Raw genomic sequence first — 57671 nt, forward strand, 5'->3', positions numbered from 1 at the left:
ATCAAGAAGAGTTTTTCAACAAAATTCGCCCATTTTGCCTGAGTTCCGGCCAATGATTCGCTAGGCACGAATGTCGTGAATGGGTTACGAGAAGCCCTTTGAGGGCCCGGACCGGACCGTTCCGGCACCTTCGCTCAAGAGCCCTGATCACAAAACCCACTTGACGCTTAACTCAGCTATATGCGATCAGATATATATCATCACGAAATGCGCCCACGGGAAACCGGCGGGCGTTTTTGCGTTGTATTCTCTGACATTGGTAAAGGGGCGCGGGATGCCGAAGAAGCCCTGCGCGCATCCGGGTTGTTTTCGACTGATTGAGGTCGGAACGGGGTATTGCGATGCGCATGCTCAATCGGAAAAGCAGGACCGGGAGAACAGTTCGTCACCATCTGCCTTAAGGCCGTGTGAGTAGAGGTCTCCCCAAGCGCCGTGAACGCTTTGGGAAGGCCCAGAGAACGCGCCAAGAAAAGCGTCGCTCAGTCTAATGTGCTGCCCACAGCTCAAAGCTGTTGAGAACAGGGCGCACCCGGCTTCTATCCGACACATCGTAAGATGTTTGATCGCCGCCAAGGGCTCAGGCCGAACGAGCGAGCAGTTCATCCCCGGAGCACATTGCATCGGCGATCGAAATCGTCATCAGCCCTTGCATAATGCGCCTCAGACGCGGTGTCCTGCCAATCGGCTTCTTCTGCGGCCTGATCCTGCCCTTCCCGCAACACAAACTGACCAACCAGCTGATTAAGCCCAAGTGTTTCGGCGTTCAAAGACTGGATAGCAGAGTTCGACTGGTCAACCATGGTCGCATTTTTCTGGGTAACCTCGTCCAGTTGAGACATGCCGATATTGACCTCGTTGATACCCGTCGCCTGATTGGCAGAGACCGCAGAGATACCGGACACCAGCTCTGATATCTGGGCAACTTGCTGGACAACGGCTTCCAGCGCCTTACCGGCTCCGTCAACCTGCTGCACACCATCCTGAACATGGGCCGAGCTGGTCCCGATCAGGATTTTGATCTCCATTGCTGCTTCAGAAGAGCGTTGCGCCAGGCCACGAACCTCGGAGGCAACAACAGCAAAGCCCCGTCCGACCTCGCCTGCCCGTGCCGCTTCGACCCCGGCATTCAAGGCCAGGAGATTGGTCTGGAAGGCGATGTCATCAATCACACCGATGATCTGCGAAATGCGACTGGAAGAGGACTCGATTTCATTCATCGCCGCCAATAGCCCCCTCAACAACACGCCCGCTGTGCTCGACATCACTGCGCGCTATCGCCATAGCGTCCTCGACTTCTTTGGTGTTTTGCGCTGCTGTAGTCACGCTGGTGGCCATCTGTTCCAGCGCGGCCGCAGTCTCCTCGAGCGTTGCCGCCTGGCTGGCGGTGCGCGTCGACAGATCCTCCGACGCATCCTGGATTTCGCTGGACCGGCCCTGAATACCCTTGCTGGCCAAAACAACCTTGGAAATCAATTCATTCAGGTTATCTACGGTTCCATTATAATCAACGCGTAGGGGCTCGTATTCATCGTCAAAAACTTCGGCAATACGATCACTGAAGTTTCCTTTCGACAGGTTTTGCAACCCGCTCCCAAGGCGCGCAATAACGCCTTCACCTACGGCACGTCTGGCATCTTGTTCGGCGAGGGTTTCCACGACACGTGCAGTAACCAAATCAATATCATGGGCAATTTCACCAAAATCATCTTGGCGCATCCGGTCCGAGATTCTTATCTCAAAATTCCCTTCGGCAACATCTCTGAGGGCTATGCGCAAACGTTCAATAGGTCTGGTGATCGTCAGCGTTGTTTTACGCGCATTATGAAGCACCACCAAAATGGTCAGGGCAGAGATACCCAGCAGGCTATAAAGCAAATTCATATCATGTGCCCGCGCGGCCAGAGCGGACGTGCGGGCGAATTCTGCGATGTCTACTTGAAGAGTATGAAGATCCTTCTTCAAGAGGGCACGCTCCTCAAAAAAGGCGGGCAGAGCCGCAAGAGCGGCCCCATTATCCTGGAACCCCAAGGTCTGAATAGCTTGGCTGGAGACAATGAACTCCTCTGCCAGAGGTATGGTTATCTCGGCCAGGGCCGAGATTTCAGGTGAGGTTGGCACAGCTTGCAGCGCCTTGAGCGAGGTCATGAAGACCTGTGATTCCTGTACGAGCTGCTCCGCCAGCGCCGCCTGATCCGCAGCGGATAACTGTTCGCCCTGTAGCAGGCTGTAAACGACAACCCCTTCCATTCTTTCACTTTCCAGGCCTGCATTTAATTCTTGGCGCACCGCCTCAGTTACTGAAATTTGCCGTTCCAGTTCCAGCTCACTCTGCCAAAGACTATAGATTGACAGACTGGCTAGAAATACGATAGACGACACTGCCGTAATACCAGAAATGAGCAATCTTGTATTTATAGGCATATTCCTGAACATTTAAACGCTCCACTAAGTTGCAATAGGCATTCTTTTTTTAGGGCGCACTCCTTAAGAATTCAGAAAAAAACCCAAAGAGATACGGCTTTGATGATGTATCCCCCCCCGACGGAATCGATGTGCCAAGGTGGGGCTGCAATGATCCACAGAAAGGCGAGCGGCCATGTCGGATATTATTACAGTCGGACTCGATTTGGCGAAAAATGTATTCCAAGAGCATGGAGCTGACAGCGCAGGTCAAGCGCCAGAAGAATGATGCTGCTGAAGCGATTTGCGAGGCAGCGCTACGCTCCTCGATGCGCTTTGTGCCGGTGAAGAGCAAAGATGTGCAGGGTGCACCATGGTCTTCCGGGTCCGGCAGCAGCTCAGACATCTGGACCGCAAAAATGCTCGCGGAGAAGCCGTTCCGGCTGGCAACCGTTGCCATGGCCAACAAATCCGCCCGGATTATCTGGGCCATGCGAACCAAACGAAAGGAATACCGGCAGCCGATTGTCTGATCGGGTCAACCTGCCCAGGGCTGCAAGGCGCTTGATGTGATGATGCGAAATGAAGTCAACCAAAAGTCAGGACGCTCCGACCAATGTCGCGGCCCACAGAGGTCGTTGAGCCGAGAGGAACCTTGCTTGCGGAACTCATCCACTGCCCGGCAGGCGATGCTTGCATCGCTGAGAGGGAGGGCCAGTGGCAATCGCCTCGTAAACAGGCCCCTCTCGGCAGATTGCTCCGCAATCGCCTGCCGGGCAGCGAGACACACGACTGTACTGACGGATGATCGCAATCACAAAAATCGCTTGAAATGGAGGAGCCATCCACACACGACATTGAGCGGATTGCCGAATGTTGCGCTGCGGCTTCGCCAAACCTGCCGTTAGACATATCGTGCAGCATTTTTCGGGTCTTGGGGCCACAATGCGGGCTTCGTTGCCATCTGGTTCTGGGCCTCACTTGGCAGCGCCCAAAGCATTGGAAACGCAAAATAGCATTGGACAATCAATACCCGTTCCATGATCCTTGGATTGAAATCGATGGCGCAGAATGGGAGAGAAATATGCTGACACGACGAGCCCTTCTCAAAGCTTCCGCCGGAGCACTGGTCGGTGCTGTATTTGTTCCTGCTCAGATTAAACGAGCCGCTGCCGCACCAAAATATCTCGACGAGCTTATTGGTTACGACGCTCTTGGAATGGCCGAACTGATAAAAACGGGTGATATCTCGGCGCGTGAAGCGGTTGAGATCACGATCCGTCGCATTGAGGCTCTTGAACCGATCGTGAATGCGGTCACCACGCGAACCTTTGAACGCGCGTTTGACAAGGCCGAGACGATATCAAAGGATACGGTATTTGCCGGAATGCCCATTATGGTCAAGGACATGGTCGACGTGGGCGGCGTTCGCAGAACTGACGGATCGCGTATGATGCTTACGAATACGCCTGCCGAAAACGTCATGTATGTCGATGGGGTCGAAGCATCTGGCCTGAATATCATTGCCATGACCAATGTGCCTGAGTTTGCGCAGCTTGGCCTTGTTACCAATAATATGGCTTTTGGACTGTCGCGCAATCCATGGGATCTGTCCAAGTCGACGCTGGGGTCCAGCGGCGGTTCGGGCGGCGGCGGTTGCGTCGGGTATGGTGCCAATGGCGCATGGCACCGATGGCGGCGGCCCGAACCGACTGCCTGCCTGCGCCCAGGGGTTATTTGGCTTTAAGCCAAGTCGGGCGCGGATGCTGCCGGGCGAGGCCGGCGGGGTACACGGTGCGACGAAAACCAACCAAGCGATCAGCAGGACGGTACGCGACAGCGCAGCTCTGCTTGTCCACACTGAAGACCCGAATGGACCGTTTCCGGCAATTGGCCTGGTCACGGGGCCTGCCAATAGGCGTCTTAAAATTGGCTATGCGCCGATGATACGTGGTGGCATTGCTGTTGATCCGGCCGTGGCAGCAGCGCAGGAAAACACGGTTCAGCTGCTGCGCGACCTCGGTCATGACGTTGTCGATGCAATAATTCCAGTGGACCAGGAAGAATTCTTTCGCAATTTCAACGGCGCGTTCCTGCGCCAGTTTGGTGTCGTGGCAGAACAGGCAAGATCCATCTCTGGGGCTTCGGCAGGTGAGTCAGGCCTGCTTGATCCTTTTACGGCCTCGCTGATCGAGTGGGGAAGCAGCTTTTCTGCTGAAGATCAGGCCGCCGGAGCGGCCTATCTGCAGAAAGTTCCCGGACTGTTCGACGCGCTGTTCAAGAACATTGACGTATTGCTCAGCCCTTGATGCCATTTGTCTCTATTGATACCAACGCGTTGTCACCAGGATATCTCGTAAACGATCATCTGCTCAATTTCCTGCAGTCGGGGCTCGCCTATACTGCTGCCGCCAACGTTTCGGGCCACGCCGCGATGTCGGTGCCGCTGAACTGGGACACCAAAAGCGGCATGCCAATCGGATCACAGTTCCAGGCAGCAGCCGGAAATGACGCAATGCTCTATGAGCTGGCCTTTGAACTGGAGCAAGCACGGCCATGGAAGGATCGTTGGGCGCCATACTCCGTGAAATTTATCCCGGTCTGACACTGCGAATGCAATACCCGCTCAAATTATAGAACTTCAAAGGAAGCTGTTTCTCATGAAGGCATCCATATTGTTCAAACCTTTGATGCTCATGTCTGGGCTGGTTTTTCTAGGGCTGTCTGCGGCAGCGGCGCAAGACACGACTGCTTTGTCGGACCAGCGCATGGCAGACAGTCCTGAGGCATTGATAAAAAGCCTTGGCGCTGTCTCGTTTTTGACCCCTGAGGAAATGGCACGACAAGCGGGCGCAGGAGTTGTCCGGCCTGCTTCACCCATTTGATATTCCACAGTCCCCCCAGCTTTTGGATCCCCGCTTTGATCCCCGAGCCCCGATCCTGGCTGCTGACATCTCAGAATATCTGGACCATCTAACCGGGATTTCGATTAAATCGAAGAACGACGGAAACCTGATTTGGGGCCGTGTTCAGGGGACCAAATATGAGCGCGAGGCGTCAGACTATGTTGAGGAGCAGCTGAAGGCCTTTGGCTTTGCTGATGTCCGCAAGGATCTGGTGCCAGCCCGGCGTCCCCTTTGGCATCTGGAGCACTTGGAATTGACTGTCACGGCGGCTTCCGGCTTTAAAGATGGTCAGACCTACAGTTTTTCCAACGCGCTTACGGCCTATCAATCTGCGACGACACCAAAAGGCGGGGTTGAGGCCGAGGTTATTTTTGTTGGTGAAGGCACCGCAGCAGAACTAAATGGGCGAGACCTGACCAATAAGATCGTTTTGCTGCGGACACGTGGCCTACCGGGAGGGTTGTTCCACAGCGCCCGGACCGCCTATTCCCGTATCGCAATTGGTGAGTATGGCCTCCCAGTTGGCGTCGTCGTTTGGTCAGATGTGCCCAATGCCTCTGTTGTTGCGACCCGCGTCGGGGCCATCGGCGGGGGGAAACCTTTGACTGGCCTTGCCCTGGACGGTTATCAATAATCAGGACGGATACTACCTCCGCAAACTGCTGGACCGCGCAACTCCAGAGCAACCAGTTCGGATGCGCCTGGATGTTCAAGGCGAAGAACAAGGCCCAGACAAACGATATTCTTACAACGTCTATGGGGTGTTACCCGGACAAAGCGGCAAATACATTCTACACATCACCCACATTGATGGTTTTCTGTATGCGCAGCACTGCAACGGAGGCGGTGTTGCAATGCAGATGGCAATGGCCAAGCACTATGCTGCACTCCCGGCTGACGCGCGACGGCACGGCCTGATCTTTTTGTTTGTCGGAGATCACGAAAACCCAGGGGTCGGAGCCACTGACAAGTTTGTTGAGGCGAACAGGGATCTTATGGAAAATGATCTTCTCGTCGTATTGCGCCCGGAAAAGCCAGGCATGGTCCAGGAACTGGACGAAGGGTGGATCTCAAGTATCCCCACGAATGTGATGACGCCGCAGATGCTTATGGTGACAAACCGAAGCCCACTTCTGACCGATTTGTTTCAGCAGGCTGCGACGCTCTACAACATTACCACCATGGAGTTTGTCTACCCTGACCCTGCCAGTGACGAGACCAATTTTCATCCCCCATACTTCGATGCGGCGGTGATTTCGGCAGGATGGGCGACGGGCACCCGATACTATCATACAACCGCCGACTACGAGAACAATCTCGTGCGACCGGCAGTTCTAGAAAAACAAGGCCGGGCCTATGCATATGTCATTGATGAACTGATGAAGTACAACAAGGCGGACTTAGAGCAAGGTGGCACAGCTTACACGGCCGAAAAATCTATCTATCAGTCGGATATTTTGAAGTTACTGCTTGGAAATCACTAGTACACCGGGGCAAATCCTCAAGGAGGCTGCATGCCCACCTTGGACAGTGCCAAGAGGAAGGTCTCCATAAAAGGAATAGTTGGAAAGCCTAGAGCACGCTGCAACCAAAGTGTTGTGCACTGTTCGTGGTCTGCTTCGGGCGATATGCACAGCTTTGCAAACTACGCAATCTGCACTCATTTAAACATGGAATTGATTGTAGCAGGGACAACAGTTCCTCCAGCCCAAAATGACCGTTTCCATCAATCGACGGGAAGTTGCGAGCGCCTGCGGCGAATGACTGGTTTCCGCCCTTGGTGTCGTTTGCTGCGCTTGCACACATCGCATCGATGACCGGCTGTAAGGGGCTGGCAACCGTCATTGACCGCCCAATGCAGTGCTTCAGCGCGACGGTTCTGGTGCTGCTAGCGCCGCAAGTCCGCTTGAAGCCGATTTGCTTCTCTTGGACGTAACGGCGCATAGCGGTTTATTTCACGTGACTGAGCCAGAGCGACGCAAGGGCAATACATGATGGAACTTGCCGCTGGCGGTGAATTCGGGCGATGCCTCGCTTTCCCGTACCGTCACTTCGTCCAAGCCGTTTTCGCGAAACACCTGCTTCACCGACGCGATGACCTCTCGAAAGACAGGCTCTGCCGCCGCCTCATCGGCTAGCTGTATGCGCACTTCGAATTCCTTGTCACTGGTCTGGACCAACTGGATACGTCGGGCGCGCTCGTGCTCCAGATCAAAAACAAGCGGCGACAGCGCCACCTCGCCTATACGAACGAGCGTCGCTTGGCGTCCCTGCACCTGAAAACTGCGAAATGGTGATCCGCAGGGGCAGGGCTCTTCATGGAAGCGCACACAGTCGCCGAGATCGTATCGGATGAAAGGCTGAACCTCGTTGGCGAGCACCGTCAGCAACACTGTCGCCGACAAAGTGCCATCGGGAACGGGCTGCATCGCCTCGTCTACCGCCTCCAGGATGACCCAGTCTTCGTTCACATGCTTGCGCCCATGGCTGCACTCGAACGAAAGCGCCAGACACTCTGTGCTGCCATAGGGGTCGCTAATTCCGTATTTTAGCGAGGGGAAAGCCCGCCCGACCCGCACGCGAAGATCGTCCGTGAGCGTTTCTCCCCCTGTGGTGAAGAGCGCAGGCGCAATCTGCAGCCGTCCGGCTTCTTTTTCCTTGGTGAGGATGCTCAGCATGCTGGGGTAGGTCACGACCCAGGCGACGTTCGAGATCGCATTGAGCCTCGCAACGATGCGATCAATCGGCTGCTCGGCCTCGATGACCGTTAAACCCAATCCCTTTGCCAGAACCGGATACAGCCGCTGTACCAATTTGTTGAACCCGTTTCCAGCGAAGTGACCGTGTCCGCCAGTGATCGTCACCCTCACCCCGAGCTTGCGGACATCCCGGATGAGCTTCCAATGATAAGGTTCGAAGCGTGCCATCATAATTCCATAGGCATATTCCACGAAGGATGAGGACAAGACGATGACTGCAGGTTCGCCCGATGTCCCCGAGGTTTGGAAAACGGCGACATCGTCGATCGGCACGCCAACCTTCCGGATATCGCGAAGATGTCCGCGAGCCCGCTCCAGTGGCAGAGACCGGATCGTCAGCCAGCTGGCAAATTCCCTCATGAGATCGGGTTTGCGGGTCACCGGCAGGTCACGCAGTTTAATCTCTCTTGATCGTGGCAAATCCGCGTAGAGCATTCGAAACAAGGGAGAATCGCGACGCGCCTTTTCCACGAGACGCCGCAGATTCCGGAGTTGCTTGGCTTCAATGCGCTTGCGTCCGCCCCAGCCTGTCCACAGCCCGCCGACCAAATATCCCAATGATCTAGTAAGGCTGAAACGCATATCCACTCGCGATGCTTGTTCTTAGTATCCGACGTCAAGACATCGTTGATTGGAGATTACTCTAGGGAGCCACACGTGCATTGACCTCAGTCAAACTAAGCAACTGCGCAAGTTTACCTGTTCGAGCCGTCCCCGTCTGAGTGCGGTCTGCGGATCTCTTTCAGCCCAAACTGTGAATTCGCCGCGCTCATGTCGAACGACCGCCTTGCTGAAATCGTGCTTACAATGTCATTTCGCCCTTTGTGGCAAACAACCTCGGTCAGCTCGCGGCTGTTTACGCGCCGCCGGGTCTCGACCCCGACTTAACAATGCATCTTAATTCTCTTGCGCGACCGTGCCTGAAGAGCAGGATACTCGTAGTCAAGAGGGTGGTGCCCAGTAGAGCCATCCATAAAAATTCCGGCCAGACGGTCTCGATCCCGGCGCCCTTGAAGACGACGGCCTGGCTGGCTGACATGTAGTGACGAGACGGAAGGATCAGAGTTCCGATCTGCAGCCAGGCAGGCTGGCCTTCGATTGGTGTCTCACCTCCCGACAGCATCAGCATTGGGAGGACCGTCAGCATCACCAGGAGCGCAAACTGCGCCATTGAGCGGGCCAGGGTTGCAAGGAAGACCCCCAATGCCGTCGCAGTAAAAAGAAACAGAGCCGTGCCGAGAAGAAACAGAGTTTTCGACCCCGAGATGCTTATCCCCAGTGAGCCCTGCAGCACAAATGTCAGTGAGAGTGCCGTCGCGACCAGGACCACTGCGGCGTTGGCCCAGATCTTGGCCATCGCAATGTCAAAAGGCGTGAGCGGCATTGCCAGCAGGTGCTCGATCGTGCCGTGCTCGCGCTCGCGGATCATGGCGGCACCCGTGAGAATAGTGGTCAGCTACATAATCTGGCCGATCAGCGCGACGATGCCGGCAAAACGTACGGTGTCGCGGTTTGGATTAAAGGCGCTTCGCAGGATAACCTCGACCGGGGACGCGGGTAATAGATCTGCTCCGATCGCAAAGCGGCTGATCTCGGCGTTCAAAATGTTGCTGATATAGCTTGCACCGATCCCGGCCTGTTCCATCGCGGTTGCGTCGATCAGAACCTGAATTTCCGGAGTACGACCGGCGCGAACATCCTTCTCAAATCCGGGGGGCACGGCGACGACGAACAGGAACCGCCCCGCATCCATCTGTGTGGCTCCCGACCCCGGTGTGATCTGGACGACAGGCTGGAACTCTGGCCGAAAGAAAGCCGCAGCAAGCGTCCGCGAAAGGGGTGATTTATCCTCATCCGCAAATGCAATCGATGCGTTGTTGACCGAGGTCGCGACCCCGGTCGCCTCCATAACCGGCGAAAAGGTAAAGGACCAGGCCAGCAGGGCCATCATCACCCAGTCCCGGCGCAGGCTCATCATCTCTTTCAGACCAAGCCAGAAAATGCTGTGCAATCGTCGCATTCACGTCTCCTGCGCGCGCAGTAACAGGGCTGCGATCCCGGTAAACACCGGGCCGAAGCAGGCGAGCGCGAGAATGTCGGGAGCGAGCGCCTCCCAGCCCAGTCCTTTGGTGAAGGCACCGACGTTCAAGTGCAAAAAGTAGGACGACGGCCAAAGTGAACCGATAACCTGAGCGCCTCCTTCAAGCGTTGAGACTGGCTGCAACAGACCGGAGAACTGAATGGTCGGCACAACCGAGGCGATGGCCGTTGCAAAGGTTGCAGCCACCTGGCTTGACGTCATGGTCGCTATCAGCAGCCCATAGGATGTGGTCGCCCAAACATACAAGAAGGCGCCGATCAAAAGCGGGAACGGATCTCCTTTCAGCGGTACGCCAAAGATCACAATGGTCATCCAGACCAACAGCAGGAAATTCGCAAAAGCGATGGCGATATAGGGGATCTGTTTGCCGATCAGGAATTCAAGCCGTGTTGTCGGGGTCACATAGAAATTGGTGATCGAGCCCAACTCCTTTTCCCGCGCGACGCTGACCGCCATAAGAACGGCCGGCAACATGATGAGCAGGATCGCGGGCATAGCGGGAGCCATCGCGGCGATGCTCTCGAAGCTTTGGTTGTAGCGAAACCGCGGCTCGACCCGGGCAATCGCGGTTTGTTGGCTGCCGCTGCTGTCGGCAAGCACGCCCAGAAACGTTTGATGCAACCCTGTGACATATCCCTCCACCGTCTCTCCCTTAAAGGGGATCGCACCATCTACAATCGCGAGCACCTCAGTCTGCTCGCCCGCACTCAACTTGCGCCCGAAATCGGGTGGCAGCTCAACGACCAGCGAGACGTCGCCCGCAGCCAATCTGCTGCGGCCTTCCGCAGCGCTGGCCAAGGGCTGTGTGGGCTTGAAGTAGCGCGACCCCGAGATCTCAGCGATATATGCGCGGCTCTCGGGGCTCTGCGAGAGGTCGAGAACCGCGAAATCCAGCTCATCGATATCCATGGAAATGCCAAAGCAGAAGACCAGCATCAAGATTGCCGACCCCAGGAACGCAAAGGCGAGGCGCACTGGGTCGCGCAGCACCTCGACCGTCTCGCGCCGTGCGTAGGCCAAGGTGCGCCCGAGGCTGCCACCGGTCCCGGCCTTCGTGGCGTCAACCGTGATTTTGGGGGCGATAACGCGCGCCGGTGGCTCTGCAGCTTCCAATACTGCGATAAAGGCGCCTTCCAGACTGTCCGCCTCATGTGCTGCGATCAAATCGCCGGGCGTCCCCTCAGCCAGAACCCGGCCTGCGTGCATGAACGACACCCGGTCGCATCGTTCAGCCTCTGCCATGAAATGGGTCGAGGCAAAGATGGTCACGCCCTCCTTGCGCGAAAGCTCGACCAGGAGGGCCCAGAACGAGTCGCGCGCCTCAGGGTCCACGCCCGAAGTCGGTTCGTCCAGGATGAGCACGCGCGGTTGGTGGATCACCGCGACGGCCAGCGACAGGCGCTGCTTGATGCCAAGCGGCAGCGTCGCGGCCAGCGAATTGCTATGCGAGTCCAAGCCAAAGCGCCCCATCAGTTCGTTGATGCGCGCTGTCCGGTCTGGGATTGCGAAAATGCGGGCGTGGAGCTGCAGGTTCTGATGAACGGTCAACTCGCCGTAGAGCGAAAATGCTTGGCTCATGTAGCCGATCTCGCGGCGCATATCGAGGTCGCGCGCATCAACCGGTCTGCCGAATAGCAACGCCTCACCCGAGCTTGCGGGTAGCAGGCCCGTCAGCATCTTCATGATCGTCGACTTACCGCAGCCGTTCGATCCGAGAAAGCCGAAGATCTCTCCACGGTGGATAGAGAAATCGACGCCGTCGACCGCAGTGAAATCGCCGAAGCGCCGTGTCAATCTGCGGGCGGTGATCACAGGGTCTGCATTGACCTGGCCTAGGGGCACTTCATCGGGCAGGGGGTGCGGCTCTCCACGCGCCTGAAGCTGCCGGTAAGCCGCTTCGAGATCTTTGGCCTCGCCTTTCAAATCCTCCGGGCTGCCCTGAAAGAGTACGTGTCCTGCATCCATCGCAACGATCCAGTCGAAGCTTTGTGCCTCTTCCATATAGGCCGTCGAGACAAGGACTGTGAGCTCCGGGCTGTCTTTTCGGATGGCGGCAATCAGGGCCCAGAACTGACGACGTGACAGCGGGTCGACACCGGTCGTCGGTTCGTCCAGTACCAGCAGCTTTGGGTCATGGATCAGTGCACAGCAGAGCCCAAGCTTCTGCTTCATGCCGCCTGACAATTTGCCCATCAACCGGTCTGCAAAGGGCTCAAGCGCTGTTGCCGACAACAGCGCCGTAATCCGGATGTCGCGCTCCTCCTCGCTCTGCCCGAAGAGGCGTGAGAAGAACTCCAGATTTTCGCGCACCGACAGTTCCGAATAGAGATTGCGGCCCAGCCCCTGTGGCATGAAGGCAATGGCCGAGCATATACGGCGCCGGTGCACCGGGTCGTCGATTGCTCCCGCAAGAACGTCGATCGTCCCAGTTTGCAATTTCTTTGCGCCGGTGATCAGGCTCAGCAGCGTTGACTTGCCGACCCCATCCGGTCCGATGAGCCCGATGAGACGACCGGCAGGCAGGGCCAGCGACAACGCATCCAACGCGGTATGCTTACGATAGCAATGCGTGACCCCTTCAACGCGAATTCCGGATGCAGCACGCTCGGTACTCATTGGAATAACTCAGGCGGAATGCGCCTCTGCAACGCTTCTGGCCATATGCTCCCCGGAGAGAGCCGGATCACGGCGATGCCACGAAGCCCGGTCTTAACATGGGCAATCCGATCCTCCACAAGATCCTCAGGGATACGAACGCGGACGCGAAAGACCAATTGCTCGCGTTCGCTTAGGGTCTCGACCTGTTTGGGTGTGAACTGGGCCTCTGGGGAGACAAAAGTGACGGTTGCGGCAATGGCGAAATCCGGCAGGGCATCAAGCACGATGCGGGCCTCGGCTCCAATCGGCAACAGTCCCGCCTCGCGGGCCGGGAGGAATACTTCCATATAGACGTTTTCGAGACTGAGGAGCGTCAGGATTGGCGCGCCCGCGCCGACGACTTCTCCCGGCTCCGCCAGCCGGTAAAGCACACGCCCCGACACCGGCGCGAAAAGTGAGCTATCCTCGATCTGAGCGAAAATGCGGCGCACCTCAGCCTCGGCAGCCGCGATCTGACTGTCGGAGGTTGCAACTCGGGCCCTGGCTGCAGTCAACACTGCTTCGGCAACCTGGTGTGCGGTTTCGCGGTCCTCAAAGACAGTCTCGGAGATGTTCTGCCCTGCCAGCAACGCCGTGGCACGGTCGAGTTCATGGGCTGCCCGGCGCTGTTCACTCTGACGCTGGGCGACCAGGGCTTCAGCTTCAGCTTTCATCTGGCGTGCCAGTGCAACCTCAGCTTTGGCACGATCATGTGACGCGGACAGCTCATCCGTGTCCATCTGGACCAGGATGGCCCCGGCGGAGACCAAACTGCCCTCAGCCGCCATGACCCGCGACACCCGTCCGGCTCTGGCGGGGGCGATTTTCACTTGTTCCGCTTCAATCCGCCCATTGCCCTGCACAAAGCCAGCTGGCCACTCCGCGCCGTTCTCAGAAACGAACATATACACCGCAGCACCCACAAGCAGGATCGCTGCGGCGGTGAACATTAGGCTAGTCTTTTTTCTCATGGTCAAGCGCCCCGAAATCGACAACGTCAGTGGAGCATATTCTAGGCCATGGCGACATACCTTGCTTTGAATCAAACCAGTGCATTCAAAAGGCAGCGGACATTGTGTCAAGAAAACCGAGCGCTTGTCGAAGGCGGAAGGCGGTCGCCACTGGAATTGCTTAGTGTACGACGGCGTATCTTTTTAAAAGTGATGATGCGGGGCGTTGGCGATGACAAATTGTTTGGGGGAGAGCCTGGGCGATCTGCGGTGGCGGTTGAGATTGGTGCGTAAATCGCAGGCCGGGAGCTGTCGGCCAGGGAGCGGTGCGTTTCTGCTGGAGCAGTCAGCCGACCAAAGCCTGCGCTAAAAGCTATGAGGAGAACTTCAAGCTGTAGAATTTGAATATTTTTGCGGTCCGCCGGATAAAAACGAACTCTGAGGCATTACATTTTCCAACCAAGGCATGTTGTCGCACACTGCCAACAGAGCCCCAAAAGACACATGCGGTGGTGGATATGTTTTAAAAGCTGGCATTTGTTGACATATATCAAAATATGAATGCATTGTTCGTTCTAACTGAGCTCTTCAAAACCATCCGTTTTGACAAAAGAAAACAAGGGACTGCTTGAAATGAACTCACATTGCAAAAAATGGATGCTAGGCACAGTTACACCTGCGGCTCTTTTGGTTCTCACGGCCAGCCTGGCTTCGGCTGATTTGTTGGCCGACGACGTTTTGATCGGGACGAGCGGAGACGGGCTGGTCTTCTCTGACCCGGCCGAAGGAGTTTTGGAGCCCGGAGGCAAGGCGGTTACGTTTACCCGCACCCGCGTTCCGGACGGCTCTGGCGGATTTATCTACGTAGATCCTTTTGAAGAGATCATTACTGACTTTACTGCCCTCTCATCGCGAGGAGATGTTACGAACTGCTTTATGGCCAGCAAGCCGGATGTGTATTGCGATTCAGAGGGCGGCTCAGGAAAGCGGGTCAAGACGCAGCTTACGGGGCGAGGGGCGTTTGATATGCGTCTGCGCACCGTTTCGAGCGCAACGCATCCATCGGTTGACTACTTCACCTTTGGGAAGACCTCGAACCTTACAGGTGCCAGGATTACAAGCCTGTCCCTGCAACTACTTGACGTAGACGGCAATCTGATGGGAGCCCTGGATCCCGCCGATGCAGTCCTGTTCAATCAGAGTGCCACCGGTATCGGGCTGGGGGCCCGACTGCCCGATGGCCTTTTTGGAGCTGGCGGTCAGGAAGGCGAGATCGGATTTTTCTCCAGCGGCCGGGCTCCGCTGGCTCTGACGTCCAATGTTGACACACTTGAGTTTGGCGCCTTGAGCAATGCCGAATATGTCGCAAACTTCGGGACTGCTTTTCTCGACGACACCATGACGCCTGACGGTCTTTTCTGGGACGACAACGCGGATCCAACTGACGAGGCCTCTCTTGTTGCCTGGAACAACCATGCAAACGGCGGCTGGACCTACGGAACACTGGATACTGCGGCAAACCTCAATGCGCGCCTGACCGAATTGGCGACAACCTTGGGCGTTGATGTCGCTGATCTGGGCTATGTTGACGGTGGCCTGGTGCCGGACGAGATCGTGGCCGCTGCAAATGCAAACGGTTTGTTCGCCGTTGATGCTGTCGAGGATCTCAGAAACGCGAACCTGAACTTTACCATGACTGTAGGAGATGTCGACGGTGGCGAATTCACCGTGCGCTTGGTGCCTAGTTTTGCTCCGATCGTAAGCAGCGCGGGATCGCTGTATGAATTCAAACTCGCGGGCTACCTGGATGCGGCAGCAAATGTGCCATATTACGATCTCGGCAATGCGGCTGGGTATCAGACGGCGATCTCTGATCTGATGGCCATGAGCGCGGCTGACCGGAGTGTCGCACTGACCAGCACTGGCTATAGCTTTGCCCCCGCATTCTCAAACCTCGGCTTTGAAATGTCTCGGGACAGGTTGAAACCGTATTCAACCTCCCGTCTCAATCAGAAGGCGGCAGCGAAAGCGTGAGTAGAAATCAGGGTGTTGATCGCTGGAAGATGGGAGATGGCTGGACTGGTCTCATGTCGCTTAGCGTCAGTCAGGCCAGCTATGACGCGACCGCAGGTTCTGTTGGCTATGATGTTGACGTTTCTTCCCTCTCTATCGGTGTTGAGAAGAGCGTGAATCCAGACGCATCATGGGGCGTGATGCTCGGTGTTATGGACGGCAGTGCTGACGTGCCAAACGGTCTCGGTGATATCGATGCATCCGGTGTATCGCTGACAGCATTTGGTCGACTTCGCTTTGGTGACGGGGGCTTGGTCAAGGCCGCGTTTGGCTATCAGGACACGTCCTACGACTCGACCAGAAATGTTCTTGGCCAGCGCGCAATTGGCAGCACTGACGGCTCTCAGGTCTTCGGTGCTCTGCAGGCGGAATACATGCAGAACCTGGGCGCGATGCGTTGGGGCCCCACCGCATCTGTCGAATATTATGATGTGTCGGTCGATGGTTTCACCGAAACCGGAGCGGGCATCTGGAATTTGGACGTAGATGGTTTGTCCGGTGACCTTTTCCTTGGGTCAGTTGGGGTGCGCGGAGAGTATCAACTTGCGAGCCAAGGCGGCGGAACAACTCTTACAGGTGGGGTGGAATACACCTTTGCCTCGGGCAGTGACTTGGCCATTCAAAGCGGGTTTACCGGCCTGCCCGGTGCAGTCTTGCCTGTTCAGGGTGTGGACGACGAATGGGTCGATATTAAGCTCGGGTTTGAAACTCAGCTGGCCGCCGGTGGCAACGGGGAATCTGTTCTTTACGGCGGTTATGCCGGCTCGCTTGGCAGCAACTACGAAAGCCATCGTTTACAGGTAGGGTTAAACTACCTCTTCTAAGGTTTCTGTCTGTTTACGGAGACTTGGCCTGGCACTCACAAGAGCGTCAGGCCTTTTCGTTTGATAAACTGAGCTCATATCAAGGCCCGTTACTAGGCTCTGGTCTCATAGCCAGAATATGACGGTTACCGAAGTCCTGAGCCTGGGAAACCAGGGGCTATGCCCATCTTTGATCCTCCGTTTTCCAATTATGGCGCCGGTCCATTTCAGTGGGAGGGCATCACATCAGCATCAGGTTTTCGGGGGGAGCTCACAGCAATCGCTCTCAGGATTTAGGTCGCGTTCCAAGATGTTCGCTTTCAACGCCACAGGGATTGCAGATTTGGCATTGTCATTATCAAGAAAGACCAGCACGGCGGCCCCGGTCGCACATAACCCATTGCTCCAGACAGCATATTCCATCACGCAGCTGCTCGTGCCTACGCGGGTCGTGCGCCCCGTCACTATGATGTCTTGTGAGAGATTGATCACCTTGAGATAGTCGACCTCGTTGCGACGCAGCACCATGGGGGTGCCATCGCGCGTCGCGTATTCCGGCCAACCGTAGTCACGTAAATATTGCATACGCAACGCCTCGAACCACCTGAGATACACCACGTTGGAGACATGCCCCTGCGCGTCCAGCTCTCCAAAGGTCGTGCGATATCTGACGCCATAGGTCCAGGGCTTGGGGATGCCTTCACCGCGCAACTCGTCAACGGTCAATGGAACGTGAAACTTTAACGTCTGCTCATTAGGAGATTTCAGTTCAGACATATGCAGCCTTGTGTTGAGGGTGGGTTTCGCGCGCGCCGCATCACAATGAAACTTCGTAAATTTGGCGCGCGTCTTGCAGCGTTACCTCACGGGGGTTGTTCACCAGAAGGCGTGTCTGGTTCATGGCATTTGAGGCAAGGCGGTCCAGATCGCTTTCGGAAATTCCGACCTGACGCAGGCCTTTTTCGAGGCCAAGATCCACGTTGAGTTGAATAAGCTGTTCGATGAAATCATCGCAGATCTCCTCGGGCGATCTATTGGTGGCAATGTCGGGGAAAACAAGCGGCGCTAGCTCGGCATAGGCTGTCGCGCACGCGGGGGCATTGAAGCGCATCACTTGGGCGAGGACCAGGGCGTTGGAAAGCCCGTGGGGCACATGAAAAAGGCTGCCGATGGGATAGGCGAGGGCATGCACCGCCGCGACAGGAGAATTTGCAAAGGCTTGCCCTGCCAGCATCGACCCAAGCAGCATGTTCTCACGCGCCGTAATGTTTGACCCATCGCGGACTGCGGTGCGAATGTTCGCACCAAGCAGATCAAGCGCCTGCAATGCAAGGGCCTTTGAGATCGGGTTATTGTTGGGGCTTTTGGAGGTATAGGCCTCGATCGCGTGCACCATGGCATCAACGCCGGTTGCGGCCGTGATATGCGGTGGCAGTCCAAGTGTCAGCTCTGCATCGAGCAGGGCAATGTCCGGCAGGATAATCGGCGAGACGATGCCCTTTTTCTCTTCTGTCCCTGTTGTGAGGATCGAAACCGCAGTGACCTCTGAGCCGGTGCCAGCCGTGGTTGGAACCAGGACCAGTGGAAGGCGGGTGCCTGTCGCCTGATTGACGCCATATGCTGCCTCGATGGGCTGGTCGGAGGCCGCAAGCAGCGCGATGACCTTGGCCACATCCATCGAGCTGCCGCCGCCAAAACCGACGACACAAGCCACGTTGTTTGCTTTGGCTATCTCAACAGCCGCAAGCACGGTTGTTGCCTTTGGGTCCGGCTCAACGGCATCAAAAACGGTCACGTTAAACCCGCGGTCCCGAAGGCTGTTTAAGGCAGGCGCGCAAAGGCCAAGCTTCACAATTCCCGGGTCTGTCACAAACAGGGCGTCACGACTCTCCTGCGCAAAGGGCAGATTTTCGAGCACCTCCCCCAGCCGGGCAGCACCGCCAAAGCTCTGGCGGATGGATGGCGTCGTGTTAAATGTAAAATCTGTCATTTCTTGTCCCTTAGATTTGTAAGCCCTCTATGCTGGTCACTTTTTGAAAATGGCAAGGCCAAGCCATTCTGCAACAAGCGCTGGCGTTTCCTGACCTTCTATTTCGACCGTAAGAATGTTGGTGCGCAACAGTTCGGTTTCGCTGCGGGCCCTGACGTCCTGCAAGGTAAAGCGGCCACGCAGGCGTGAGCCGGCGCGAACCGGCATCAAAAAGCGCAGCTTGTTCATGCCATAATTGATGCCCATTTCTTGCCCCGGCAGCATGGCAAAGCAATCATAGGCAAACCGACTGGCAAGCGACAATGTCAGAAACCCATGGGCGATGGTGCCGCCAAAGGGCGTTTCTTTAGCCGCGCGTTCTGGATCAATGTGAATCCATTGATCATCCCGCGTTGTCTTGGCGAAATCATTGATCATAGCCTGGTCGACAGTGATCCAATTTGAGACGCCGACCTCTGTTCCAATAAGGGCTTCGCTTTGTTGCAGAGCGTCTTGTAGCGGGGACATTGTTCCGTTCCTTCCAGGTGATGCAGCAACGTGCAGGATCTGCGCGTTCTTTACTGGGTCCTTAATGCACTCGGTCTTTAAGGGACGTGGCGGGCGCGAGTGCCGCGCATGGCTGGGCATTCGGTTTGCGCCACAGGGGCAGTCGCGTTTGCCTGCCTAGTCCATTGTCACCACTACTTTGCCCAAAACCTTGCGATCCTGCAGCAGTTGCAAGGCCTCCCCGGCTTGCGCCAGCGGATAGGTTGCGGAGATCCTCGGTTTGATTTTGCCCTCGCCATAAAGACCAAAGAGGTCCCCCATGTTTTCAATATGGTTCTGCGGTTCCTGCACGGTATGAGCCCCCCAGAAGACACCGACAATTTGACTGCCCTTCAGCAGTGTCAGATTGAGTGGAATGCTGGGAATGCCTGCGGGAAACCCAACCACAAGATATCGACCTTTCCAGGCCAGCGCCCGCAGGGCAGGTTCGGCGTAATCACCACCAACCGCATCATAGACAACATCAACGCCGCCGCGGCCAGACAGGGCCTTGATCTGGTTGGAGAACTCTTTTTGTGCCGCACGATCTGCCATCTCACGCGAGTATATCAGCGTTTCATCTGCCCCCAGATCGCGGCAGAACTGCGCCTTTTCTTCTGATGAAACAGCCGCGATAACCCGCGCCCCGGCGGCTTTGCCAAGCTCGATGGCTGCAACACCCACGCCGCCAGCGGCGCCAAGAATAAGCAATGTTTCCCTGGGCTTGATTGCGGCGCGGTCTTTCAGCGCGTGATGCGAGGTGCCGTAGGTCAGAATAAAACACGCGGCTTCATCATAGGGCATGCTGTCCGGAATTTGCACCACTCGGCTGGCATCGGCGACGACTTCTGTTGCAAAGCCACCAAAGCCCACAAGGGCGATCACCCGATCACCGGTCTTTAGGTGTGTGACACCGGCGCCGACCGCGTCAATTTCACCGGCGATTTCACCTCCGGGAGCAAAGGGGCGAGGGGGTTTCACCTGATACAGATCGCGAATGATTAGTGTGTCGGGGAAATTGACACCCGCAGCATGGACCCGGATGCGGACCTGATTTTTGCCGGGCTCTGGTGAGGGCATCTCTTGCAGGGTCAAGGTCTCTGGTCCGCCGACCTCTTGGCTTAGCATGGCTTTCATCGTGATAATTCCTCGTCCCTTTTTTCGTAAAACTGGGACGTGGCGTCGCCTGATGTCAATCGCAATTCGTCAATTCATTCTGCATAGCGGAACGTAAGTCCGCATTTTGGTCGCGATTGTGGGGTGCGTTTGTGGGGGAGGGGGCGCTTGCCGCCGGGATTGCAGCGCTGTTTGCTGGGGCTTTCGGGAGGACTGATGAATTTGATATGGGATTTAAAATGAAACGTGCGCTGGTCTGGGCCAAATGGCTGGCTAGACTGTAGCGATCAAGCACAGAAGGTTGCAGCCAACAGGGGATTTTAATGGATAACATTCGATTTGACGGACGCGTCGCGATTGTGACGGGCGCAGGGACCGGCCTTGGGCGCAGTCATGCGCTTGGGCTGGCGGCGCGCGGTGCCAGGGTTGTCGTGAACGATCTGGGGGTGTCGCAGGACGGCACCGGCGCTACGTCTGAGGCATCAGAGGCCGTTGTGGCCGAGATCAGGGCGATGGGCGGCTGGGCCATGGCGCATGGCTGTGATGTTTCCGACGAAGCAGGCGTCAACGACATGGTGGCGCAGGCAATGGATCTGTGGGGGCGCATCGATATCTGCGTCAACAACGCGGGCATCCTGATGGACAAAACATTTGCCAAAATGGAGATGTCGGCCTTTCGCAAGGTGGTGGATGTGCATTTGATTGGCTCAGCCAACGTTGCACATGCCTGCTGGCCCATCATGCGCGCCCAGCAATATGGGCGGGTGGTCTTCACCTCTTCTGCCTCTGGTCTCTATGGCAATTTTGGTCAGTCCAATTATGGGGCGGCTAAGGCGGCGATGATGGGGCTGATGAATGTGCTGCATCTGGAAGGCGCGCGCGACAACATTCGCGTCAATACGCTGGCGCCGACTGCGGCCACCCGTATGACAGAAAACCTGTTGCCCCCGGAAGCCGCCGCATTGCTCGCCCCTGAAACCATCACGCCGGGATTGCTGTATCTCGTGTCAGAGGATGCCCCCAGTCATGTTATCCTGGGCGCAGGTGCCGGAAGCTATACCCAGACCCGGATCTACGAGACCCCGGGGATTACGCTTTTGGACGAGGCCAACACGCCGGAAACCGTTGCGGCACAATTTGCACAGATCACCGATCCAGAAAACCAGACAGAGATGGCTGACGCCTTCAGCCAAACCAAAAAATACGCCCTCAATGCAGCCCAGGCCCGCGGCCTTAAGCTGGATTGGTAACTTACACAAAAAAGGGATATTCACATGCGTGACGCAGTTATCGTATCTACCGCCCGCACGCCGATTGGCAAAGCCTATCGGGGCGCCTTCAACAACACCACGCCACAGCAGTTGGCGGGCCATGCCATTGAGCACGCCGTTGCGCGGGCGGGCGTTGATCCCGCCCTGGTGCAGGATGTGATCCTGGGTGCTGCGCTGCAACAGGGGCACGCTGGCGGCAATATCGCGCGACAGGCAGCGATGCGCGCCGGTTTGCCCGTCAGTGCTGCGGGCATGTCGCTGGATCGTCAGTGTGCCTCTGGTATGATGGCGATTGCGACCGCCGCCAAACAGGTTGTGATGGATGGTATGGACATCGTGGTCGGCGGCGGTGTCGACAGTATCTCGATGGTGCAGACAAAAGAGCTGCGGATGAAGGCCGACCCCTGGCTGATGCAGCATAAGCCTGACATCTATATGTCGATGCTTGAAACGGCAGAAACCGTTGCCGCGCGCTATGGCGTGAGCCGTGAAGAGCAGGATGCTTATTCAGCCCGCTCGCAGGCGCGCACCCATCAGGCGCAGGAAGCAGGGCGTTTCGATGCGGAAATTGTGCCGCTGACCTCAACCATGATGGTGCAGGACCGCGAAACCAAAGAGATTTCAGAACGCGAAGTCAGGCTTGAAAAAGACGAAGGCAACCGCCCCGGCACATCAGCCGAAAGCCTTGCTGGCCTCAACCCGGTGTTCAAGGACGGCATGACCCTGAAAGAGGGTAAATTCATCACCGCTGGCAACGCATCCCAGCTAAGCGACGGCGCCTCGGCCTGCGTGATCATGGAGGCGAAAGCTGCGGAAAAAGCAGGGCTTGAACCGCTGGGTCGCTATGTCGGCGTGATGGCTGCGGGATGCGAGCCTGACGAAATGGGCATTGGTCCGATCTATGCCGTGCCGCCCCTGTTGCAGGCGCATGGGCTTAAGATGGATGATATCGGCCTTTGGGAGCTGAACGAGGCCTTTGCGGTACAGGTGCTTTATTGCCGCGGCAAACTGGGCATTCCTGACGAGTTGCTGAACGTCGATGCGGGGCGCGATTTCCATTGGCCACCCCTATGGCATGTCTGGCGCGCGGATGGTGGGACATGCGTTGATCGAAGGCAAACGCCGCGGTGCCAGATACGTTGTGTGTACCATGTGTGTTGGCGGTGGCATGGGGGCTGCCGGTCTGTTTGAAGTCTTGTAGCTATATGTACAGGGGGGCAACACGCGCCGCTTTCGGGTCTACTGCCAACCAGGCTGGCAACCAGGCTGGCAACGAGCCACGAGTGTGAGGTGAAATCCTGCGAACGCCAGTGTCTTTTGGCTGTCGCCCCTTTCGGCTACTATCTTGTGTTCGGAGTCTTCCCTATGGCAGGGAGCATTAAGGCGTCTTGAAGCGTGGGTTGGAAAGAGTTCTGTCCAATCCCGTGCGGACGCTGAAAAGGATGGGGTTTTGTGCTGGTCTGTTTGTGCTGGTCTTGCAGAACAGGGCCGTGATGCGTTGACGCAGGGATAGTCGGGTGGTGGTTGGAATGGCAAACGACGATACGGACAAAGACAGAAACTTTGTCACCGCATTGGCGCGCGGCTTAGAGCTTTTGAGCTGTTTTCGCGACGGTGAAGTCAGCCTGACAAATGCTGAGTTCTCTGAGCGGACCAACCTGCCCAAGGCGACGATTTCCAGATTAACCTACACGCTTTGCGAATTGGGCTACCTCGTTGCCGATCCTGCTGCCGGGACCTACCGGCTGGGGGCTGGTGCCTTGAACCTGGGGTTCAGCGTTCTGTCGGGGATCGATATTCAAGACCTGGCACAACAAGAGATGCTGCGGCTTCGCGATGGGCCAAACTCGTATATTTCCGTCGCTTTGGGCGAAGTGCATCAGCTTGAAGTCGTCTATATCGCATACGTCAGATCACGTGAACGCGTGGCACTGGTCGCCAGCGTCGGCATCCGTCTGCCGCTCTTCACCTCGGCAATCGGGCGCGCCATTCTGATCGGCCAGGACGGCGACGCCCGCGAAGCCGTGTTTGAGTTGGCTGGCCGCAAAAGCCCGGAGTTCGAAGCCGAAGCTCGCCTGCAATATGCCGAGGCCAAATCGTTTTATGAGGTCAAAGGCTTTTGCACGAGTTATGGCCAATGGCGCAAAGACGTGAATGGTATCGCTGTTCCGGTGTTCTCGATGAATGGCAGCCGGGTTTATGGCCTGAATGTTGGCGGTCCCTCGTTTCTTGTGAAGCCCAAAGGGCTTGAAGCTGTCTATGCGTCACGTCTGATTCAGGCGGCGAAACAGATCAGCATTCAATCCCCCAACCGGAAGTTGCGGTAACCGGTTCCGCAGTGCGGAATCATGTGGCGCGGGATGGCGAAGAATCGGGTGATTCTACCAAAACCCCCTTTCGAAAATACGGAGCGTAACTTTGTGCGGCGGGGCATTGACTTTCGGGTTGCGGACCTTTTTTCCTCTGACAGTTAATTTCAAAAAACAACATGAAAACAATAGGTAAAATGGATCGTGCAGGTGATTTTTTCGCGCAGTCCAGGTAAATGAACGTGCTTACGGAAATCGCCAAAATGATTTGCGAGACGAAACGTCGAGTCCAGAGACTTGACTTAAACCGACACTGTGCAAGTCTTTCTTCACTATTGATGCGGGCTTCACAGGGTGGATGAGGCACGAGATCGTTTTTTGGGAGGAAAACATGAAGAAAATGGTTAAGCTTGGCGTTGTTTCAACGCTTTCTTTGGTGATCGGTGCATCTGCTGCCTTTGCCGAAAATATCAAAATTGCCTTTATCGATCCTTTGTCCGGCCCCTTCGCGAGCACAGGTACAAACGGGTTGCACCAGTTTGAATTTGCGGCCGACCATATGGTCAACGAAAAGGGTGGTGTCCTTGGCGGCACAAATTTCGAAATCGTTGCGTTTGACAACAAGATCAGCCCGAAAGAGTCATTGATCCAATTGCAGGTCGCGATTGATCAGGGCATTCGCTACATCGCCCAGGGTAACTCTTCTGGCGTTGCCAACGCGCTGACCGAAGCAATTGCAAAGCATAACCGCCGCAACCCGGATAGCCGGGTTCTTTTTCTGAACTATGCGGCCGTTGATCCGGCTTTGACCAATGACAAATGCAACTTTTGGCATTTCCGTTTTGACGCCAATGCAGACATCAAAATGGATGCGCTCACGGATGTGATGTCTGCTGATGAAAGCTTGAAAAAAGTTTATATTATCGGCCAGGACTATTCCTTTGGTAAAGCGGTTGCGGCTGCAGCTGTCTCCAATCTGACCGACAAACGGCCTGATGTTGAGATCGTTGGCAATGAGCTGCATCCGATCGGTAAGGTGAAAGATTTCACCCCCTATTCGCGCAAAATCGTTGCATCCGAAGCAGATGCTGTCATCACGGGCAACTGGGGCGCGGATATGCTGGGTCTGGGTAAGTCGCTGATCGAAAATGGCTATGATGGCCCCATCTTCACCTATTACGCAGCCGGTTCAGGTATCACAGCTGCCTTTGGCGATACCGCAAAGGGGCGTATTCGCTTGATTTCTCAGGGTGCCATCAACCCGATTGGGTCGGATACAGCACGCGAAACCTACAATGCGTTCAAGGTGAAGTACCCGGAGGGCAACATCGACCAGAGCCGTATCTTTAACGTGATCGGCATGTTGTCGACCGCCATCGAAGCCGCAGGCACAGCCGATGATGTTGTGGCGGTTGCGAGCCAGCTGGAGGGCATGGAATACGATTCCATGTGGGGCACGAAACTGTTCATGCGGCCACAAGATCACCAGATCATCCAAAATCTGAACGTCGGCGTTCACACGAATGACGACGTTGAGTTCGATTACGACAATTCCGGCTATGGCATTGTGACAGAATCGACGGTTGAAATGGCGTCCATGGACAGCCCGACAACCTGTAAAATGAAGCGCCCATAAGGGCAGCTTCATCGCCGCTCTGCAATTGCAGGGCGGCTCCTTCATCTCAGATCAATACCAACCCTTTGGGGGACCGATGGAACTCATCCTCGTCAACTTAATCGACGGGCTTGTCACCGGATTGCTTTTGTTCATGCTTTCGGCTGGCCTAACGCTCATTTTCTCAATGATGGGCGTTCTTAATTTTGCCCATGCGAGTTTCTATATGTTGGGCGCGTATTTTGCCTATCAAATCAGTATTGCGCTTGGATTTTGGGTGGGTTTGCTTGTTGCCCCGCTCATTGTCGGCGTTCTTGGCGCAGGCGTTGAAAGATACGGGCTGCGGCGTGTTCACCAATATGGGCATGTGCCAGAACTGATTTTCACATTCGGTCTGGCGCTTTTGATCGAGGAATTGGTGCAATTCGTCTGGGGCAAAAACCAGATGCCTTACAACATTCCCGAAGTTCTGAATTTCACCGCCTTTTCCATCGCTGGAAACTCGATCCCGGCGTACAAGATTTTTATGATTTTCACCTCCGTCGCGATCTTCATTGGCTTGCTGTATATTCTGACGAAGACGCGTATTGGAATGATCATTCAGGCGGCTCTGAGCTATCCGCGCACGGTCGAGTCTCTGGGCCACAACGTGCCATTGATCTTTATGGGCGTGTTTGGCGTGGGCACCGCATTGGCGGGCGTGGGTGGCGGGATCGCAGGGCCGGTGTTGGGAACCTTTCCCGGTATGGCATTTGTTCTTGGCTCCATCGTTTTTTTGACCATTGTGATTGGCGGGCTGGGCTCCCTTTGGGGCGCACTTGTGGCCTCTTTGCTGATCGGCTGGATTACCACCTTTGCCAAGTCCTACAATCTCGCCATGTCCGACATTCTAATGCGATTGGCATATCGACCCCCGAAAATCTGAGCGAGCACGCTCTGCGTGATCTGTGGACCGTTACCAGCCCGCAGATTGCAGATATTTTGCCCTACGTCTTGATGGTCTTGATCCTGATCTTCCGACCTGCAGGCCTCTTCGGAAAGCGTGAATCATGACCCAAGACCTGACAACAGACCCAAGCAAGCCCGCGCAGCGGATGCGCGCAGGCTCCATGACGCTTACCTTTGGGCCCTGGCTTCTGGCGGCTGTCTCGCGCTGATGATCATGCCCTATATATTCACGTCCAACTCCGCGCTGACCATTATGAACCAGATGTGGATCACCGTGATATTTGCGCTTGCCTACAATATGTTGCTCGGGCAGGGTGGCATGCTGTCTTTTGGCCATGCGGTCTATGCCGGCGTCGGTGGCTTTGCCTGCATGCATATCATGAATGCGACTGACTTTTTCGCGAGCTTCCCGCTGCCTGTGCTGCCTGTCTTTGGGGGGCTTTTTGGCGCCGGGCTTGCGATGATCGTCGGGTCCTTCTCGACCCGGAGCGCCGGAACCGTATTTGCAATGATCTCTTTGGGAGTGGGCGAGCTGATCGCTGCCAGTTCAGTGATTATTGTTGCGTTTTATGGCGGCGAAGAGGGTATCTCGGGTGACCGGACATATGCGATGCCGCTTTTTGGTAACGAGTTTTTGCAGCAGATCAATGTCTACTACCTGACATCCTTTTGGGTGCTGCTGTCGGCCGCATTGATGTACCTTTGGTCGCGCACCCCGGTCGGGCGCATGGCGAACGCTGTGCGAGACAATCCGGAACGCGCCGAGTTCCTGGGCTATTCGGCCCGTTGGGTGCGCTTTTACAGCTTTGTGGCGTCAGGCTTCTTTGCCGGTATTGCGGGGGGGCTTTTCGCGATCAACTATGAAATCCTGACCGAGGAAAACCTGAATACAACGCGTCAGGTGTCATCCTTCTGGTGACGTTTTTGGGCGGGGTTGGCTTCTTTTTCGGGCCGATCATCGGGGCGATTGTCTTTACGCTGGTCCAGACGGTTCTCAGCCTTCAGACCGAGCTGTGGGCGTTTTACGCAGGGTCGCTCTTCCTTGCGACTGTGATGTACTTTCCAGGCGGTCTGGCCGGGTTGATGATGATGCATGTGCCGGTATTTAAGCTAGGGAAGGCCAGGTTATTGGTCATGCCCTACATCAAAACATTAATCCCCGCAGCGATCGGAATATTGGGTTTTTGCGCGCTGGTTGAAATGACGTTTCACTTTCGTCATGCCGCACGGGGAGACAATGAAATGACGTTGTTCTGGACAACCTTTGACAGCCATACCCTGCTGCCATGGCTCATCGCCATCGCGGTTACGGGCGTTGGTATTGGTATCGCCAAGCGGACTGCACCTGCGTTGAAAGACGCCTGGGGCGAAGCGAACTCGGCAGGAGATGTATCATGAGCGTACCTGCGCTAGAGCTTACGGGTCTGAAGAAGAGTTTTGGACAGGCCGAGATCATTCGCGGCATTGATCTGTCGATTGGCAAATCGGAACGTCATGCGATCATTGGACCAAACGGGGCGGGGAAATCCACGCTGTTTAATTTGATCACAGCGCGCTTTGCGCCAACAGCGGGCACCGTCAAACTGCACGGCCAGGATCTGCTTGGATTGCAACCTTTCCAGATCAATCGCATGGGCCTGTCGCGCTCGTTTCAGATCACAAATATCTTTCCGGCGATGACAGTGTTCGAAAATGTTCGTTGCGCGCTGCTATGGGCGCAGGGGTACAAATATTCCTTCTGGAATCTGGTCAATAGCTCGCGCCAGCTGACCGAGGGGGCGGATGCTATTCTTGAACAGATCAACCTGTTGGAGCGCCGCAACCTTCCTGCCGGCACGCTAAGCTATGCTGAACAACGGGCGCTTGAAATCGGCATAACGATCGCTGGCGGTGCCGAGGTCATCATGTTGGATGAACCAACCGCCGGCATGAGCCATTCGGAAACCGACTATATCACAGATCTGATCATGAAGGTGACCGAGGGAAAAACGCTGATCATGGTTGAGCATGATATGGGCGTTGTGTTCGGCCTTGCTGATCGCATTTCGGTGCTTGTCTACGGAGAAATCATTGCAACAGGAAAACCAGCAGACGTGCGGGCCGATCCGAAAGTTCAGGAAGCCTATCTTGGTGCAGCTCTGGAGGCAGAACATTGATCGAAGTCACTGACATGCACGCCTATTATGGCAAATCACATATCCTTCAGGGTGTTACACTGAAGGAGCAAGAAGGCGAGATTGTTGCGCTGCTGGGCCGCAATGGCGTTGGGCGCTCGACCACCTGCAAGGCAATCATGGGCGAGGTAGAGCCGAAAGGCTCGGTCAAATTCAAAGGGCAGGAGATCGCCGGGCGCAAGGCTTTTGAAATTGCCAATATGGGCATTGGCTATGTTCCGGAAAACAGGGATATCTTTCCCGGCCTGACCACCCGGCAGAACCTGACCTTGGGGTTGAAGCCAGGTCAAAAGGACGGTGCTGGCCGCTGGTCTATGCAGATGATGTTCGACATGTTTTCCAACCTGAACGAGCGGGCGGATGTTGAGGCTTCGGTTCTGTCAGGCGGCGAGCAGCAAATGCTGACAATGTGCCGCACGCTGATGGGGGACCCTGATTTTGTGATGATTGATGAGCCGACCGAAGGTCTTTCGCCGCAGATGGTGCAAAAGGTCGCGGATGTTCTGAAAGGGATTGCAGACCGGGGTATTTCCACCTTGTTGGTCGAGCAAAAGCTCTCGATTGCCATGGACATCGCGCACCGGGTTTATGTCATGGGGCATGGTCAGGTTGTGTTTGAGGGCACGCCTGCAGAACTGAAAGAGCGCGAGGATGTGCGCAAGGAGTGGCTGGAGGTATAGCGCCTGCTATCTGCAAGGTCGGGCTGCTCTATCCGACCGTGCGATCCATGAATTTCGATGAGAATTCAAATGGATCGCCCGAGCGGCCGGTGGTGCCACCTAGGCACAAGAGCGCTGCGGACGCGATTTCTCATCGCAGCTGGTGATGGAACTCGCGCGCGAAAAAACCGATCTTGTTGCGCTCAAGATCGGTTCAATAAGACCCGTTCAAAGCTCGTGATCTCCAAAACGGCGGTTCAGTTTGCGCATGCCACCAATCCACCGGTCATAATCGGCGGTCTTGTTTGCCATGTAGTCGCGCACCTCTTCATGGGGCAGGATCAGGAAGGTTTCATTGCGGATGGCGTCTACGCAGATTTGCGCCACCGGTTCGGGCTCCATCATGCCATTGATCGCCGCCACGTGATCAATGGCCGCGGGTCATTTCTGTGCGCACCGCTTGCGGGCACAAGACAGAAACTTTGATGCCGTCATCGCCATGACTGATTGCGATCCACTCCGCCAGCCCGACGGCGGAATGTTTGGTGACCCCATAGGAGGCTGAGCCAATTTGGTTCAGCAACCCTGCCGCCGAAGATGTGTTCAACAGGTATCCGCCGCCACGGGTGGCCATAAGGGGCGCAAGTTTGCGCGCCGCCCAAACATGGGCCATCACATTGATATCCCAAGAGCGTTGCCAGTCGCCGTTCGGGGTTTCCATGCCGCCACCCACAGCGATGCCTGCGTTGGAAAAGAACAGATCAATCGGGCCGATGTCTTGCTCGACCGCGTCTACCATCGCGCTGATCTGCGCTTCATCTGACACATCGACGCGAAAGGCATGGCCGCCGATGTCTTTGGCCGTTTGCGCAGCCCCCTCGCCATTGATGTCTACACAGACAACATGGCGGGCGCCTTCGGCGGCAAAAGCCCGGCACAGAGCCCGGCCAATGCCGCTTGCGGCGCCTGTGACGACGCAGATTTTGTCTTTCAGCTCCATATCAAGACCCCATGCTGGATCCGCCACAGACGGTAAGCGCCTGTCCGGTCATGTATTTGCTTGCGTCTGATGCGAGAAAGACGGCGATACCGGCAAAGTCTTCGGGTTCACCTAAACGGCGCAGCGGGATTTCACTTTGGTATTTTTCGGCCACTTCGGGATTGTCCCATAGCTCCCGCGCGAATTCGGTTTTCACAAGGCCCGGACAAATCGCATTAAAACGGATGCCCTTTGGCCCGAACTCGGCCGCGAGGTTGCGTACCAATCCGATCAACGCAAGCTTTTAGACGCCATAGGTGCCAAGCATGACCGAGGGCTTAAAGGCGCCGATTGACGAGGTGAACGCCATCGAGCCTGCCCCTTTTGCAATCATGTCAGGCGCCACCATTTGGGCAAGCCAGAGATTGGACAGGACATTGGCGTCCATTGTTTTGCGATAGGCCTCATCGTCGATTTTTGAGGTTTTCCCGTAGTAGGGATTGACCCCCGGCATTGCCGATCACAATGTCGATTGGCCCTGCGAGCGCATGGGTCTTGTCCACGAGCGCCTGCAGCTGATCCTTGTCACCGACATTGCAGGACACTGCATATGCGGTGCCTTTGCCGCGGGCATTGATGCCCGCCGCTGCTGTGTCCAGCGCCTCTTGCTTGCGTGCAGAGATCACCACCGTGGCACCGTGATCGGCGAGGGCTGTTGCCATCGCCAATCCCATACCTTTGGACGCGCCTGTAAGCAGTGCGACCTTTCCCGTCAGATCAAACAGGCTCATCCCATGAACCCTCCTGAACCGCGGGCTTGGGTGTCGCCCTTGATGGCGTCCTGACGGGAATTGCTGTCTTGGTAGGTCTTTACCTCGTGACGGGCGATGACGTGGTGGTGCACCTCGTCTGGCCCATCCGCATAGCGCAACGTGCGCTGTTGCGCGTACATGCCGGACAGCGGCGACCACTGGCTGATGCCCGTTGCCCCATGCACCTGCATCGCCTGATCGATGATGTCACAGACCTGCTCTGGCACCTTGGCTTTGATCATGGACACCCAGATGCGGGCTTCTTTGTTGCCAAGGACATCCATCGCCTTGGCCGCTTTCAAAACCAGAAGACGCATCGATTTCAATTTCGATCTTGGCACGGGAAATCGTCTCCATGTTTTTGCCCAGGTCGATGATCTTCTTTTTGAACGCGACCCGGTTCAGGCCGCGGTCAATCATCAGATCAAGCGCGCGTTCCGCCTGTCCAATCGAGCGCATGCAGTGATGAATGCGGCCGGGTCCAAGGCGCACCTGCGAGATTTCAAAGCCGCGGCCTTCTCCCCACAGAATGTTTTCTTCCGGCACGCGCACGTCCGTGAACCTGCTGTGCATATGGCCGTGTGGCGCATCGTCATGGCCAAAGACATGCATGGGGCCAAGGATTTCGACGCCCGGATGATCCATCGGCACCAGGATCTGGGATTGCTGCCGGAAGGCTTCGGCATCGGGCGAGGTTTTGACCATAACGATCATGATCTTGCAGCGCGGATCACCCGCGCCGGAAATGTAGTATTTCTCGCCGTTGATAACCCATTCGCCGTTCTCCAGAACCGCCGAGGTCGAGATGTTGCGGGCGTCCGAGGATGCCATATCGGGTTCGGTCATGGCAAAAGCCGAGCGAATTTCCCCCGCCAGCAGCGGCTTGAGCCATTGCTCTTTTTGCTGCGCGGTGCCGATGCGCTCCAGCACTTCCATATTGCCCGTATCCGGTGCCGAGCAGTTTAGTGTTTCAGAGGCCAGTGGGTTTTTGCCAAGCTCTGCCGCGATATAGGCGTAATCGAGGTTGGACAGGCCTTCGCCGGTTTCAGCATTGGGCAGAAAGAAGTTCCAAAGACCGGCGTCACGGGCCTTTTGTTTGGCGGCTTCCATCAATTCCAATTGCCCCGGCGCATAGGACCAGCGATCTTTGCGTCCTTCGCCAAGGCGGTGATATTCTTCGGTCATCGGATCCACGTTCTCGCGGATGTGTTTGATCACGGCGTCCAAAAGCGGCTTGGCCTTCTCGGACATTTCCAGATTGTTCAGACTGGTTGGAGCGGAGGTGTCGGACATTTGCATGTCTCCTTTTGGCAGAATTACTCGTTCACCCACTTGGGCGCACGAGTCTCGACGAAAGCATTGACGCCTTCTTTTAAATCTTCGGTTTTGGCCAGATCGGCGATGACCTCGCGGGAATAGGCGATGCTGCCGGCCATGCCGTCCCGCAGGGCCATGTCGTTCAGCACCCGTTTGGTGGCTTTGACCGCCGAGGGGGACACCGTGCAAAGCTGCTCGGCCTTTTCCATCGCTTTTTCCATCAGCTGAGCATGCGGATGTATTTCGTTGATACAGCCCAAAGCCAGCGCCTCAGTGGCAGTGATGGTGCGACCGGTGAACATCACTGCCTGCGCCGCCAGCCGGCCAATGTAGCGCGACAGGCGCTGAACGCCCGATGCGGCGGCAAAGAAGCCGACCTTGACCTCGGGCAGGGCAAATTTGGCGTTTTCCGAGGCCAGGATAATGTCACAGGACAGCGCCGTTTCAAATCCGCCGCCCATCGCAAACCCATTGACGGCAGCGATAATGGGCTTTTCCAGATCAAAGCGGGACGACAGCCCGGCAAAACCGGTTTCGGTCATTTTGGCCTTGCTGCCACCTGTTGCCGTGGCCTTTAGATCGTTGCCTGCCGTGAAGGCCTTGTCTCCGGCGCCCGTCAGCACAGCAACCCAAAGGTCTGGATCGGCGGCAAATTTATCCCAGCAGTCAGCCATTTCGTTGTGCATATCGACATGCACGGCATTGTAGACTTCGGGTCGGTTCATGGTGACCACAAGGATATGCCCCTTGGTTTCGGTTTTGATGAAATCATAGCTCATACGATCAAACCTCCGGTGTCGATCTGGGTGAAGGCGCCACCCTCAGCCGCCAGTTTGCGCAGTGTCTGCGCAGGCGCAAAGGCGTCATCCTCGGTGCCAAGCTTTTCCATCCGGGCCAGAACCGCTTTGGCTCCAACCATGTCGCCGTAAAACATCGGTCCCCCCTTGTCGGCCGGCCAGCCATAGCCGTTTAGCCACACCACATCGATATCAGAGGGGCGCTGCGCCTTGTTCTCCTCCATGATTTTCACGGCTTCGTTGATCATGGGGTAAATGCAGGTTTCAACGATCTCGTCGGGGCCCATCGTTGCGGGCTTTGCACCGGTGATGTCGCGGATGATCCCGGCGGTGATCTCCGAGGGTACTGGGCGGCGTGCCTCGTCATAGTCGTAAAACCCTGCCTTGGTCTTTTGGCCGCGCCGGTCCAGCTCACACAATGCATCGCGGATTGGGTTGTCGGTTTTGGCGCCCTTTGACCAGCCGATATCCAGCCCCGCAAGATCGCTCATCTGGAACGGGCCCATCTTAAAGCCAAACGCGTTCAGTGCGGCATCAACATCCCAGGGCATCACCCCCTGATAGACCAGTTTGTTGGCTTGAATTTGACGCGCAAACAGGATGCGGTTGCCGACAAAACCTGGGCACACACCAACAAGCGTTGCGATTTTGTTGATATCTTTCGCCAGCGCCATGCAGGTCGCAACCACATCATCCGCTGTATGTTTGGCGCGCACGATTTCCAGCAGTTTCATCACGTTCGCAGGCGAGAAGAAATGCAGCCCGATCACGTCTTGGGGCCGCTGCGTCATCGAGGCAATTTCGTTGATATCCAGTGCCGAGGTGTTCGTGGCCAGAATGGCTCCCGGTTTCATAACGCGATCCAGTTCGGTGAAGATCTGGCGCTTTAGGTCCATGTTTTCGAACACAGCCTCAATCACAAGGTCACACTCCGCAAGATCAGCAAGCGCGAGGCGGCCATCAAACCGTGCCATGCGGGCCTCGACTTCGTCCTGTGGGAAACGACCCTTGTCTGACGAGCGCTGGTAGTTGCCACGCACAACGTTCAGGCCGCGATCCAGCGCCTCTTGTGTGGTCTCGACAATGCGCACCGAAATGCCTGCGGTGGCAAAATTCATCGCAATGCCACCGCCCATGGTGCCGGCACCAATGATGCCAACGGTCTTGATCGGGCGTTTTTGGAGTGGTCTCGTCCAATCCGGGCACTTGCCAGGCAGCGGTGCCAGCCTCGGCGATATAGCTGCCGATTTCTGTTTCGGTTGGGGTATTCATTTTTAGGCCTCTTTATTGTTCAGACAGGCTGTACGGATCGCACGGCGGTCTATTTTGTCGGTTGCACCGCGCAGCAATATGTCGTGCTGGGTCCACAGGTGGGTGGGCATTTTGTATGTCGCGAGATGCCCATCAAGAAAGGCGACCATGTCTTCCAGGCTAAGCTGGGCCCCGGCTTTGAGCTGCACAGCCGCGCCCACCGCTTCTCCCAGCCGCTCGTCAGGCACAGAAAATGCCGCTGCTTCCAGAACGTCGGGATGGTGGTGTAGGGCGCCTTCAACATCCAGGCAGGCGATGTTTTCGCCGCCACGGATAATGATGTTCTTCTTACGGTCCAGGATGGTCACAAAGCCATCCGCGTCGAGCACACCCAGATCGCCAGTGCGCAGCCAGCCATCTTGCAGAACCTCATCCGTTGCCTCTGGTTTATTCAGATAACACCGCATGTTTGCGGCACTTTTGACAGTGATCTCGCCCAATGCGCCCAGGGGGACGTCATTGCCTGCGTCATCCAGCATGCGGAGCTCTTGCAGGGGGGGATGCAGTTTGCCGGCACTATCGGGGCGGGCCTTGTAGTCGTCGCCGATCATGCCAATGCCCAGGGCGTTGGTTTCCGTCATGCCCCAGCCCGTTGCGACCCCGGCATTGGGAAAGGCTTCGGCCAGTTTTGCGACCTGTGCGCCGGGCCGTTTGGCGCCGCCGGCCCCAAGATAATCTATCGACGGAAGCGTCTCGCCCATCTTGAGAGCAGCAGTCATCAGTTCGGCGGATTGCGTCGGAACCCCCAAAAAACGCGTGATATTATTGTCCCGTATCAGGCGGACTGCCTCTTCCGGATCCCACTTGTACATCAGTGTGATCTTGGCCCCGGCCGGCAGGCTGAGCAAAAATAGCGGGTGGGTTGCCGTCACATGAAAAAGCGGTGTCACCACAAGCGCTGACGGGCGCAACGGCTCTGGGGCCTCGGGTTCCGGCGGGGTGATCAGCGGCGCGGTCACCGATTGCATCAACCAGCTGAACACTGCGTTGAGCGCGCCTCGATGGGTTTGCACCACGCCTTTTGGCTGGCCCGTCGTCCCCGACGAATACATGATGGCAAAATCATCATCGGTGTCGATATCAACCACCGGGGCGGTCTCGGCACGCGCATTGCGTTTGAGAGCGCTGAGGTCATGTGCGGTTTGCCCCTCTGCGTCGCGCACACCAATCAGGGTCAGATCCCGTGTGTCGCAAAGTGGCAGCAACCGTTCCATGCGCAGCCCGTCTGCAAAAATCACATGGGCTTCGCTGTCTTGTAAAGCATAGTCCAGCTCTTCGCTTGTCCACCACGCGTTTACAAAAACCACGACCCCTCCGATCGAGGAAATCGCCAGAACGAGCATCAAGAGTTCGGGATAATTCCGCATGGCAATGGCGACCCGGTCACCTTGACCCAACCCCAGCTCATCCCGCATTGCATGCGCCAACTGGTTCACCGATTTGGTGAATTCGGCGTAGGTATAGCTTTCGCTCTCATAGGCCAGATACTCAAGCGCGCCATCGCCGTGCTGTGCCCAACCGGCCGCCAGTAGCCCGGGAACCGAGCCAGGGATGGCCTTGAATGCCTTTACGGTCACACCACGCACATCGACGTCATGCACTGCAAACGTTGGGATGGTGGTCATCACATGCTGTACGGCTTCTTCAGGTGTCATCGCTGTCATTGCAGCTCTGGAAATAGATACATGTTCCCCTCCCAAGGAAAATGCCGACTGCGCCTTCTCAGAGTGTAGCCGACGTTCTCGTTGCCAGACTAGGGAGTCGATTGCTATCTTCCAATACCGCAGAACGGAACGTCATTCCGCATATTTCGCGGATGCGGGGCCAAAGTCACAGTGGTTGAGCCGCGAATCTTGCTGGGGTCGGCCAGCTCACAATGCCCTCCTGGCAAAATGTTGACTCGACGTTGGGGCGGCCGCTCGGTGTAGGCCTGCCTGACAATAGACCTCGCCTTAGACGGTTTGTCCCAACAGGTGGAAGGTCATGGGGCCGCATGTGTTGGGATTCCTCATGGCCCAATCCTCTGAGCCCGAGAAGATGCGTAAGACTAATTATTGTCTTCCATCAGTTGGCTCATGTCGCGACAGATGGGTAGTCCTTGCCAACCCAGTGCTGCAATTTGGCTGCAAACTCCTTTTGGAACGCCAGGGGGCCGCTTTTCTCCATGTAAGGCTCATCATAGATGCCGATGAAAAGTGTCAGGTTCAGGAAGAAATGCGCGCCCATCTCAAAAAGCGCGACGTAGTCGTGATTGATCAGCGCGTTGCGCTCTTGTGGAGTGAAGCCGTTTACGGTCGACATTTCTGCATCGCTCAGGCGTGGCCCGATGGATTGTTCCCATATGGCGACGAAAGTGTGCGGATCTTCAGTGTAGCGCTTGAGGTATTCGGGGTCGCGATCCACTGTGAACAGGAATTTATTGACGTAATACTTGCTCATGCTGCGGTCTCCTTTGGATACCAGGTAAAGTAGGCTTCCATGGTGTGAAACAAATCAAGGTTGTCTACGTAATCCGCGCCTTCGGGGCCGGCCACACCCAACATCAGGATGAAGTTGAGGAAGCCGTGGGTGGCGTTGCCGCTTTTGGCCATGCTTTCATGATCGACATTGGCAAGGATCGCATCGATATCACCGTTGCGCAGCCACTCGATCGCCTGACGGTCAAACTCAGGGTCCGGCCCGGTTTCCATGAATTGACGCGGCCCGCCCAATTCTAACGACAGGTGGCCTGTGCCGATGGCTGCAACACGCTTGTCCGACGGGTAGGCGTCAATCGCTTTGCGGATTGCGCGGCCCAGATTGTAGAACCGCTTTGGCGAGGGCAGGGGCGGCGCAAATATGTTTGTATAGATTGGCACGACGGGCAAATCATTGTCCGGGCGCACGGTGATGATGGGGCAGATGATCGAATGGTCGATCTTCAACTCGTTGGAAAAGGCAAAATCAAAGTCCTGGTCCATCAGGTTCTGGTGCATAAAGCCAGACATGTCTTCGTCGCCTTCCAGCACGTATTTCGGAATGCCGAATTCTCGTTCTTCATTGTAGAATGTCGCGTCATAGCGCGGCGCCTTGCCGATCAGGAACTGGGGGCAGTTGTCCAAAAATATCTGGTGAAAGTGATCGGAGCCGATCATCACCAGAATATCCGGTTTGGTGCGCGCCAGTGTTTCACGATAGGCTTCAATCTTGCGTTTCCACTCTGCCGCCTGCGGCATTTGCTGTTCCGGCGGCATCGTCGTCGCTTTGAGGTAAAACGGGTGGTGGGTCGAGGCCAAGGTAGCAACTAGCTGAGCCAAATTCTCACTCCTTCATCAATGGGCTGCCCCAGGCGGGGCCTGTTCATAAGGCGCCCCCGCAGCACGCGGCCGGGGGCAGTTGTGCTTCAGGCGAAAAGGTCGCGCTCAACACCCGCGGCTTCAAACAGATAGTCCCGGCTTGTTTCCAGCTCCCCCCGCAGGCGTTCGATGTCAAAGCCCAGCATCTGGCCTTGCCATTTCTTCACCTGGCCGGCGACCATGACTGTATCGACATTGCTGCGCTCCATCAGGGTCACAACGGCACCGGGGACATTGTTCAGCGGCGCCACGTTGAGGGCTTCGGCGTCCAGCAGAAGGATGTCCGCCTCTTTGCCCGGCGTCAGAGACCCGATCTTGTGATCCAGTTTCAGACCTTCAGCACCGCCCATCGTGGCGTGGCGGATGGCCTGCATGCAGTGCATGAGGTCGGGATAGTCCTGACCCGACAGCGCCTTTTCGTTGGCGAACATGCGTTGCAGCGTGATCAAACTGCGCATCTGGGTGAAGAAATCCGCCGTCATGGTGCATTCGACGTCTGTCGACAAAGAGGTAGACAGACCCATGTCGATGGCTTTTTGGATGGGGGGCGTGCCGTGACGCATGTGCATCTCGATGGGGACCGAAAGCGAGATATGCGCCCCGGCGTCCTGGGCGTATTTCCAGCCATCCTCAGACATGCCTGTCATGTGGATGAAAATATTGTCGTCGCCGAACATGCCTGCAGCGCCCAGTTCGTCAAAGGTTGGCTGCATACCAAAGGTGCCAACCACGTGCAGCGCAATTGGCAAGTCCAGTTCGCGACCGACCTTCCATGCGGCTTCATAGCCGGGCAGATAAATTTCGCCGCCCATGACCATGGTGGTCAGCTGGTCATCAGACGAGAAATACTGCTGTTTGATGCGCGCGGCATCTGCCGGGTATTTAGCGCGCTCGCCCCAGCCTTCGAAGTAGCCAAATACGCCACGACGGCCCGCATCACGAAGACCTTCAATGGCGGCGTCTGAATGTTTCGGGGAGTGGTGGATCTGGCTGACGTCCATTACAGTTGTCACACCGGCATCCAGCTGGGCGATACCGCCGAACAGCTCGTTAATATAGACGTCCTCGGGGCGGTAGTGCATCGAGAAGCCCTGCAAGATGGTCTCATAGTAGTTGGAGGCAGTTGCCGGGCGGCCATCATTCACCAGAATGCCGTTGGACAGTTGGCTGCGCAGGGCGGTTTCAAACTGGTGGTGATGTGTGTCGACAAATCCGGGCATGACGATCTTGCCTTTGGCATCAATCACCGCCGCGTCGGGCGCGTCAATGTTGGCGCCGACGGCGACGATGGTCTTGCCATCAATCAGCACGTCGCCAGTGGCAAAGTTGCCGACCGCATCGTCCATCGACATAACTGAGCCGCCTTTGATCAGCACGCGCCGACCGGGTGCGCCGACACCGTCAGGCAGTGTGGCGGCGGCCGCTTGTTGCGCCTGCGCTGTGCCTGCAATTGAAATGCCGGCTGTGCCAGCAACACCGGCCGCAGCACTTGCCTTAAGAAAGTCGCGCCGCGTGGGGCAGGGCAACTGGGGTTTGTTCGGATCGCACAGTCTACACATCTTGGTTTCCCCTCCTGAAGTACCTTTTCTATTGCCCGATAACTGACGCCAGCGCGGGATAGCGCGTGAGGGTCTGAGCAATGCTGGATGCAACGGTTCGCAGTTGCGAAAGCCGTTCGTTGATCAAATAGTCGGCATCAATCATGCCGCTGTAGCCTGATGTATTCAGGGCTGCGATTGTCCGGCCATCCACAGCGCGGATTGGGACAGCCAGGGCGGTGATGCCATAATCAAGCTGATCTACGGTTGTTGAATAATGCGCTGCGCGGACCGCCTCTATTTCTGCACGCAATGCCACGGGATCGGTGATTGTCTTTGAAGTGAGCGGCTCAATCACGAGATCGTCAAAATAGGCGTCAAGTTCGGCGGCTGGAAGACCGGCAAGCAAGACGCGGGCAAGCGAGGTAGCATAGGCCGGATAGCGGGCCCCAACAACCGCAGCTGCACGGCGCGCACGTTGCACAGAGCTATGGGCAATGTAGATCACATCCTTGCCATCAAGGGTGCCAACAGATGAGGCGTCACCAAATTTTGCCACCAAATCGCGCAGGAACGGCTGCAGCACCTCATCGATTCGGGCCGAGTAGTAGAACGCAGACCCCAGGGTCATGATTTTGGGGCGCAGGTGAAAGCTTTTGTTGTTCTGCCCGACATAGCCCAGTGTCTTGAGCGTTATCAGGCTGCGTCGGGCCGCCGCCGGGCTGAGCCCAACCTTGCGCGCGACTTCGCTCAGGGTCATTTCGGGACTGGAGACATCAAAACTTTCGATAATTGCGAGACCTTTGGCCAGCGCCTCGACAAATTCGGCTGGTTTTTCAAGCGCGCTTTTGCTGTTCTTTACCGTCGCTTTAGACGCTGCTTCGCCGTGATCTTTGCAGCGTTCTTTTTCGGGCTCATGCATGCTGCACCCTGTTCAAATTCCGTGTCATCTGCGGCTCCCTTTTCCATCTCCACTGATCTGCCGTGACAATGGCAAAAAACACCGAGCTTGACGAAACCATAATTCGCTGCAATTCTTTCGGCAAGAGAAATTATTTTCGGTATGCGAAAAAAGAGGAAGCGAAATGCGAATAGGCAAGCAAAATCAGGCTTTAACGGCAATCGCGACATCGGACGCCGACACGATCACGGTGCGGGGCTATGACCTGTGCAGTGATTTGATTGGTCAGATTGATTTCAGTGACTACTTCTGGCTGCTGGTGATTGGTCAGAAACCAACACCTGCCCAACGCAAGATGCTTGATGCGTGTCTTGTCGCAATTGCGGAACACGGGTTGGTGCCCAGCGTTCAGGCCGCGCGCATGACATTGGCGGCAGGCCCCGAGGCATGGCAGGGCGCGATGGCCGCAGGTCTGCTGGGCATGGGCTCTGTTGTGGCGGGCAGCACCGAGGTGTCCGGGCAATATCTTGCGCAGGGGATGGCAAAGGCAAAGAGCGAAGGTTGCGACCTTGAGACCGCAGTCATTGCAAGCCTGAACGAGCTGAAGGCGGCGCGCAAGAAAATCCCGGGTCTGGGCCATCCACAACACAGCGAGGGTGACCCGCGGGCAATCAAATTGCTGGATCTTGCAGACGAGCAGGGGGTGTCGGGGCGCTATGTGGAAACACTCCGCATGCTGGCCAAACACGCGCCGGGGATTATCAACAGACCGCTGCCAATCAACGTGTCCGGTGCAATACCGGCAGTGATCCTTGATGCAGGCTGGCCGTTGGAGGCCCTGAAGGCCGTCCCGCTTCTGGCGCGCACAGCCGGTCTTGCGGCGCATCTGTACGAAGAATCACTGCGCTCCATCGGGTTCATCATGTCGCATCAGGCCGATGTGGCGATTTCATACGATGGCGCGGCATCGAAACCCTCCAGTTCAAACTCCTGAGGCGGGCATTATGGTCAAAATTCTGAACAATATCCGTGTGATCGAGATGGGGACATACATCACCGGCCCAGCTGCTTCGATGCATTTGGCCGACCTTGGTGCGGATGTCATCAAGGTTGAACGCCCCGGTCAGGGGGATCCGTTCCGTGCCTTCAAGGGCGGGCTCTATTCGCCGCACTATCAGACATACAACCGCAACAAGCGGTCAATTGCGCTGGATACAAAGCAGTCCGGTGATGGCGCGACGTTTCGCGACCTGATCGCCTCGGCGGATGTGTTTATCCAGAACTTCCGCCCCGGTGTTGCAGAAAAACTGGGGGCTGGCGATGAGGAGCTGCGCAAGATCAATCCCTCTTTGATCTATTGCGCGATTTCCGGCTTTGGCAAATCCGGTCCCTATCGCGACCGCCCTGCCTATGACACGGTTGCACAGGCCGCGAGCGGATATCTGCGACTGCTGACGCCGCCAACCAATCCGCGGGTTATCGGCCCTGCGATTGCGGATTCCGTGACCGGCCAATACGCCGCGATGGGGATCATGGCGGCCTTGATTGAGCGCGGCAGTTCCGGCAAAGGGCGCAGGCTGGATATCTCGATGCTGGAAGCGATGACGCATTTCAATCTCGATAGCTTTTCGCACCATTATTCCGCAGGCGAGGTGATGGGCCCGCTGTCGCGTCCGGTTGTCTCGCAAAGTTACACATTCGAGTGCAGCGATGGGAAATGGATTGCGATCCATTTGTCGTCGCCAGCCAAATTCTGGGAAGGCTTCCTTTCTGCCACAGGGCAGCAGGCGCTGAAGGATGATCCGCGATTTTCGGAGCGTTTGGAGCGGATCAAGCACCAGGACGAGATAATCGAGATCATGACGCCAGTCTTAAAGTCTGCAACGCGCGACATCTGGTGCGCGCGTCTGGAGGCGGCAGAGGTTCCGCATTCGCCGGCCTATGATGCGGATGAGGCGCTGGAAGATCCCCAGGCAAAGCATCTGCGGATTGCGGTCACGTCAGAGCATCCCGAGATGGGCCGCTTTACCACAGTGCGCCCGCCCTACAGCTTTGATGACATGCCCGAATATGAGGTTCTGCCGCCCCCGACGCTTGATGAGCATGGCGATGAAATCCGGGCTGAACTGCAGCGTGAGAACAAAGCCAGCTGAACACAAATCGCGACAAGGGAGGAGCGACAAAATGAGAGAGGTGGATAACCCCAAATCGGTGCCTGCTGCGGATGTGCGCGAAGCCAGCAGTGGGATGCTGCAACAGCAGCTCTACGCGGTCTTTACCACGCCGACTGATGGGCTGGGTGCGGTCTTTGCCAATCTTGTGGCGCACCTGGAATTTCAGGTCGGGCTTGAAAAAGAAGGCATCTTGTTCGCGGCCGGGCCTTTGTGGACCGACGACGAAGACCATTGGGAGGGCGAAGGCATGGTTGTCATCCGGGCCAGTTCACGCGCCGAGGCCATTGCCATCGCAGAACGCGACCCAATGCACCAAAGCGGCGCCCGTAGTTTCACGGTGCGACCGTGGATGATCAACGAAGGCTCAGTGAGCGTGCGTCTGAACTACTCAACGCAAACTTTTGAAATCAACTGAACATCGAGGGAGGAATACGATGAGAACTTTTCTGGGAACAATGACGGCGGCGATAGCCTTTCCTGCGGCGTTGCTGGCGCAGGAGACAATTAATCTGACGGTGGCCTCGAGCCACCCGACCGTTGTGCCATGGGTCGGCATGATCCAGACGCATTTCATGGCGCGTACGGATGAAATTCTTGCCGAAAGCGGCGACTACGAAATCGCATGGAACGAAGCCTTTGGTGGCACGCTCTACAAAGCGAATGCAACGCTGAGCTCGGTCGAAGAGGGCATCACCGATATCGGTTGGGTTTTCTCATTTCTGGAAGCCGCGCAGCTGCCGCTGAGCCAGGTCTCGACGAATACACCCTTTGCCACGGCGAATCCCCCGGTTTTGCTGGACGTCATGGAAAAGCTGTTGGAAACAAACGACGGCTTTCGCTCCGAATGGGAAGATCATAACCTTAAGGTCCTTGGGCTGACGGCGACAGATCTGTACGACATCTACACCAAGGAGCCGCTGACAGGCATTGCGGACATCAACGGGATGAAGCTTTCAGCTCCCGGTGTTTTGGGCAGCTGGCTGCGCGGCACAGGGGCCAATGCTGTTGATGGGGCTTTGACCACATTCTACACAGATGTTCAGACGGGTGTATCTGACGGCGCTTTGACGCTGGCGCTAGGTGCCATGCCGATCAAGCTGTACGAGGTGGCCCCCTACATCAACCGTTTTGATGCCGGTGCGGCGTTTTCGGGGGCTGTGGCAATCAACCGCGACACATGGGACAGCCTGCCTGAGCCCGTGCAGAACGCCATGATTGAGGCCGGTGCCTATTACCCCGAAAGCCTCGGTCAGGATATGGTCGACCGCCACGAGCTGATGATGAACATCATGGTGTCGAAAGGCGCGGAGCAGTCGCCTCCCGTGACGATCGTCTCAATGCCTGCTGGCGAACGTCAGGCCTGGGTCGACATGCTGCCTGATCTGGCTGGCGAGTGGGCGGCGGCTGTGGATAAGCAGGGCGCTGCGGGAACAGAGTTCCTGGCGGAATACATGAACGGGTTGCGTGCTGCGGGTGAAACCCCTGCGCGTGACTGGGACAAGTAACGGTCCGGACCTGTGAAAACTGAAAACAACCTGAACAGTGCCCGCGGATCGCGCGGGCACGGCAGCCACGGTATTATGCGCATCTGGTCACGTGTCGTGGAGGGGCTTGCAGTTATCGGAACACTGATGATTGGCGTTCTGATGATCATCATTTGCGCAGATATCGTGTTCCGGAACCTGCTTGGCGCCTCTTTGCCCCTGGTGTCTGAGCTTGGGGCATTGGTGCTGGTCATGATCGTCTATCTGCAACTTGCAACGACAGTGCGGGCCGACCGGCTGGCGCGGACCGAAATTTTCTTACCGGCTTTCAGACGGCGCTTTCCGAAACTGGGAGGTCTGCTGGCAGCCCTGTTTGATCTGGTCGGAGCTTTCATGCTGGGCCTAATCGCGTGGTCAACGCTGCGGATTTTTGAAAAAGACTTCAGCTCTGGCGAATTTATCGGTGTCACCGGTATCGCGACACTGCCGACATGGCCCTTTCGCGCAATGATCCTGCTGGGTGTGACTGTTGCTGCGGTTGAATTCATCATGCGTGCCGCAAGCAATCTGCGGACGCGTGATACAGGAGAGGCGCCCAAATGACCCCTATTGAAATTGGCACGTATGCCATCGGCGCATTGGTCCTGTTGATCTATATCGGACTACCCATCGGCATCGGGATGCTACTGGTGTCTTTTGCAGGCGTGGCCTTGATCCGCAATGAGGCCGTTGCGACCCGCATGATCGGTGCTGTGGCCAACGATGCGCTGCAGGAATACCTCTTTGCGGTGGTGCCTCTCTTTGTCCTCATGGGGCTGCTGGTGACAGTGTCAGGCGTGGGCAAGGATACCTTTGATGTCTTTGAGCGATTGCTGAAACGCGTCACTGCCGGGCTTGGTATTGCCACCGTTTTTGCCAATGCTGTGTTTGCCTCGATCACGGGAATTTCCATCGCATCCGCGACCGTTTTCAGCCGTGTGGCCGTGCCTGAAATGACACGACATGGCTACACAAAGAAGTTTGCGACAGGTGTGGTGGCCGGCTCGTCCGTGCTGGGTATGATGATCCCGCCATCGTTGTTGATGATTGTGTATGCCGTATTGGCCGAAGAATCCGTCGGGCGCATGTTCTTGGCGGGCATTGGGCCCGGGCTTTTGCTGGCAGTTTTGTTTTCAGCGACGATACTTTTGCTGGCAAAGACGCAAAAGGATTTTGTCTTTGCCGATACCAATGACAGCAGCGAATTTCACGACATTACCGCAGGCGAGATCGTCCGAAAGTCCGTCCCAATCGTCAGCTTGATGCTGTTGGTATTGGGCGGGCTGTATGGCGGGTTCCTCAACCCAACGGAGGCCGGAGCTGCCGGCGCGTTTGGCGCACTTGTCATTGCGGTGTTGCGCAGGTCTCTGGGGGGTGGAACGTTTTGGAAACTGTTGGTCGAGACGGGGCAAATCACTGTGTCTGTGCTGCTATTGATCATGGCTGCCACGTTCTTTAGCCGCATGCTGGCCTTGTCTGGGGTGCCACGTGAGCTGGCAGAGTTCTTTCTGTCTGGTCCTGTCGGCCCCTTTGGCTTTTTGCTTTTGTATCTGCTGATCATCATCGCGCTGGGGTGCCTGATCGATTCTATTTCGATCATGCTGATCATGCTGCCGATTGCTTTGCCGGTGGCCAATGCGGCTGGGTTTGATCTGATCTGGTTTGGTGTTCTGACCGTTGTGGCCGTTGAAATCGGACTGCTGACACCGCCTTTCGGACTGTCGGTTTATACGATCAAATCCGCTATGGATGACCCTGACCTTAAAGTAGGCGAAATCTTTCGCGGCGCTTTTCCGTTCATTCTTGCAATGCTCGTCTCGCTGGCGCTGATCATCGCCTTCCCTTCAATCGCGACCTGGCTCGCACGTCTGTAACAAAATAGAGAACAAATCGAATGACCAATCTCCTTTTCGTAATCGGAAGCCTGCGCGCGGCCTCTGCCTCTATGGCGACGGCGCGCGCGATTGTTGACCAGCTTGGGGCTGAGGTGTCGTGCAGCTTTGCCGACATTGGCGGCTTGCCGCACTATAATGCCGATCTGGGCGAGGTGCCCGAGGTGACACATCTGATCAAGCAACTGCACGAGGCCGATGGTCTGGTGTTTGTGACGCCTGAATACAATTACAGCATTCCCGGGGTTCTGAAGAACGCGATCGACTGGGCGTCGCGGCCTGCGTTTGACTCTGTCTTCAAGGACAAGAAATGCATTGTCATCTCTGTGTCTGGTGGATCCCTCGGGGGCGTGCGTGCGCAATCGCATCTGAAATACATTCTCAATGGCATGCTTGCGCAAACCTATACCTGCAAAGAAATCGTGATCCCGATGGCCAGTGCCAAGATCGAAGAGGGCAAACTGAACAACACTGCTGCGGTTGATTTTATCACAGAGAATATGCGCGGCTTTATTGCCAGTTTCTGACCCATGCGGGTCACGCCCGCTGGGTATAGACGTGGAAAACTGACACAAGCAGCTCGCGTAACTTTATAAAAAACCGCGTGCTGTCGTGAGGCTCTGACAGATGCAGGACTCGTCTCTGTTGCACATGTTGCGGGACTGAAAGCTATCGCCGAGTTGCGGTTTATCTGCACCGGCGATGGTGAGGCAAAGCTGTGTTTGGGTCTGCTTTGTTGTCTTAACGCTCATCCCTCGGGCCCGCTCTTTTGAGAATGGCATATAGCACTTCAGGTTGGGGAAATCGCTTCACGAGATGTCTGTCTTCCGGCCTCAGGAAATCCCCAAGAACCATCGTCCCGGCGGCATAGCCCGAGATGAAGATAAAAGAGGTTCTTGCCTCTCAGGTTTCCATTGACCTTCGAGTCTGCCAGTGACTTTAGGGCGATGCGGCGTCCGGTGCGCGCTTTGTGTGCAAGGTCCATGTTTTAATTCCTCAGTTTTGATTCCTGTTTTAAACATGGAGGCTTTCGCGGTTTGGCGTCAGGCTGACATCGGGATAGGTTGGCCCGAAATGGTGCAGGCACATATCCAAAAGGGTAGGCTTGCGGCGAGCAAGTGGCCTCAGGCTTACGAGCTCGTCCTTTGCGCCACACTGCCCGCAGCGCAGCCTTCGGGCCTGGCTGCTGCGGCACTTGGGTGCCGAGGCTGCGGCGAGGTTCACGCTCAACTGGTCTGTTGCGTATTTCAAAAAATCATCGATGGCAGCGTGATCACCGGGGCAGATGTGAGCCACGCGGTGTGGAGTGTTTGCGCGCAGGGTTCCTGCGCGGTTCTGCGCGAGGGCAGCGGGCAGCTGTGAGGGCGGCCAGATGCCTGATTGGGATGCGAAACGCTCATAATATTCCATTTGTGCATCATTTCATCGTCAAATCTTTCTGTTTAAATTCATAATTTTACGTGTATCACTCACATATATCTCTAAATTTTCTAGACATATGTACTAAAAAATTGCTACGTACCAAGGCCTGACCACCAGGATACAATTGCCGGTCAGGCCTGCCGCCGAATGGGAGGGCGTGCCACATATGGGAGGAAAGAATATGAAACGTTTTACAACCGCAATTTTAGCCGCAACCATCGCGGCGGCCGCACTGCCGGCGTTTGCGAGTGATAACCTGCGGATCGCCTACATCGACCCACTTTCGGGCACCTTTGGGGCCACCGGGAATCATGGTCTGAAGCAGGTGTTGTTCGCAGCGGATGAGATCAACAAGGCCGGTGGTATCAACGGAGAAACGGTCGAAATCGTTTCATTCGACAACAAGATCAACCCCAAGGAGTCGCTGGTTCAGCTGCAAAAAGCTATTGATCGCGGCATTCGCTATGTCATGCAGGGGAACGGCTCCTCTGTTGCCTCCGCGCTGATTGATGCGGTGGACAAGCACAACGAACGCAACCCCGGCGATGAAGTCCTGTTCATCAACTATTCGGCCGTTGATCCTGCGCTGACCAATGAAGCCTGCTCGTTCTGGCATTTCCGCTTTGACTCTCACGCGGGGATGAAATGGAAGCGGTCACGGACTGGATTGTCGCCAAGGGTGACATCAATAGCGTCTATGTTCTCGGCCAGGACTATTCCCACGGTCAGGCGGTTGCAGCCGCAGCGGTTAGCCAGCTTGCCGTAAAGGCGCCCGCGATTGCGATCGCCGGCAATGAGCTGCACCCGCTGGGCAAAGTGAAAGACTTCACGCCCTATGTGCAAAAGATCATCAGCTCTGGCGCCGATGCCATCATTACCGGCAACTGGGGGTCCGACCTTGTGCTGCTGGTAAAGGCTGCGACAGATTCCGGCTGGGATAAGCCCATTCTTACCTATTATGGCTCTTCGCTTGGCTCGGCGACCGCCATGGGCGAAAATGCTGTCGGAAAAGTCCGTCAGGTCTCTGAAATTGACGTCAACTTTGCGTCTGGTGATGCCGCACAAGAAGCCCGTATCGACGCGTTTGACGCGCAGTATGGTCCCGATGAGTTCTATGCCTACCACCGGATTTTCAACGCTTTGACATTCCTGGATCTGGCCGCTGAAAAAGCAGACTCGCTTGATCCAAAGGACGTTGCATTTGCGCTGGAAGGCCTCGTGTATGAGGGCCCTTACGGTCCTGTTACGATGCGGGCCGAGGATCACCAGGTCCTGCAGGATTTGTTCATCACAACCTTCGCAAAAGATCCCGCGCGTGGCGTTGAAGGGCTTCCTTTGGGCTGGGCGATGGAAGACGAAAAAGTCGATCGCGTTGCCGCAAGCAACACTGCAAGCGCGACAACCTGTGAGATGACGCGCCCTGCCAACTAAGCGCCGCTAATCCGGACAATTCAAAAAAGGGCGCTGCGCCTCATTTGCGCATCGCCTTTGTCTACTTGATGGGGTATCCATGGAAACGATAATCTTTTCCCTGATAAACGGAACGATCTACCGGGCTGCTGCTGTTCATGCTTTCAAGCGGGCTGACCCTGATCTTCTCGATGATGGGGGTGCTCAACTTTGCGCACGCGAGTTTTTACATGTTGGGCGCGTATTTTGCCTACACAATTTCAGAGGTTTCAAACTTTTGGCTGGCCTTGATTTTTGCCCCGATCCTGGTGGGGCTGATCGGCGCACTGGTTGAGAAATACGGCCTGCGCCGGGGGCATGTGAACGGACATGTGGCCGAATTGCTTTTCACCTTTGGACTGGCCTATCTCATTGATGAAACAGTCAAAATCATCTGGGGTCGCAGCGCTGTTGATTACCGCGTCCCAGAGGCGATGGATTTTCCGTTGTTCATGTTGTTTGGCCCGCAATATCCAGCCTATCGCATATTCTTTTTTGTGGTCGCGATCGCGATGCTCGCCGCGCTTTGGTTCATCCTGAAACGCACGCGGGCCGGTCTGATCATTCAGGCGGCCCTTTCGCATCCACATATGGTTGGCCAGCTCGGCCAAAACGTGCCGCGGATTTTTATGACCGTCTTTGGCGTCGGCTGCGCGCTTGCGGGCCTGGCGGGGGTGATCGGTGGCAACTATCTCGTGGCGGATCCTGCGATGGCCGCGCAAATGGGACCAATTGCTTTGTTGTGGTTGTTGTCGGCGGGCTTGGCTCGCTTGAGGGCGCCTTTCTTGCAGCCATGATCCTTGGGCTGCTGCAGACCTTTGCGGTCTCAATCAACGCAAACTTTGCGGATATATTCGGCTTTATCGGGCTCGATGCCACCTCAGAGGTGGGACGTATAACGATCGCCTCTCTGGCACCGCTGATACCTTTCTTGATGCTTGTTCTAATTCTGATGGTTCGCCCGTCAGGTCTCATGGGGGATCGTGAAGTATGAGGAATACTATCGATCAAAATTTCCGCTCGCTGGCGCCAACCGCGTCTGAAAAGTTTCGCATCAGGGTGCTGCCGTTTATCGTCTTTGCGGTTTTCCTGCTGGGTGTTCCGCTTCTGGGGCCATCGCGCACGGCGCTGTCACTGATGAACCAAATCGGTATTTTTGTCGTCTTTGCGCTTAGCTATAATATGTTGTTGGGTCGCGGCGGGCTGCTGTCTTTTGGCCATGCGGTATACTTTGGCCTGGGTGGCTATGCGGCGGTGCATATGATGCGCGCCGTTGAAGGTGCCGAGACGGGCATTCTTGCGGGCTTTCCGGTGTTCTTTGTGCCGATTGCAGGCTTTGCTGTGGGCGCCCTTGCCGGGGCTATTATTGGCTGGCCTTCGTGCCGCAGGGCTGGCACGCCCTTTGCGATGATCTCGCTTGGGATTGCCGAACTGATCGCCGCCTCTGGCTTTATGTTTGCCTCTATATTTGGCGGTGAAACCGGTATTTCCGGGGATCGCACCAAGGGGCCGGATTTCCTCTATCTTTCGCTCAAATCCACCTCGGATGTTTATGTGTTTATCGCCTTTTGGTGCTTTGTTGCCATGATCGCGATGTATGCCTTTACGCGCACGCCGCTTGGCAAGATGTCTGAGGCGACACGCGACAATCCTGAGCGCGTGCAATTTGTCGGCTATGATCCGCAACGGGTGCGCTATCTGGTGTTCATTTTTGCCGGTGGGTTTGCCGGTCTTGCAGGCGGCATGTCTGCGGTGAACTATGAAATTTTCACCCCCGAAGCCCTGTCGCTGGCGCCCTCCGGGATGGTGCTGTTGATGGCCTATATCGGCGGTACCCGCCACTTTGCCGGGCCGATCCTTGGAGCCGTGGTTCTGACCTATATGCAGTCCAACCTGTCGGATTACTCCGAGGCATGGCTGCTGTATCTTGGCTTGCTCTTTGTCGCCATCGTCATGTTTGCCCCGGACGGCATTGTCGGCGTGATCGACAAGGTTGTCGCCGGGCTTCCTGACGCGGGCAGCACCTATCTGGGGAACAAGCTGACATCTGCCGTGGGCTGCCTTCTCATGCTTGCGGGCCTGATTGTGATTGTTGAGGCGGCTGTGCGCTACAGCAACGGCTATGGCGAGGTGTTTGAGCCGTTTGGTCTGCATCTCGGGATGGGAAATTTCCTGACCTACGTGCTGGCCTTTGGGCCGATGGCGCTTGGGGTTGCTATGTTGCGCTGGGTGTCAAAAAGGGAGGAGCTGTAGATGAGTGTTTCAGCAGTTGAACTGACCAATGTTCGGAAAAATTTCGGCCCGGCCAAGATCATTCAGGGCGTAAACCTCTCGATCAAAAAGGGCGAGCGGCACGCAATTATCGGCCCAAATGGCGCAGGAAAATCCACGCTGTTTAACCTGATATCCGGTATGTACACCTTGTCGGATGGATCTGTGGCTCTGAACGGCGCGGTGATTTCCGGGCGCAAACCGTTTGAGATCAACCGGATGGGCCTTTCGCGCTCGTTTCAGGTCTCAAACATCTTTGCCAATATGACCGTGCGTGAAAATGTGCGCTGTGGCGTGCTCTATTCCATGGGCTATGGCTATTCTTTCTGGCGCAATATTGGCCGTCTGAAAGAATTGCAGGAAAAGACGCTTGAGATCCTCGAGATGGTCGGCCTGGCCGACAAGGCAAACCTCTCTGCGGCCCTTTTGCCCTATGCCGACCAACGCACCCTGGAGGTGGCAATCACGATTGCGGGTGGCGCAGAGGTGATCCTGCTGGATGAGCCGACAGCGGGCATGAGCCATTCAGAAACAGATCGCGCCGTTGAGCTGATCGAGAAGGCAACCAAAGGCAAAACGCTGCTGATTGTCGAACACGACATGGGCGTGGTCTTTGGCCTTGCCGACCGTATCTCGGTTCTTGTCTACGGCGAGATCATCGCCACAGGAAAGCCATCCGAAATACGCGGCAACGCCAAGGTACGCGAAGCCTATCTGGGCGATGAGGCCGACGCACTTGAAGAGGGGGCTGTTTAATGAACGCCACACCCAAGCAAACAACAGCTGCCACCCCGATGCTCGAGGTGACTGATCTGCACGCCTATTATGGCAAGAGCCACGTGCTGAACGGCGTCAACATGAAGATCATGCAGGGCGAAGTGATTGCCCTGTTGGGGCGCAATGGTGTTGGGCGCTCGACCACGGCCACAGCGATTGTTGGCGAGGTGCCTCCTGTCGGGGTCGATCAGGTTCCAAAATCAGGAAATCGCTGGCCTTGAAAGCCATCAAATCGCCAATCTCGGCCTGGGCTATGTCCCTGAAAGCCGTGATATTTTCCCAACAATGACGGTGCGCCAAAACCTGATGCTGGGCATCAAGGACATGAAGCGTCCGGGGAAATGGTCGATCGAGCAGATGCTGGATATGTTTCCCAACCTGCGGGCGCGTGCCGATAATGCGGCTGGTGTTCTGTCGGGCGGCGAAAAGCAGATGCTGACCATGTGTCGCACGCTTTTGGGCGACCCTCAGCTCATCATTATTGATGAGCCGACCGAGGGGCTGGCGCCAAAAATCGTGCAGCAGGTTGGTGATGTGATTGCAGAGATCGCAAAGTCAGGCGTGTCGATTCTGCTGATTGAGCAAAAGCTTTCAATCGCCCTGAGGATCGCTGACCGTGTCTATGTGATGGGGCATGGCGACATCGTATATGAGGGCACACCGGCCGAGTTCGTAAAGCGAAGTGATGTGCGTTCGGAGTGGCTTGAAGTCTAGGGTTTGATCTGATCTGAATAAAAAAGCCCCGCGCCGGTGAAAACCAGCGCGGGGCCTTTTTTTTGGGGTCTGCCAGGGCGGGGTCTAGAAGATTTCAAACAGACCAGCTGCGCCCATGCCGCCGCCAACACACATGGTGACAACGCCATATTTGGCGCCCTGGCGCTTGCCTTCGATCAGCAAGTGGCCGGTCATCCGCGCGCCGGACATACCGTAAGGGTGGCCGATTGAAATCGAGCCGCCATTTACATTCAGGCGCTCGTCCGGGATGCCAAGGATGTCCTGACAATGCAGCACCTGCACCGCAAAGGCTTCGTTCAGCTCCCAAATTCCAATGTCAGAAACCGTAAGCCCGAACCGTTTGAGCAATTTGGGCACCGCAAATATCGGGCCGATGCCCATTTCATCGGGCTTGGTGCCGGCAACGGCCATGCCAAGGTAGCGCCCCAAAGGCTGCAAGCCGCGTTTTTCTGCCAGTGACGCCTCCATCACAACGCAGGCCGAGGCGCCGTCAGACAGCTGGCTGGCATTGCCGGCTGTGATAACACCGTTGTCGCGCACGGCTCCCAATCCGTTGAGGCCCGCAAGTGTGGTTGACGGCCGGTTGCCCTCGTCTTTTTCCAGTGTCACATCTGCCCAGGAGATCTCGCCGGATGCCTTGTCTTTTAACTGCATTGTGGTTGTGATCGGCACGATTTCGTCGGCAAATTTACCCGCGTCCTGGGCGGCAGCTGTCCGCTGTTGTGACTGGAGCGAATAGGCATCCTGCCGGTCGCGGCGAATGTCGTAGCGCTGCGCCACCATCTCGGCTGTGTCGAGCATGGGCATGTAAACATCATCGTGCATCTGAACCAGCGCGGGATCTTCGTCAACACGCAGCTGGTTGGTCTGCACCATCGAGATGCTTTCCACGCCGCCGGCAACGACGACGTCCATGCGATCAACCACCACTTGCTTTGCTGCGGTGGCAATCGCCATCAAGCCTGATGCGCATTGGCGATCCATGGTCATGCCAGAGATTTCGACGGGCAATCCGGCGCGCAATGCGGCGGTGCGACCGATGGTGTGCTGGATGCCCTGGGGCAGGGCACTGCCGAACACACAGTCGTCGATTTCCTTTGGGTCAATCTGGCTGCGTGTGACAGCGGCCTTGATCGCATGGGCGGCAAGGGCGGTGCTGGGGGTCGCATTGAAGGCGCCGCGATAGGCTTTGCCAATGGGGGTACGGGCGGTGGATACAATGACTGCGTCGCGCATTTTATACGGTCTCATTTCTGTGTTGCATGGCTTTGTTCAACTCGCGTTCGATCTGGGCCTGGCCGGTCTCGGGAACAACCTGTCCGGTTTGATCGGAAATTTGGTCCCATTGGCTCATGATCATTTCGGCGGCGGTTTCGGTGTCTGTTGTGAAAATGCCCTGGCTCAGCGTGATGTCGGCTTGCTCAAAGCCGCCGGCACCGGCGCAGATGATCTTACGGGTTGGGGCGTCTTCGCTGACCAGAGCAAGAACCGCAGGGCTGACTTTGCTTGGTTCCAGAGCTTGCAGGATGTCGTCGGGGAACAGGCCGTCAAGCATACGTGTCGCGGCAGCGGGGGCCAGGCAATTGACACGAATGTTGCGAGATATCCCCTCAAGCGCCAGGGTTTGCATCAGGCCAACCAGCGCCATCTTTGCCGCGCCGTAGTTGGATTGGCCAAAGTTGCCGTAAAGGCCAGAGGACGATGTCGTAAACACAATGCGGCCGTACTGGCGTTCGCGCATCCCTTCCCAGGCGGCCTTGGCGCAGTGCACAGCCCCCATCAAATTGACGTCAAGAACGGTGCGAAAATCTTCGAGCGACATTTTGGCAAACGTCTTGTCGCGCAGGATGCCCGCATTGGCCACCACGATATCAACGCCGCCCCATGCGGCCTCGACCTCGGAAAACATCTGTTCGACCTCGGCGGTTTCCGTCACCGAAGCCGTGCTCGCCATTGCTTCACCGCCTAGGTCGCGAATTTCCTGCGCCACAGCTTCCGCAACCGAGCCTTCCCTGCCCTGGCCCTTTATACTGCCGCCAATATCATTCACCACAACCTTTGCGCCATGGCTTGCCAGCAACAAGGCATGCTCCCGGCCGAGGCCGCGCCCGGCGCCTGTTATCAACGCAACCCTACCCGCAAGATCAGTTGGTTTCTTCATGCTTTTTCCTTTGAAACTAGATCACAGCTCTTCGAAATCTGCCTGTCCGAACGCGGAGTGCAGATGGAAGGCATTCATATTTTGGTGCTTTGTACTATTTTATCCGCAGATGATCGGCGTGCTCTGAGGGTGCGTCTGTCTGGAATTTGAGTGCCGAATGTCCCAGATTAGCCTCCAAGTGCAAAGTGTGCGTTCGGAAACGCTGCTTGGACCCTAAAACCCAGGCTTTTGATAGTCAACTTTTTTGTACAAAAGTACTAATTTAAATGTTGAGATCGTTTTTGATAAGGCCTCTGACAAAGAAGGCTATTTCTTTGCGCGCCAAAACGAGGTCAGAATTCCGTGCTCCAGTGGAGAGAAGGCGGATAAGCTTGCCCGTATAGGCCGCCTGAAGCAGCAGGGCATCAATGGGGCGAGGTGCGGGCGTGATGGCCTGAAGCAGTTGGCTCCAACCCCGCATCTGGTCAGAAATTCCGCTCCAAACCATGGGTCGCAGCTCTGGCCGGCGGGCGGCTTCCACCCAAATGGCCAGCGAAGCAAGGTTGTTTGCACCGTTCTCGGTTGCTTCGCGTTGCAGTATCATGGGGGTAATGTCGATCAGCTGGTCGGCATCAAGCGCCGTGAGATCAACATCTGCAATGACATCATGCATGCTCTGTTTTGAGCTCTCGAACAGTTGTTCTTGTGCGGCCCGAAGCAGCAGGTCGATACTCTTAAAATGATAAGACGGGGCGGCAGGGGTAAGGCCGGCAAGCTGTGCGATTTTCCGGTGCGTAATGGAGGCTGTGCCTTCGTGATTGAGGAGCTCAATCGCGGCATCAAGGATCACCTGGCGGGTTTGGTCAGATTTCTTTCCGCGGCTCGGGGTGCCCGATTTCGGACTGCTGGTCTGCCCCGGTGGCACCTCAACCGCCCAGGCGACCAGCGGGTCAGCCTTGCGCGCAAAGACATCATCCACCTGCTCGGCCGATAGGCCAAGGGCGCGGCTGATGAACAAAAAGCCAACCGTAAGATCAATGCCGGATCGTGCCGTTTCGGCTGGATGGGCTGTTCCAAGCGCTTTGGTAATATCAGTCCAAAGCTCCATGAGCCGGTCGTGCCACTTTTTGGAAAGCGTCAGGCTGTCTTGGTTGCGCGCCGCATCAAGGGTGATTTCAGCCCAAGCCAATGTGCCGAGGCTGTGTTTGCCGGTCGAGGCCTGGACGATGCGGGCGATCAGCTCACCCACGCCTTGATTGGTGTTCTGGTCTCTTAAATAGCGCTTGGCGACGGCGGCAAAGGCATCGGAATAGCCCTGCAGGATCTGGTTTGATGCGATGCCAACAATGTCGGATTTTTGGTTGAAGTAATAGGTTGTCGAAGACAGCGACACGCCGGCTAACTTTGCAACCAGCCGGTGATTGAGGTCGGCGATGCCTTTTGTTGCGAGCAATTGGATCGACGCCTCCGTGATTTTATCACGTGTTTCCTGGGATCGCTTTTGCTTTGGCTTGCGCCCAGCAACGGCCATCTCTATCGCGTCGGTCTTATTTGCATTCGTCAAGGGCATCACATCTTGGGTTGTTTCCTCTAGCCGTTATATTCGCAACGGGGATAGGCCGCCACCCCCGTTGGGTTTTGCTGATCTGCACCGGCAACAGGGACCAGCCCCAGTCCCCGCATTTGGCCACAGCTACGGGGCAGGGGAGCTGCCTCTGATTTGCGCAGGACGTAGAAATATGTGTCGCGCAGGTCTGTCTTCAGGACCTTGCCGGTGGATCCGAGCGGCAGTTGGTCGACAAAAATGACCTTATCCGGGATTTGCCACCGCGCGACTTTGCCCTCGTAGTGCTGCAAAAGCTCTTGCTCTGAAACCGCGGCATTTTGTGCCTTTACGGCGATAATGATTGGCCGTTCGTCCCATTTTTCGTGATGGGCAGCGATGGCCGCTGCAGCCTGTACGCCCGGATGGGACACCGCAACGCCCTCCAGTTCTCCGGTCGAAATCCATTCGCCGCCCGATTTGATGATGTCCTTGGCACGATCCCGGATCGTCAGGTAGCCATCGGGGTCGATCGAGGCGATATCGCCGGTATCCAGCCAGCCACCGGGGGCTGCAGACTCCTGATGGCCGTAGTAGTGGTCAATCACCCAATGGCCGCAAATCTGCAGATGCCCAGCTGTTTCGCCGTCCTCGGGCAGGACCATGCCGTCATCGTCGATGAGACGCCTCTCAAGCCCAAAGGGCGCGCGGCCTTGTTTTAGCTTGATCGCGTTGAGATCTGGCTCGGACAGCTCGTCATGTTTTGGCAACAGGTGGTTTATCGCGCCCATTGGGCTTGCTTCTGTCATGCCCCAGGAGTGAATCATGTCTACGCTGAACAGCCGTTTGTACGCATTCCTCATCACTTCGGTCATCGCGGCACCGCCAACAATCGCTTTTTTAAGCGAGCTGAGCTTGTCCGGGGCGTCCTGTGCTGCTTTGAGGATGCCGGCCCAGATTGTCGGGACGCCAAGGCCAACGGTCACCTTGAACTGATCAATCAGGTTGGTGAGGGTTTCCCCATCAAGGTTCGGCCCTGGCAGGACCAGATCGCAGCCGCATAGTGCGGCGTTATAGGGCACGCCCCAGGCGTTGACGTGAAACAGCGGCACAACCGGTAAAACGCAATCTGTCGCGTCAAATCCCATAAGATCAGGCTGATTGCTGCAAAGCGTATGCAGAATTGTAGAGCGATGCGAGTATAGCACCCCCTTTGGTCGCCCGGTTGTGCCAGAGGTATAGCACAGGCTCGCGGCGCTGTTTTCATCAAGGTCTGGCCAGTCAAAGCTGCCGTCCTGCGCGGCGATCAGGTCGTCATAGAATAAAAGGCCTTCAATCTGCGCTGCGGCTTGCGCGCTGCGTTCGCCCATCAGGACCCCGCCCATCAGGACAATGGCGCGCACGCAAGGGATTTGGTCGCGAATTTCGGCAACAAGCGGCAGGAAGGTCTCGTCGATGAAAAGCACTTCGTCTTTTGCATGGTTGATGATGTAGCTGACGTGCTCTGGGCTCAGGCGTG

The 57671-nt window shown here is 56.3% G+C and carries 49 protein-coding genes and 7 pseudogenes (1 of these 56 running past the window's edge); 31 read left to right on the forward strand and 25 right to left on the reverse strand.

The window, feature by feature from the left end:
- The first annotated feature begins 274 nt into the window (after positions 1-274).
- Complete coding sequence (locus B4968_RS26435; RefSeq protein WP_490362860.1) at positions 275-415, forward strand: DUF8602 domain-containing protein; 141 nt, start codon at positions 275-277, stop codon at positions 413-415.
- Positions 416-599: 184 nt separating this feature from the next.
- Here the strand turns inward: B4968_RS26435 and B4968_RS19475 are convergent, their stop codons facing one another.
- Together B4968_RS19475 and B4968_RS25360 are read right to left on the reverse strand one after the other, a co-directional pair.
- The gene (locus B4968_RS19475; protein ID WP_083100972.1) at positions 600-1262 is read right to left on the reverse strand and encodes a methyl-accepting chemotaxis protein; all 663 of its coding nucleotides are present in this window, start codon (positions 1260-1262) and stop codon (positions 600-602) included.
- Positions 1210-2433, reverse strand: coding sequence for a HAMP domain-containing protein (locus tag B4968_RS25360; RefSeq protein ID WP_139792928.1), 1224 nt, complete (start codon positions 2431-2433; stop codon positions 1210-1212). The genes B4968_RS19475 and B4968_RS25360 overlap by 53 nt, the downstream gene beginning before the upstream one ends.
- Before the next feature lie 163 nt (positions 2434-2596).
- On the opposite strand from B4968_RS25360, the pseudogene B4968_RS23240 reads away from it, so the two are divergent.
- The 6 genes and pseudogenes from B4968_RS23240 to B4968_RS19515 form a co-directional block, all read left to right on the forward strand.
- Positions 2597-2771 (forward strand): annotated as a pseudogene (locus B4968_RS23240) (IS110 family transposase); the annotation flags it as partial.
- Positions 2772-3418: 647 nt separating this feature from the next.
- Complete coding sequence (locus B4968_RS25365) at positions 3419-4147, forward strand: amidase family protein (RefSeq protein WP_161492614.1); 729 nt, start codon at positions 3419-3421, stop codon at positions 4145-4147.
- Positions 4077-4709, forward strand: coding sequence for an amidase family protein (locus tag B4968_RS25370; protein ID WP_161492615.1), 633 nt, complete (start codon positions 4077-4079; stop codon positions 4707-4709). The genes B4968_RS25365 and B4968_RS25370 overlap by 71 nt, the downstream gene beginning before the upstream one ends.
- Positions 4709-5005 (forward strand): amidase family protein, encoded by a 297-nt coding sequence (locus B4968_RS25375; protein ID WP_083100977.1) that lies wholly within the window; start codon positions 4709-4711, stop codon positions 5003-5005. Before B4968_RS25370 ends, B4968_RS25375 begins: the two co-directional genes overlap by 1 nt.
- Before the next feature lie 254 nt (positions 5006-5259).
- Complete coding sequence (locus tag B4968_RS19510) at positions 5260-5940, forward strand: hypothetical protein (protein WP_083100979.1); 681 nt, start codon at positions 5260-5262, stop codon at positions 5938-5940.
- Positions 5918-6790, forward strand: a complete 873-nt coding sequence (locus B4968_RS19515) for a Zn-dependent exopeptidase M28 (RefSeq protein ID WP_161492616.1) — start codon at positions 5918-5920, stop codon at positions 6788-6790. Before B4968_RS19510 ends, B4968_RS19515 begins: the two co-directional genes overlap by 23 nt.
- Positions 6791-7261: 471 nt before the next feature.
- Here the strand turns inward: B4968_RS19515 and B4968_RS19520 are convergent, their stop codons facing one another.
- The 4 genes and pseudogenes from B4968_RS19520 to B4968_RS19535 all read right to left on the reverse strand — a co-directional run bounded on the left by B4968_RS19520 (position 7262) and on the right by B4968_RS19535 (position 13774).
- Positions 7262-8647 carry a phenylacetate--CoA ligase family protein gene (locus B4968_RS19520; RefSeq protein ID WP_241525882.1) on the reverse strand — a complete coding sequence of 462 codons (1386 nt, stop codon included), beginning with the start codon at positions 8645-8647 and terminating at the stop codon, positions 7262-7264.
- A gap of 274 nt (positions 8648-8921) precedes the next feature.
- Positions 8922-10085 (reverse strand): annotated as a pseudogene (locus B4968_RS25930) (ABC transporter permease).
- Positions 10086-12782: a ribosome-associated ATPase/putative transporter RbbA gene (gene rbbA / locus B4968_RS19530; protein ID WP_083100981.1), complete on the reverse strand. Its 2697-nt coding sequence runs from the start codon at positions 12780-12782 to the stop codon at positions 10086-10088.
- Entirely contained in the window at positions 12779-13774 is a 996-nt protein-coding gene (locus tag B4968_RS19535; RefSeq protein ID WP_083100982.1) for an HlyD family secretion protein, read from the reverse strand. The genes rbbA and B4968_RS19535 overlap by 4 nt, the downstream gene beginning before the upstream one ends.
- A 636-nt stretch (positions 13775-14410) precedes the next feature.
- Here B4968_RS19535 and B4968_RS19540 point away from each other — a divergent pair.
- The gene (locus B4968_RS19540) at positions 14411-15787 is read left to right on the forward strand and encodes a choice-of-anchor F family protein (RefSeq protein ID WP_161492617.1); all 1377 of its coding nucleotides are present in this window, start codon (positions 14411-14413) and stop codon (positions 15785-15787) included.
- Between the two features lie 53 nt (positions 15788-15840).
- Positions 15841-16650, forward strand: coding sequence for an autotransporter outer membrane beta-barrel domain-containing protein (locus B4968_RS19545; protein ID WP_161492618.1), 810 nt, complete (start codon positions 15841-15843; stop codon positions 16648-16650).
- Positions 16651-16881: 231 nt separating this feature from the next.
- Here the strand turns inward: B4968_RS19545 and B4968_RS19550 are convergent, their stop codons facing one another.
- The 4 genes from B4968_RS19550 to B4968_RS19565 all read right to left on the reverse strand — a co-directional run bounded on the left by B4968_RS19550 (position 16882) and on the right by B4968_RS19565 (position 20281).
- Positions 16882-17355, reverse strand: a complete 474-nt coding sequence (locus tag B4968_RS19550) for an acyl-CoA thioesterase (RefSeq protein WP_161492619.1) — start codon at positions 17353-17355, stop codon at positions 16882-16884.
- Positions 17356-17446: 91 nt separating this feature from the next.
- Entirely contained in the window at positions 17447-18619 is a 1173-nt protein-coding gene (locus B4968_RS19555; protein WP_083100986.1) for an iron-containing alcohol dehydrogenase, read from the reverse strand.
- Between the two features lie 36 nt (positions 18620-18655).
- Entirely contained in the window at positions 18656-19126 is a 471-nt protein-coding gene (locus tag B4968_RS19560) for a MaoC family dehydratase (RefSeq protein ID WP_083100987.1), read from the reverse strand.
- A 156-nt stretch (positions 19127-19282) separates the two neighbouring features.
- Positions 19283-20281: an NADPH:quinone oxidoreductase family protein gene (locus B4968_RS19565; protein ID WP_083100988.1), complete on the reverse strand. Its 999-nt coding sequence runs from the start codon at positions 20279-20281 to the stop codon at positions 19283-19285.
- Between the two features lie 302 nt (positions 20282-20583).
- Here B4968_RS19565 and B4968_RS19570 point away from each other — a divergent pair, with 302 nt between their 5' ends.
- From B4968_RS19570 to B4968_RS19605, 9 genes and pseudogenes are all read left to right on the forward strand, one after another.
- Complete coding sequence (locus B4968_RS19570) at positions 20584-21510, forward strand: SDR family NAD(P)-dependent oxidoreductase (RefSeq protein ID WP_083100989.1); 927 nt, start codon at positions 20584-20586, stop codon at positions 21508-21510.
- A 24-nt stretch (positions 21511-21534) separates the two neighbouring features.
- Positions 21535-22732 (forward strand): annotated as a pseudogene (locus tag B4968_RS19575) (acetyl-CoA C-acyltransferase).
- 328 nt (positions 22733-23060) lie between these two features.
- Positions 23061-23858: an IclR family transcriptional regulator gene (locus B4968_RS19580; RefSeq protein WP_083100990.1), complete on the forward strand. Its 798-nt coding sequence runs from the start codon at positions 23061-23063 to the stop codon at positions 23856-23858.
- Between the two features lie 373 nt (positions 23859-24231).
- Complete coding sequence (locus B4968_RS19585) at positions 24232-25476, forward strand: branched-chain amino acid ABC transporter substrate-binding protein (protein WP_083101068.1); 1245 nt, start codon at positions 24232-24234, stop codon at positions 25474-25476.
- A 76-nt stretch (positions 25477-25552) separates the two neighbouring features.
- Positions 25553-26380, forward strand: coding sequence for a branched-chain amino acid ABC transporter permease (locus tag B4968_RS19590; RefSeq protein WP_241525862.1), 828 nt, complete (start codon positions 25553-25555; stop codon positions 26378-26380).
- Positions 26381-26617: 237 nt separating this feature from the next.
- The gene (locus B4968_RS24820) at positions 26618-27322 is read left to right on the forward strand and encodes a branched-chain amino acid ABC transporter permease (RefSeq protein ID WP_241525863.1); all 705 of its coding nucleotides are present in this window, start codon (positions 26618-26620) and stop codon (positions 27320-27322) included.
- Complete coding sequence (locus tag B4968_RS24825; RefSeq protein ID WP_241525864.1) at positions 27319-27801, forward strand: hypothetical protein; 483 nt, start codon at positions 27319-27321, stop codon at positions 27799-27801. The genes B4968_RS24820 and B4968_RS24825 overlap by 4 nt, the downstream gene beginning before the upstream one ends.
- A complete protein-coding gene (locus B4968_RS19600) occupies positions 27798-28559 on the forward strand; it encodes an ABC transporter ATP-binding protein (RefSeq protein WP_083100991.1) in 762 nt (253 codons plus the stop codon). Before B4968_RS24825 ends, B4968_RS19600 begins: the two co-directional genes overlap by 4 nt.
- A 14-nt stretch (positions 28560-28573) precedes the next feature.
- Positions 28574-29257: an ATP-binding cassette domain-containing protein gene (locus tag B4968_RS19605; protein WP_083101069.1), complete on the forward strand. Its 684-nt coding sequence runs from the start codon at positions 28574-28576 to the stop codon at positions 29255-29257.
- Positions 29258-29464: 207 nt separating this feature from the next.
- Here B4968_RS19605 and B4968_RS19610 read toward each other — a convergent pair.
- The 11 genes and pseudogenes from B4968_RS19610 to B4968_RS19655 form a co-directional block, all read right to left on the reverse strand.
- A pseudogene (locus B4968_RS19610) lies at positions 29465-30236 on the reverse strand (SDR family oxidoreductase).
- A gap of 1 nt (position 30237) precedes the next feature.
- Positions 30238-30729: pseudogene (locus B4968_RS25935) on the reverse strand (SDR family NAD(P)-dependent oxidoreductase).
- On the reverse strand, positions 30680-31006 hold the full coding sequence (locus B4968_RS25385; protein ID WP_277620966.1) for an SDR family NAD(P)-dependent oxidoreductase: 327 nt from the start codon (positions 31004-31006) through the stop codon (positions 30680-30682). Before B4968_RS25385 ends, B4968_RS25935 begins: the two are co-directional and overlap by 50 nt.
- Positions 31003-32278, reverse strand: a pseudogene (locus B4968_RS19620) (acyl-CoA dehydrogenase family protein). The gene B4968_RS25385 and the pseudogene B4968_RS19620 overlap by 4 nt, the downstream one beginning before the upstream one ends.
- Positions 32279-32343: 65 nt before the next feature.
- Complete coding sequence (locus B4968_RS19625; protein ID WP_083100992.1) at positions 32344-33123, reverse strand: enoyl-CoA hydratase-related protein; 780 nt, start codon at positions 33121-33123, stop codon at positions 32344-32346.
- Positions 33120-34277, reverse strand: a complete 1158-nt coding sequence (locus tag B4968_RS19630) for a 3-hydroxyacyl-CoA dehydrogenase (protein ID WP_241525866.1) — start codon at positions 34275-34277, stop codon at positions 33120-33122. Before B4968_RS19630 ends, B4968_RS19625 begins: the two co-directional genes overlap by 4 nt.
- A 138-nt stretch (positions 34278-34415) precedes the next feature.
- Positions 34416-36116, reverse strand: coding sequence for a class I adenylate-forming enzyme family protein (locus tag B4968_RS19635; RefSeq protein WP_083100993.1), 1701 nt, complete (start codon positions 36114-36116; stop codon positions 34416-34418).
- 409 nt (positions 36117-36525) lie between these two features.
- The gene (locus tag B4968_RS19640; RefSeq protein ID WP_083100994.1) at positions 36526-36891 is read right to left on the reverse strand and encodes a hypothetical protein; all 366 of its coding nucleotides are present in this window, start codon (positions 36889-36891) and stop codon (positions 36526-36528) included.
- Positions 36888-37748, reverse strand: a complete 861-nt coding sequence (locus B4968_RS19645) for a DODA-type extradiol aromatic ring-opening family dioxygenase (RefSeq protein ID WP_083100995.1) — start codon at positions 37746-37748, stop codon at positions 36888-36890. The genes B4968_RS19640 and B4968_RS19645 overlap by 4 nt, the downstream gene beginning before the upstream one ends.
- Positions 37749-37834: 86 nt before the next feature.
- Entirely contained in the window at positions 37835-39346 is a 1512-nt protein-coding gene (locus tag B4968_RS19650) for an amidohydrolase family protein (RefSeq protein WP_083100996.1), read from the reverse strand.
- Between the two features lie 28 nt (positions 39347-39374).
- Positions 39375-40247: an IclR family transcriptional regulator domain-containing protein gene (locus tag B4968_RS19655; protein ID WP_083100997.1), complete on the reverse strand. Its 873-nt coding sequence runs from the start codon at positions 40245-40247 to the stop codon at positions 39375-39377.
- A 163-nt stretch (positions 40248-40410) separates the two neighbouring features.
- Between B4968_RS19655 and B4968_RS19660 the strand changes: the two genes are divergently transcribed.
- The 13 genes and pseudogenes from B4968_RS19660 (at position 40411) to B4968_RS19720 (ending at position 52448) form a co-directional block, all read left to right on the forward strand.
- Positions 40411-41220, forward strand: a complete 810-nt coding sequence (locus B4968_RS19660; RefSeq protein WP_083100998.1) for a citryl-CoA lyase — start codon at positions 40411-40413, stop codon at positions 41218-41220.
- A gap of 10 nt (positions 41221-41230) precedes the next feature.
- Positions 41231-42379, forward strand: coding sequence for a CaiB/BaiF CoA transferase family protein (locus B4968_RS19665; protein WP_083100999.1), 1149 nt, complete (start codon positions 41231-41233; stop codon positions 42377-42379).
- Positions 42380-42410: 31 nt separating this feature from the next.
- Positions 42411-42815: a YciI family protein gene (locus B4968_RS19670; RefSeq protein WP_083101000.1), complete on the forward strand. Its 405-nt coding sequence runs from the start codon at positions 42411-42413 to the stop codon at positions 42813-42815.
- Between the two features lie 19 nt (positions 42816-42834).
- The gene (locus tag B4968_RS19675) at positions 42835-43905 is read left to right on the forward strand and encodes a C4-dicarboxylate TRAP transporter substrate-binding protein (protein ID WP_083101001.1); all 1071 of its coding nucleotides are present in this window, start codon (positions 42835-42837) and stop codon (positions 43903-43905) included.
- Between the two features lie 75 nt (positions 43906-43980).
- Positions 43981-44487, forward strand: a complete 507-nt coding sequence (locus B4968_RS19680; protein ID WP_083101070.1) for a TRAP transporter small permease subunit — start codon at positions 43981-43983, stop codon at positions 44485-44487.
- Positions 44484-45797 (forward strand): TRAP transporter large permease, encoded by a 1314-nt coding sequence (locus B4968_RS19685; protein WP_083101002.1) that lies wholly within the window; start codon positions 44484-44486, stop codon positions 45795-45797. Before B4968_RS19680 ends, B4968_RS19685 begins: the two co-directional genes overlap by 4 nt.
- 20 nt (positions 45798-45817) lie before the next feature.
- Positions 45818-46342 carry an NADPH-dependent FMN reductase gene (locus tag B4968_RS19690; protein ID WP_083101003.1) on the forward strand — a complete coding sequence of 175 codons (525 nt, stop codon included), beginning with the start codon at positions 45818-45820 and terminating at the stop codon, positions 46340-46342.
- A gap of 1076 nt (positions 46343-47418) precedes the next feature.
- A pseudogene (locus tag B4968_RS19700) lies at positions 47419-48668 on the forward strand (branched-chain amino acid ABC transporter substrate-binding protein).
- A gap of 137 nt (positions 48669-48805) precedes the next feature.
- Positions 48806-49483 (forward strand): branched-chain amino acid ABC transporter permease, encoded by a 678-nt coding sequence (locus B4968_RS19705; protein ID WP_241525867.1) that lies wholly within the window; start codon positions 48806-48808, stop codon positions 49481-49483.
- 193 nt (positions 49484-49676) lie between these two features.
- Positions 49677-50939 carry a branched-chain amino acid ABC transporter permease gene (locus B4968_RS19710; protein WP_083101005.1) on the forward strand — a complete coding sequence of 421 codons (1263 nt, stop codon included), beginning with the start codon at positions 49677-49679 and terminating at the stop codon, positions 50937-50939.
- On the forward strand, positions 50940-51713 hold the full coding sequence (locus B4968_RS19715) for an ABC transporter ATP-binding protein (RefSeq protein ID WP_083101006.1): 774 nt from the start codon (positions 50940-50942) through the stop codon (positions 51711-51713).
- Positions 51713-51955: an ATP-binding cassette domain-containing protein gene (locus tag B4968_RS25390; protein ID WP_277620967.1), complete on the forward strand. Its 243-nt coding sequence runs from the start codon at positions 51713-51715 to the stop codon at positions 51953-51955. Before B4968_RS19715 ends, B4968_RS25390 begins: the two co-directional genes overlap by 1 nt.
- Complete coding sequence (locus tag B4968_RS19720; RefSeq protein ID WP_277620968.1) at positions 51858-52448, forward strand: ABC transporter ATP-binding protein; 591 nt, start codon at positions 51858-51860, stop codon at positions 52446-52448. The genes B4968_RS25390 and B4968_RS19720 overlap by 98 nt, the downstream gene beginning before the upstream one ends.
- An 84-nt stretch (positions 52449-52532) precedes the next feature.
- Here the strand turns inward: B4968_RS19720 and B4968_RS19725 are convergent, their stop codons facing one another.
- From B4968_RS19725 to B4968_RS19740, 4 genes are all read right to left on the reverse strand, one after another.
- Positions 52533-53705, reverse strand: a complete 1173-nt coding sequence (locus B4968_RS19725) for an acetyl-CoA C-acyltransferase (protein WP_083101007.1) — start codon at positions 53703-53705, stop codon at positions 52533-52535.
- A gap of 1 nt (position 53706) precedes the next feature.
- On the reverse strand, positions 53707-54630 hold the full coding sequence (locus B4968_RS19730; protein ID WP_083101008.1) for an SDR family NAD(P)-dependent oxidoreductase: 924 nt from the start codon (positions 54628-54630) through the stop codon (positions 53707-53709).
- A gap of 262 nt (positions 54631-54892) precedes the next feature.
- Complete coding sequence (locus B4968_RS19735) at positions 54893-56173, reverse strand: TetR/AcrR family transcriptional regulator (RefSeq protein ID WP_161492620.1); 1281 nt, start codon at positions 56171-56173, stop codon at positions 54893-54895.
- A gap of 26 nt (positions 56174-56199) precedes the next feature.
- Positions 56200-57671 carry the 3' portion of a long-chain fatty acid--CoA ligase gene (locus B4968_RS19740; RefSeq protein ID WP_338153317.1) on the reverse strand. Its footprint extends 205 nt past the window's final position, so the window shows 1472 of its 1677 coding nt (coding positions 206-1677); its start codon lies off the right edge, out of view — the gene reads right to left on this strand; it ends in the stop codon at positions 56200-56202.

Origin of the sequence: Pseudophaeobacter leonis (genome assembly GCF_002087335.1) — a bacterium.
Taxonomy (GTDB): Bacteria; Pseudomonadota; Alphaproteobacteria; order Rhodobacterales; family Rhodobacteraceae; genus Pseudophaeobacter; species Pseudophaeobacter leonis.

Coding starts and splice junctions, on each gene's coding strand:
- B4968_RS26435 (WP_490362860.1), top strand. CDS start 275: ATGCCGAAGAAGCCCTGCGCGCATCCGGGTTGTTTTCGACTGATTGAG.
- B4968_RS19475 (WP_083100972.1), bottom strand. CDS start 1,262: ATGTCGAGCACAGCGGGCGTGTTGTTGAGGGGGCTATTGGCGGCGATG.
- B4968_RS25360 (WP_139792928.1), bottom strand. CDS start 2,433: ATGTTCAGGAATATGCCTATAAATACAAGATTGCTCATTTCTGGTATT.
- B4968_RS25370 (WP_161492615.1), top strand. CDS start 4,077: ATGGCGCATGGCACCGATGGCGGCGGCCCGAACCGACTGCCTGCCTGC.
- B4968_RS25375 (WP_083100977.1), top strand. CDS start 4,709: ATGCCATTTGTCTCTATTGATACCAACGCGTTGTCACCAGGATATCTC.
- B4968_RS19520 (WP_241525882.1), bottom strand. CDS start 8,647: ATGCGTTTCAGCCTTACTAGATCATTGGGATATTTGGTCGGCGGGCTG.
- rbbA (WP_083100981.1), bottom strand. CDS start 12,782: ATGAGTACCGAGCGTGCTGCATCCGGAATTCGCGTTGAAGGGGTCACG.
- B4968_RS19535 (WP_083100982.1), bottom strand. CDS start 13,774: ATGAGAAAAAAGACTAGCCTAATGTTCACCGCCGCAGCGATCCTGCTT.
- B4968_RS19540 (WP_161492617.1), top strand. CDS start 14,411: ATGCTAGGCACAGTTACACCTGCGGCTCTTTTGGTTCTCACGGCCAGC.
- B4968_RS19545 (WP_161492618.1), top strand. CDS start 15,841: ATGTCGCTTAGCGTCAGTCAGGCCAGCTATGACGCGACCGCAGGTTCT.
- B4968_RS19555 (WP_083100986.1), bottom strand. CDS start 18,619: ATGACAGATTTTACATTTAACACGACGCCATCCATCCGCCAGAGCTTT.
- B4968_RS19560 (WP_083100987.1), bottom strand. CDS start 19,126: ATGTCCCCGCTACAAGACGCTCTGCAACAAAGCGAAGCCCTTATTGGA.
- B4968_RS19565 (WP_083100988.1), bottom strand. CDS start 20,281: ATGAAAGCCATGCTAAGCCAAGAGGTCGGCGGACCAGAGACCTTGACC.
- B4968_RS19570 (WP_083100989.1), top strand. CDS start 20,584: ATGGATAACATTCGATTTGACGGACGCGTCGCGATTGTGACGGGCGCA.
- B4968_RS19580 (WP_083100990.1), top strand. CDS start 23,061: ATGGCAAACGACGATACGGACAAAGACAGAAACTTTGTCACCGCATTG.
- B4968_RS19585 (WP_083101068.1), top strand. CDS start 24,232: ATGAAGAAAATGGTTAAGCTTGGCGTTGTTTCAACGCTTTCTTTGGTG.
- B4968_RS19590 (WP_241525862.1), top strand. CDS start 25,553: ATGGAACTCATCCTCGTCAACTTAATCGACGGGCTTGTCACCGGATTG.
- B4968_RS24820 (WP_241525863.1), top strand. CDS start 26,618: ATGCCCTATATATTCACGTCCAACTCCGCGCTGACCATTATGAACCAG.
- B4968_RS19600 (WP_083100991.1), top strand. CDS start 27,798: ATGAGCGTACCTGCGCTAGAGCTTACGGGTCTGAAGAAGAGTTTTGGA.
- B4968_RS19605 (WP_083101069.1), top strand. CDS start 28,574: ATGCACGCCTATTATGGCAAATCACATATCCTTCAGGGTGTTACACTG.
- B4968_RS25385 (WP_277620966.1), bottom strand. CDS start 31,006: ATGAGCCTGTTTGATCTGACGGGAAAGGTCGCACTGCTTACAGGCGCG.
- B4968_RS19625 (WP_083100992.1), bottom strand. CDS start 33,123: ATGAGCTATGATTTCATCAAAACCGAAACCAAGGGGCATATCCTTGTG.
- B4968_RS19630 (WP_241525866.1), bottom strand. CDS start 34,277: ATGGGCGGTGGCATTGCGATGAATTTTGCCACCGCAGGCATTTCGGTG.
- B4968_RS19635 (WP_083100993.1), bottom strand. CDS start 36,116: ATGACAGCGATGACACCTGAAGAAGCCGTACAGCATGTGATGACCACC.
- B4968_RS19640 (WP_083100994.1), bottom strand. CDS start 36,891: ATGAGCAAGTATTACGTCAATAAATTCCTGTTCACAGTGGATCGCGAC.
- B4968_RS19650 (WP_083100996.1), bottom strand. CDS start 39,346: ATGTGTAGACTGTGCGATCCGAACAAACCCCAGTTGCCCTGCCCCACG.
- B4968_RS19655 (WP_083100997.1), bottom strand. CDS start 40,247: ATGCATGAGCCCGAAAAAGAACGCTGCAAAGATCACGGCGAAGCAGCG.
- B4968_RS19660 (WP_083100998.1), top strand. CDS start 40,411: ATGCGAATAGGCAAGCAAAATCAGGCTTTAACGGCAATCGCGACATCG.
- B4968_RS19665 (WP_083100999.1), top strand. CDS start 41,231: ATGGTCAAAATTCTGAACAATATCCGTGTGATCGAGATGGGGACATAC.
- B4968_RS19670 (WP_083101000.1), top strand. CDS start 42,411: ATGAGAGAGGTGGATAACCCCAAATCGGTGCCTGCTGCGGATGTGCGC.
- B4968_RS19675 (WP_083101001.1), top strand. CDS start 42,835: ATGAGAACTTTTCTGGGAACAATGACGGCGGCGATAGCCTTTCCTGCG.
- B4968_RS19680 (WP_083101070.1), top strand. CDS start 43,981: ATGCGCATCTGGTCACGTGTCGTGGAGGGGCTTGCAGTTATCGGAACA.
- B4968_RS19685 (WP_083101002.1), top strand. CDS start 44,484: ATGACCCCTATTGAAATTGGCACGTATGCCATCGGCGCATTGGTCCTG.
- B4968_RS19690 (WP_083101003.1), top strand. CDS start 45,818: ATGACCAATCTCCTTTTCGTAATCGGAAGCCTGCGCGCGGCCTCTGCC.
- B4968_RS19705 (WP_241525867.1), top strand. CDS start 48,806: ATGCTTTCAAGCGGGCTGACCCTGATCTTCTCGATGATGGGGGTGCTC.
- B4968_RS19710 (WP_083101005.1), top strand. CDS start 49,677: ATGAGGAATACTATCGATCAAAATTTCCGCTCGCTGGCGCCAACCGCG.
- B4968_RS19715 (WP_083101006.1), top strand. CDS start 50,940: ATGAGTGTTTCAGCAGTTGAACTGACCAATGTTCGGAAAAATTTCGGC.
- B4968_RS25390 (WP_277620967.1), top strand. CDS start 51,713: ATGAACGCCACACCCAAGCAAACAACAGCTGCCACCCCGATGCTCGAG.
- B4968_RS19720 (WP_277620968.1), top strand. CDS start 51,858: ATGGTGTTGGGCGCTCGACCACGGCCACAGCGATTGTTGGCGAGGTGC.
- B4968_RS19725 (WP_083101007.1), bottom strand. CDS start 53,705: ATGCGCGACGCAGTCATTGTATCCACCGCCCGTACCCCCATTGGCAAA.
- B4968_RS19730 (WP_083101008.1), bottom strand. CDS start 54,630: ATGAAGAAACCAACTGATCTTGCGGGTAGGGTTGCGTTGATAACAGGC.